This is a genomic window from Streptomyces sp. NPDC102360 (assembly GCF_044766085.1).
GTDB lineage: Bacteria > Actinomycetota > Actinomycetes > Streptomycetales > Streptomycetaceae > Streptomyces.
On record NZ_JBIWLG010000001.1, the window covers coordinates 520,952 to 576,337 of the forward strand.

The following is a 55,386-nucleotide window of genomic DNA, read 5'->3' on the forward strand; positions in this document are numbered from 1 at the left end:
CCCGCCGGACGCGTGGCCGCCCCCACCTACTCTTACTCTGGGCGACATGTCACTCCCGCACGCGATCCTCACGGCGCTCCTGGAGAAGCCGTCGTCGGGCCTCGAACTGACCCGCAGGTTCGACAAGTCCATCGGCTACTTCTGGTCGGCCACGCATCAGCAGATCTACCGGGAGCTCGGCAAACTCGAACGCGAGGGACTGATCCTCGTGCTCCCCGCCGAGGCACCCGCCCGCGGCCAGAAGAAGGAGTACGAGGTCCTGCCGCGGGGCCGCGCCGAACTCGCCCGCTGGACGGCCACCCCGCAGGACCCCAGGCCGCTGCGCGATCCGCTGCCGCTGCGTCTGCGCTCGGCAGCGGTGGTCGGCACGGAGGGTATCGCCGAGGACCTGACGCGCCATCTCGCCCTGCACCGCGAGCAGTTGGCGACGTACCAGGACATCGAGAAGCGGGACTTCCCGCCGGAGAAGAACAGCGAGGCCGACCGTTTGCAGCACGCGGTACTGCGCGCGGGCATCGATCTCGAACGGTTCTGGGTGGACTGGCTGGAGCGCACCCTGACGGAGCTCGACTGAGCCTCAGCGGTCCTCCGTGGTCACCTTCCGCTCCGCCGAGAAGGCACCCCACGTCCCGTCCGGCAACTGCGCGCGCAGCTTCACCCGGTGTGTCACGTGCGGCTTCTTGCCGATGTAGAAGCTGTACGTCGACGAGTCGGCCGGCGCGCTCTCGCCCCACATCACCGTCGTCGCTTCCCGGCCGTCCAGGAACACCTGGTACGCCGGGACCTCGCCGCCGGTCCGCGGTGGCGTCCACGCCAGGTCGATGTAGTACGCGCCCTTCGAGCGCCGCGCCGACGCCTCGAACCCCGAAGGGGCGGTCCCGGACCCCGTCTCGCCCTTGCCCCGCGCGGTCGTCAGGCGCAGCGTCCCGCTCGCGGCCGAGGTGTTGTCGGCGGCGTCCCTGGCCCGCACGCTGAACGCGTACGCGGTACCCGGCCGCAGCCCCGTGACCAGCGCCCGCGTCTCCTTGCCGCCGACGCTGTGGATCTTCGCGGCGCCCTGGTAGATGTCGTACGAGGCGACGCCCCGGTCGTCCGTCGCCTTGCGCCACACCAGCGATACGGCCCGGCTCCCGTCCGCCTCCCCGCGCAGCCCGGCCGGCCGGCTCGGCGCCGCGCGGTCCTCCTTGACGGCGGCCGGGGTGGTGACGGTGACCCGGGCACTGGCGGGCCCCAGGGAACCGTCCGTGCCGCGGGCGCGCACCGTGAACACGTAACGTGACGTGGGGGAGAGCCCGGTGACGTCGACCATGTGCCGCTGCGCGGGAAGCCGCTTCACGCGCTTGGCGCCGCGGTACACCTCGTACCCCTCGACCTGCGCCGTGCTCGCGGGCCGGTTCCACATGACGTGCACGGAGGTGGCGCTTCCGGCCTGTGCGGTGACCCCGGCCGGCGCGGAGAGGGCGGGACCCTCGGCCTTCGCACTGTCGGAGAGGAGACCGCAGGAGGCGAGCGCGGGCACGAGCGCGGCGGTGCAGGCCGCGCGGGCGATCGGGGCGCGTGGGGGGAGGCGTCGCACGGAGGGCCTTCCGTTCGAGCGGATTGGTACAGACCTGTATGGCACGAGAGGAGGGGTCTCCTCAAGGGGTGCGCGCCAACAGGTCTGAACCAAAGGCTCGTTGAGGGAGGCGGAGAGGCGGTGAGGCGGGAAGGAGGGGGAGGCGGCGAGGCGCTCCCCGCTCCCTCATTCCTTCCGGTACGTGTACGCCTCCGAGGCCGCCGCGGCGACCGCGTCCAGGTCCGCCCCGGTGGAGGCGGTGACGACCGCGGCGATCGCGCCCTCCACGAAGGGGGCGTCCACGAGGCGTGTGCCGTCCGGGAGTTCGTCGCCCTCGGCCAGCAGCGCCTTCACGGTCAGCACGGCGCTGCCGAGGTCGACGAGGATCGCGACACCCGCACCCCGGTCGACCTCGGCGGCGGCCGCCGAGATCAGCTCGGAGCTGGTGCCGAGGCCGCCGTCCTCCGTGCCGCCCGCCGCCGCGACGGGCGCGGTGTCACCGCCTCCGGAGAGCCCGGCCGCGAGCCGCGCCACGGACTCTGCGACGTCCTTGCTGTGCGAGACCAGCACGATGCCGACGGGCTTGTCGGGTGTACTCATGCGCCCGCCCCCGCCTCGGCGTTCGCCGTCTCGGCCAGCGCGGCGATCAGCAGCGCCGACGACGTGGCGCCCGGATCCTTGTGCCCGATGCTGCGCTCACCGAGGTAACTCGCCCGCCCCTTGTGGGCCTGGAGCGGGATGGTGGCCTCGGCCCCGTGCTCGGCCGCCGCCCGCGCCGCGGCGAAGTCCCCGTCGGCGAGCGCCTCCACCGCGGGTACGAGGGCGTCGAGCATCGTCTTGTCGCCGGGCGCCGCCCCGCCGAGCGCGGCGACGGCGTCGACGCCGGCCTTCAGCGCCTGCGCGAAGTCCGCCTCGCCGACCTCGGCCGCGTCGCCCAGCGCCTTGCCGGTTTTGCGCAGCAGCGTCCCGTACAGCGGCCCCGAAGCGCCGCCCACCGTCGAGATCAACTGTCGTCCGGCCGTGGTGAGCACGGCCCCCGGAGTGTCCGGTGCGTCCTTGTCGAGGGTGGCGCGCACGGCGTTGAACCCGCGCTGCAGATTGCTGCCGTGATCCGCGTCGCCGATCGGCGAGTCGAGTTCGGTGAGCCGGTCGGCCTCGCGGTCCACGGCCGCGGCGGTCGCCGTCAGCCAGCGCCGGAAGAAGTCGGCGTCGAGCACGTGATCTCCTTGCGTTTCAGGTTCGTTGACGTGGTGGTGGGACGGTGTGACGGATTCCCGAAAACTGTCACATTCCCCAGCGAAGCCCCGCCGTGCTGACGGGCGCGTCCCACAGGCGCAGCAGTTCCTCGTCGGCCTGGCAGATCGTGACGGAGGCGCCGGACATGTCGAGCGCCGTGACGTAGTTCCCGACGAGCGTGCGGGCGACCGGCACGCCGCGCTCCTCGAGCACCCGCTGCACCTCGGCGTTGAAGCCGTACAGCTCGAGCAGCGGCGTGGCGCCCATCCCGTTGACCAGGACAAGGACGGGGCTGCTGGGGTTCAGGTCCTCAAGTACGGCGTTCACGGAGAAGTCCGCGATCTCCCCGGACGTCATCATGGGGCGCCGCTCCCGGCCCGGCTCACCGTGGATGCCGATGCCCAACTCCAGCTCGCCGGACGGCAGATCGAAGGTGGGCGCGCCCTTGGCCGGCGTACTGCAGGCGCTCAGCGCGACGCCGAAACTCCGCGCGTTCTCATTGACCTGCCGGGCGATCGCCTCGACGCGCTCCAGCGGCTGCCCCTCCTCGGCGGCGGCACCGGCGATCTTCTCCACGAACAGGGTCGCCCCGGTGCCGCGCCGCCCGGCGGTGTAGAGGGAGTCGGTGACGGCGACGTCGTCGTTGACGAGCACCTTGGCGACCTGGACGCCCTCGTCCTCGGCGAGCTCGGCGGCCATGTCGAAGTTCAGCACGTCACCGGTGTAGTTCTTCACGATGAACAGCACACCTGCGCCGCTGTCCACCGCGGCGGCGGCCCGCACCATCTGATCCGGCACGGGCGAGGTGAACACCTCACCGGGGCAGGCCGCGGTGAGCATCCCGGGTCCGACGAACCCACCGTGCAGCGGCTCGTGCCCGGACCCGCCCCCCGACACCAATGCCACCTTCCCGGCCACCGGCGCGTCCCGGCGCACGATCACCCGGTTCTCGACGTCCACATTCAGCTCGGGGTGGGCGGCGGCCATCCCGCGCAGGGCGTCGGGGACGACCGACTCGGCTACGTTGATCAACATCTTCATTGGTACCTCCGGGTGACGTTAGCAGGTAGTGCCATGACCTGCGTCTTGCCTGGTCGGATCGGGTGTAGTCGGTTCTGGATCTTGGCGGTCCACGGCTGTCGACGGTGGGCTTCGGTGGTGCTGGTGCTGACCCGATGCCGGCTTTGCTGACGGCTCGTCATGTGGTGTTGGTCGACGTCTGCGGCTTCTCCGCCAGTATCGATGGAGGAGCCTTGTTGGGCACCCGTTGCGGCCTGAACGATGCGGCGTCGCGGCGCGGACCGCGGCCGGCTCCCTGGGCGGCTTCGGCGGTGCGCTGCTGGGCGAGAGCCTGCGGGGTGGGCGCGGCGGCGCCGGAGTCGGTGCCGTACCAGCCCCGCTTCGGCAACTGGCGGTGCTCGTCCTTGTGGTGTCGGCCAGAAACTCCGCCGCTGAACGGGCTGCAGTGGGAGGGCGGACCTTTCAGGACTCGGTCACGGCCGGCTCCTGTGCCGCTGTCGGCGGAGTGGCCTCCGTCCCGGCGATCACCTCTGGCGTAGGCCGGCTGAACCCTCGGGTGATCCAGGCCAGCCAACCGAGCCCGGCACACAGCCAGCAGACTCCGATGGTCAGGGCGGTGCCGCTGAGTTGAGTGAGGAGGTAGATCGTCACGCATGCGGCGAGTGCGGGGATGAGGAGGTAGCCAAGGGCTCCGACGCCGGGTTCCGTCCGGCGATGGCGGATGTAGTACGCGATGGTGCAGGCGTTCACCGCGGTGAAGGCCAGGAAGGCGCCGAAGTTGACGAAGGAGGTGGCTGTGGCGAGCGAGATGTTCAGGCCGACGGCGGCCATCGCTGCCGTGACGAGGAGGCCGCGTACAGGGGAGTGGGTGCGTGGATTGAGGATGCCGAAGACGCGGCGGGGCAGGACTCCGTCGCGGCCCATCGTGTAGAGCAGGCGGCTGGTCGAGAGTTGTACGGCCACGCCTGAGGCGAAGCCTCCGATGATGGTGGCGGTGTTCGTCCAGTCGGCGAACGCCTGGCCGCCCACCTGGACGGAGAGGGTGTACCCGGCGATGTCGGGGTTGGCGAACTGGCCGCCGGGGTGCACCAGTTGCATGACGTAGGCGACGCCGGCGAAGAGGAGTCCGCCGATCGCGACGACGAGTACGACGGCCCGGGGAATCGTGCGGGCCGGGTCTCGGGTCTCCTCGGCCAGAGTGGTGACGGCGTCGAAGCCGAGGTACGAGTACGCGGCCACCGCGGCTGCCGCGGAGACTCCCGCGAGTGTCGTCCCGTCGTTCCACAGCGGAGCGGAGTACGAGGCCGGGCGGTGGCCGGCGAGGTGGATCAGGCAGTAGATGACGAAGAGCAGGACCAGGAGCACCGCGAGCGCGGTGAAGGCCTTGTTCAGTCGGTCCGTGAAGTTGAGACCGATGATGTTGACGACGGTGGTGAGTACGGCGTTGACGATCAGCCACACCCACACGGGGACCGCGGGGAACTGGGCGTTGAGGTACACCGACTGCACCAGCCAGGCCATCATCGGCAGGAAGAGATAGTCGAGCAGCACCGCCCACCCCACCAAGAAGCCGACCGGAGCACCGAGTTGACGGCGCGCGTACACATAGGCCGAGCCGGACGCCGGGTAGCGGCGGGCCATCCGTGCGTAGCTCAGCGCGGTGAGACACATGGCGCCCGTGGCCAGCAGGAACGCGGTGGGTGCGGTGCCGGAACTGGCCGATGCCACGACCCCGAACAGGACAATCACCAGGCTCGGCGCCATATAGGAGACCCCGAACGTCACGACCGAGGCCAGGGAGAGGTGCCCCTTGAGTTCGGGGCTGCCCGAGCCTTGCGTGGCGGCGCTCACCGGCTCGCCTGTGCGTCCTCGTGGGACTGCTGCTGCGCGGGCCGGGTTCGGAGCGCCGACGGGGTTTCGGGCGGGGTTGCCGGGCGCCAACTCGTGGGCTCGATCCGGCCGTTGTACAGCGGGAGCTCCAGCGGGGTGTCGTCCGGAGCGAAATAGTTCCAGGGCCAGGAGTCTCCGCCCGTGCCGTGCATGCGGGCGGCCGGCACCCGGTCGAAGTCGACCACGCTGAGCAACACCGTTTCCTCCGTGCCGACCGCGGCCACCCGGGTCTCGCCCTCGGGGTCGACCAGCAGCGACCGGCCCAGCGCGGTCGGCGCCGCACCGTTGACGCTGGCCGTCCAGACCTGGTTGACGATGGAGTTGGCGACGTTGAGGGGTATTTCCTGGGCGCGGCCCGAGGTCGGTGTCTGGACGAGGTTGAGGACCAGCTCGGCGCCCATCCAGGCGAGATGGCGGGTGACCTCCGGGTACCACGCGTCGTAGCAGATGGACAGGCCCACGCGCCCGGTACCCGGCATGTCGAACACGACGAAGTCGCGACCCGGTGCCATCGGCTCGTACGGGCGCCAGGTGAAGATCTTCCGGTAATGGGCGACGAGTTCGCCCTCCGGGTTGTAGACCACGGCCGTGTTGTGGACCCGTCCGTCCCCGGCTCGTTCCAGGACGGTCCCGGGAACCAGCCAGACGCCCAACTCGCGTGCCAAGGCGGCCAGTTCCTTGCCCCGCGGGCCGTCAAGGGGTTCGGCGTACGCCGCGTAGTAGGCCTCCAGGTCCATCGACGCGTCGTCGGCCGGCGAGCACAGATGCAGCTCCGGGTACACGACGAGTTCGGCGGCGCTGGGGGACTTCTGGCGGCGGCGCAGGTTGGTGGCGAAGTCGGCGAGGGTCTCGGCGGCTGTCTGGACGAGGGCGACGCGGAGGTGTCGGCTCATGAGGGCGTACCTGCTTCATAGGAGGACGGGGGAGAGAGGCCCGGGACTCCGGGTTCGTTAAATGAAATTTAATTAACTGGATGGGTGGGGTCAATGGATACGTGCGAGCGGGTGTCCATGAAGGCTGCCGAGAGGGCGCGGCGCGTGTGCCAGCATGTGCTCCATGCCCCGCCGCAAAAACCAGGCCGAACGCCGTGCCCATCTCGTCGATGCCGCCACCGCGGCGATCCTGGAGCACGGCGCCACCGCGACGAAGCTGCGGGACGTGGCCGCGGCGGCCGGGGTGACGCCGGCCGCGGTGCTCTACTACTACCCGGACCTGCAGGCCGTGTTCGCCGCTGTCCTGGAGCACAGCCGGGAGACCTTCTGTGAGCTGCGCGAGGCGCAGATCGACGCGGCGTCGAATGCGGTCGACCAGTTGCGCGCCTGCATCCGCTCCGGGGTCCCCTGGCCCGGCCGGGCCGAGCTCAGCACGCGGCTGCTGATCGAACTGTTCCCGCTGACCTTGCGCGGAGAGGAGTCCGAGCGGCAGCAGCGGACCTTCGCCGCGCGTCAGGTCACGCTGTACCGGGAGGTGCTGCAGCGGGGCGCGGACGACGGAGTCTTCACACTGGCCGCGCCCGCCGAGGACCTCGCCCGTTCCTTCCTGGCCCTTGAGGACGGCTACGCGATGGACCTGATGGCAGGCATCGAGACACCACAGGGTGTGCAGGCCCGCCTGCTCCTGCACGCGCGAATCGTGACGGGCAGCGAGGCCCTGGACGCCCCCGCCCATGATGTGGTCCAGCGGGCAACCGCCAGTGACGCCGCGGTTCGCCGGAGGCAACCGCAGCGCTGACCACGTGTCGTCGGGTGTGCCGCTGCCGGGCCGGTGGCTTCGTTGACACGGTCGGGCTCTGATCCACCTCGCGTGGTGGGCCAGGGCTCACTGAGGCGCGGCCCTCCATCCGCCCTGCTTGTCATGGATCGGGTGACCTTGGGGGCTGCCCGGCGCGGGCACGGCCTGCCTGGCGCGGGGACGGCCTGGCGGGCGTACTCGGCTGCGGGGTGATCCGCCGGCTGGTCGCCGGCTGCCGGGCTGGTTCCGGCCCGGGAGGAGGGCGCCGTCGATCAGGGGCTCGTGGTGGGCGGGGCGGTGGAGAAGGCCTGAAAGTCCGTCACCAGCCTGTCTCCGCGCTTCTGTCCGGGAGCCGTCAGGTGAGGCGGGCGTGGATGGTCTTCCCATTGCGGGGGCCGGGGTGGGTGGTGAGATGGTCGGTGAGGTGGCGGACCATGTGCCATCCGAAGCCGCCGGTGCCGTCGTTGAGGTCGGGGGTCCGCTCTCGCGGGGGCGCCGGGTTGAGGTCGCTGACGGCGATGTTCACCGCGTCGGCGGAAGCGCTGAGGCGCAGGGTGTAGCGGCCGCCGCCGTGACGCAGGGCGTTGGTGGCAAGTTCGGAGACCACCAGGACGAGGTTCTCCGCCGTCTCGCCGGGCAGCGGCGGATCGAGGCTGGCGGCGAAGGCGCGTGCAACACCACGGGCGCGCGGGACGCCGGCCGGGCTGTCGTCTTCCAGGACGACGGCAGGCCTGGGGGCCCGTGTGGGGGTGGTCGTCGTGTCGCTCATGCGCTCGCACCTCGCTTGTATCGGTGGTCGTGCCGCCAGGCTCGGCTTGTGCCCGCGATGCCGGTCCTCAATCCCGGGTGACACTCTTCCGGGTGTAGGCGATGCAGAAGGTCCACCACCAGGCGTGGAGAAAATCTGCCGTAGCGGGAGTAGACATGGAGGCGTGCGGGCGTTAGTTTTTCCCCGTACCCACAAAGTCGAAGTGGGCACGGCAGAGACGAACTGCCGTGTCGGCAGGCCAAGCGGGATGACGGAACGGCAGTGGAGCGGCGGGGCCGGAAGTGGTGGGTCCCTTCACTGACTGTCGGGCCGAGCGACCCCAGGGATCGCATGACGCAGTGCCCGCGAAGTCGGCAGTACATCCGTGTAACCCCGATGAAGTAAGGAGCAGACGCCATCAGGATCGCCCGGGCGAGGAAGAACGCCGCTCGGGTACCGCAGACCCCGGATTGGAAGGTGGTCCCCGGTCACGCAACCGCGATCCCCGCTTCTCCGCTCTCTCAGGCGGACCGGCGGAACAAGAAGGCCGGTGCAGTCAGCCGGTAGATGGTGTTGAAGGCTCGGGGCCCGGGTGTCGTACGGCACCCGGGCCCCACGACGTATTTCCGGGGTCGCGTTGCCGTGACGTTCGGCTCAGCCGGCCAGGCGCGGGAAGAGGACTTCGGCACCCTTGCGGTCGATGGCCTCGGCCTGGCCGGGGGTGGAGTCCGGGTAGGTCGGCAGCGCTGCCGCGTTACTCTCCAGCCGCGCCTGGCCGGCCAACACCCCGCGGGCCCGGTCGGTCGCCTCATGAGAGCGCTGGCGCTCGCCGGCAGTCGACTCGTCCATGGCGCGGCTGGCGTCACGTGGAGTGGTGGCGACCACGTTTGTGACTCGACTGTGGCCGGAACTGTGGCCTCCACCACAGGTGGGCGGTCCAGGGCCTGGTGAAGTGGCCGGATGCGAAGACCCATCTGCCTTGTGTCAGTTGCCGCCGCGACCGTGCTGTTGCTCAGCGCCTGCGGGACGGAAGACGTGGGGGCCGGTGGAGTCCGCTCGTCCGCGGTGCCGTCGACCCGTACGCAGGTTGTCGATCCCGGCAAGGACGGCGTGCGGATCACCTCACTGACTCTGCCGTCGGCGTCGCCCTCTCCCTCGCCGTCGCCCTCGCGCAGCTGGATCGTGTCCGCCGACAGGCTTCCCGTCGACTCGGGGATCGTCGCGGGCTTCGAGGTCACCAACAAGAGCGCCGAGTCGCTGACCTATACGGTCGTCATCACCTTCATGAGCGGCGACGCCGGTGCCGTGGAGAACAGGACCGTGACCGTGCGCGACGTGCCGCCCGGGAAGACCGTACGCGGCACGGTGCGAGCCGGGAAGCTGCAGCCCTCCGCGCCGCGGGTCACACAGGCGAAGGTCCTCGAAGTCACCAAGGTTCCCGCGGACGAGGCGCCCGCCGGGACCGGCACGTGCCCCGCCTCGGGGATCCGGGTCAGCGTCGATCGAGGTGACGCGGCCATGGGGCTGCGCGTGGTGGGCCTGCACCTCGCCAACTGCGGGGAGCGTGACTACAACGTCGAGGGATATCCGCTGCTGGAGCTCCTGGACGACGACTTCAAGCGCGTGGACGGCATCAAGGTCCTCGACGGCACCGGTGGGATCGCCACGGGCATCGGCCGCGACGGGCCGCCCCGGCCGGTCGTGCTCAGGCCCGGCGAGTCGGCGAGCGCCTCCCTGGCGTGGCACAACACCACCCAAGCCGGCACCGCGGTGAACGTTCCCCACGTACGGGTCCGTGCGAAGGCCGGTGCCGCCCCGGTCACCGTGACCCCGCACCTCGACCTGGGGACCACCGGGAAGCTCGGGGTCTCACCCTGGGTGAAGGGGTAGGAGGGGCGGTGGAACGCGCCGTCAGGCGGTGGCGGTGTCCGCCGGCCAGTCCATGAGGCGGGCGCCGATCACCGCGGTCTGGAGCGTGTAGCGGTCGGCCGGGACCGCCGGGTCGATCCCCGTGAGCTGGTGGATACGGGCGAGGCGATACGTGAACGCCCGTACGCTGAGCGACAGTTGGCGGGCGGCCTCGGCCGACACGCAGCCGGCGTCGAAGTACGCCATGAGCGTGTCGAGCAGCGGCTGGGCGCCGCCGCGTGCCTGGCGCAGGGGTCCCAGCGTGTTGTGGACCAGGTCGGTCATGGCCTGCCGGTCGCGGGTGAGGACGGGGTAGACGAGGAGGTCGGCCGAGCGCAGCACCGGGGTGTCCAGGCCGAGCCGGGCGGCCAGGTCGAGTGCGCCCAGCGCCTCCTCGTAGGACTGCACGACACCGCCGGGGCCCGACTGCGGGCGGCCGATGGCGACCTGGCTTCCTTCGGCGGCGGCGTACGCCTGCTTGGCGAAGTAGGAGAGGACCTCGCTCTGGTCGCCGGGGGCGATGCAGACGAGCCGCCCTTCCTTGGTGGTCAGCAGGATATTCCGGTTGCCGAAGCGCCCGATCACCGCGCGTTCGATCTCGCGCGCGACGGTGTCGCCCTCCTCGTACGCGGCGTCGCCGCGGGCCACCGCTATGGCGTGCTCGCCGGACAGCCGCAGCCCGAAACGCTCGGCGCGCTCGGCCAGTTTGCCCAGGTCGCTGCGGCCGTAGAGCAGGTCGTCGATGAACTCGCGGCGCGCCGCTTCCTCCCGGCGCATGGTCTGCCGCTGCGCGCGCTCGTAGCCTTCGGCGAACGCGTCGATGGCCTGGGCGCCGGCCGCGACGACGGCGTCGACCGTCACCCTGGTGCCGATGTTGCCGGTGTGCGTGCGTGCGAGATGGGCGGCGACCAGCGCGCGCAGCCCGATTCCGGCCTCCGCGGCGCGCTCGCCCAGCGCGCGGCGTGCGTCGAGTTCGCCCCGGTTCAGCCGGCGGCCGGTGGCGGAGGCGTCGGCGACCGCCTGCACGTACCCGTCCAGATACTCGTCCGGGACGTCCTGCTGCGACGTCATGCCTACCCCCATCGCTCCCATCGCGGTGCCTGGTGCTCCCCGTGCTCCCCGGACTTTTTAACGTATGCGCAAGTAGGCATCAAAATCGCGTAAAGATTGCCGGGATGCGGAAGGTACTTCAGGTGGTTGCCCATGACAACGTTCGGGGCAGCACGCGGAACACGCGGAAGCAGGAGAGCCGGGGAGGCCAGTGACATGACGTGGTTTCTCGGCCTGGGCATCGTGGGAGTGGTGCTGCTCGTCCTGTCCCTGGTGCTCGACGGGGTGCTGGAGGGTCTCTTCGACGGGATCGGGGCCCTGGACGGGCTCTTCGACGGACTGCTGTCGCTGCCCGTGATCGCGGGCTTCGTGTCGATGCTCGGGTTCGGCGGCGCGATCGTGCTCGGCACCACCGACCTCGGTGCAGGGCCCGCCACCGCCATCGGTGCCGTCGCGGGGGGCGGCGCCGGCTGGCTGACATGGAAGCTGACCCGCGCGCTGATGCGGGACCAGACCGCGGTGGCACCCCGCGGCGACGACCTCGTCGGCAGCGCGGGCACCGTCGTCACCGCGATTCCGGTCGACGGATACGGCGAGGTGCTGCTGCATCTCGCGGGCCAGCCGGCGAAGTTCTCGGCGAAGAGCGCGATCGGGGTCGCCCGCGGCGCCGAGGTGTGGGTGGCGGACATCCTGTCGCCGACCTCGGTCGAGGTCCGCACCGTCGACCGCTGACCACTGCTGCGTACACACCACCTGTGTACACACCACCTGCGTACAACGTCACCTTCGTGCACGTCACCTTCGTGCACATCACCCTCGTACACGTCACCGCGTCGCGTACTGACCATCACCAACCGACTGCCGTTCGCCGGGAGGCGAGGGGGCAGAGGGGGAAGCCATCATGAGCCCTGTCACCATCGCCGTGGCCGGAGTCGTCGTACTCCTGGTCCTGCTGGCGCTCGTCGTCATCACCCGCTACAAGGTCGCGGGGCCCAGCCAGGCGTTCATCGTCACCGGGCGGCGCGGCAAGAAGTCCACCGACCCGGAGACCGGCCACGTCATCACCGACAACAGCGGCCAGAAGGTCGTGGTCGGCGGCGGCGTCTTCGTCGTCCCGTTCGTGCAGCAGAAGTTCACCCTCGACCTGTCCTCGCGGCACATCCCCGTCGCGGTGCGCGGCGCGGTCACCCTGCGCGGGGTGAAGGCGCACCTCGAAGGCGTCGCGATCGTCAAGGTCGGCGGTACCGAGGACTCGATCCGGGCCGCCGCCCAGCGCTTCCTGATGCAGCAGGACGGCATCGTCGGCTTCACGCAGGAAGTGCTGTCCGGCGCGCTGCGCTCGATCGTCGGACGCATGTCGGTGGAGGACGTCATCCGCGACCGGGCCGCGTTCGCCGGGCAGGTCGCCGAGGAGGCGGAGGCGTCGCTGTCCGGGCAGGGTCTGGTCCTGGACGCCTTCCAGATCCAGGACATCACCACCGAGGGCTCCTACCTGGAGGACCTGGGCCGGCCCGAGGCCGCCCGTGCCAAGCAGGAGGCCGACATCGCCGAGGCCGTCGCGCGCCGCGCCGCCGAGCAGGCGCGGCTGAAGGCCGAGGAGGAGATCGCGATCGCGCAGCGCACGTTCGCGCTGAAGCAGGCCGAGATCAAGGCGGAGACCGACCAGGCCTCCGCGCAGGCGAACGCGGCGGGCCCGCTCGCCGACGCCGCCCGGCAGCAGGAGGTCCTGACCGAGCAGGAGAAGGTGGCGCAGCGTCAGGCGGCCCTGACCGACCGCGAGTTGGACACCAAGGTCCGCAAGCCCGCCGACGCCGCCCGCTACCAGGCCGAACAGGAGGCCGAGGCCCGCCGGATCGGCCTGGTCAAGCAGGCCGAGGCGGACGCCCAGCGGTCCCGCCTGACCGGTGAGGGCGAGAAGGCGCACCGTGCCGCGCTCGCGGACGCGGTCCGCATCGAGGGCGAGTCCGAGGCCGCGGCGATCGGGGCGAAGGGCGCCGCCGAGGCCGAGGCCATGCAGAAGAAGGCCGACGCCTTCGCGCAGTACGGCGACGCGGCCGTGCTGCAGATGCTGGTCGAGGTGCTGCCGCAGGTCGTCGCCAAGGCGTCCGAACCGCTGAGCGCCGTCGACAAGATGACGGTGATCTCCACGGACGGGGCGAGCCAGCTGTCCCGTACGGTCGCCGACAACGTGGCGCAGGGTGTGGAACTCCTGAACTCCACGACCGGTGTCGACCTCGCCGCGTTGCTGAAGAACATCACCGGCGGGAAGGGCGCGGCGGTGCCCGCCCCGAAGCCCGCCGAAGCGGCAGCCGGCGCCGAATCGGCGAACGGCCACATCGAGATCACCGACTGACCGTCGGACCGGGCGTCAGCGGCTTAACGTTCGTTCGGCACGGGGCTTCCCCGCCTCTCGTGGGAGGAGTGGGGGAGCCCCTGCCGTACGAGTTCCGCTGCGGGCTCGGTGATGAGGACACACGGCGCTACGATGACGGCGCCGTCGCCGGCTGTACGGATGTTCAGTGGCGGGGCGGACTGAGCGGCCCAGCAGATCGGAGCATCGTGTCCACTCGCCCCGCAGGTCACAAGGCCATCATCGAGGCGGCCCGCGAAGAGTTCTCCGAGCAGGGCTACGGGGCCACCTCGATCCGTGACATCGCGGGGCGCGCCGGGGTCAGCCTCTCCGCGCTGTACTACTACTACAAAGGCAAGCAGGACCTGCTCGTCGCCATCCTCGAAGAGGGCCTCGACGCCTACTTCGGCGCGTGCGGGACCGCCCTCGAAGAGGCCGGCGACGATCCCGCGGAGCAGCTGGAGGCCCTCGTCACCGCGACGGTCCAGTTCCGTATCGAGCACCCGGTCAAGAGCAGCATCGTGCTGACCGAGGGCCGCAGCCTGGAGCCCGAGCATCTGGCCCGCTACCGCAAGAACGAGGAGCGCGGCACGCAACAGTTCCGCGAGGTCATCGAACGCGGCGTCGCCGACGGCGTGTTCCTGACTCCCCACCCCGACGACGCCCGCCGCGCGGTGATCGCCATGTGCAACGCCATCGCCCAGTGGTACCGGACCGACGGCGAGGTGACTCCCGGCGAACTCGTGGAGCGGTATGTGTCGTTGGCGCTGACGGTGGTGGAGTACCGGCCGCGTTCCGTACGCCGCCCGGCCCGGAAGTGACGAGGGCCGACGCACCGCCCGAGCCCCGCTAAAGTGGTGCGGCTACACCTGGTTGTGGGGACAACCGGGGTACTTGGGGGAGGGGCGCTCACAGATGAGTCGTCGGACGAGGGGAACCGTCGGCGTCTGGGCCGAGATGCAGCGGCAGCAGCAACGCCAGCGGGAGATCGAAGCCAGGCGCAGCAGGCACGAGGCGCAGGAGGCGCGCGCCTACCAGAGGCGGGCCGCGCAGAGTGCGCGCGAGTACCAGCAGGCAGAGGTGCGGCGCCGCACGGAGGCGCTGGAGGCACAGGTCACCAGGTTGCAGGGGCTGCTCGCGGAGGGCTGCCGGGCGCCCGCGTTCCGCGCGTCCTCCTTGCTGCGCGCCGAGGAGGTCCAGCCGTTCGCTCCGGGGCCGCTGGCGTACCCGGCGCCGCTGCCGAGCCAGCAGCAGTACCAGGCACAGGGCGGGTGGACCGTGGGGCGGCGGGCCCAGGCCCAGGCCGAGGCGCGGGCACGGTTCGAACGGGACTGGCATGCCGCTCAGGCCGCGGAGGCGCACCGGCAGCGGCAGTTGGCCGCGTACCAGCGCGAGCACCAGCAGCGCAGTGACGCGCTCCTGTCGGAGATCCGGCGGCACAACGCGTCGGTCCAGGCGGTGACCGACGGCGTACGGCGCCGCGACCCCGAGTCCGTGGTCGAGTACTTCTCGGCTGCCCTCTACGCCTCGTCGGCCTGGCCCGAGGGGTTTCCGCGTCAGGTCACGGCGGCGTATGACTCGACGGCGCGCGAGCTCGTCCTGGACTGGGAGCTGCCCGCGCACGACGTCGTGCCGGAGGCCAAGGCCGTGCGGTACATGGCCGGTGCCGACCAGTACAAGGAGACCCCGCGCCCGGTTGGGCAGCGCCGCGCGCTGTACCGGGAGGTGCTCGCCCAGTGCGTGCTGCTGGTGGTGCACGAACTCTTCGCCGCCGACGAGTCGGGCGCCCTGGAGTCGGTGGCCCTGAACGGGTTCGTCGACGGCCACGATCCGACGACGGGCCGGCCCGAACACCTCGTCCTGGCAACGGTGTTGGCCACCCGCGCCGCGTTCCGCGACCTGCACCTGGCGCAGGTCGACCCCTGCGGCTGCCTGGTCGACGCGTTGCGCGGGCAGCTCTCCGCGCGCCCCGACCAGGCCGCGGTGGTCCGGCCGAGCCGGCGGCCCCAGGACGTCGGCAGCCGTGTCGTGGCCCATGGTGACGACACGGAACCTGACCTGTACGAGATGGATCCCATCGCGTTCGAGTCGCTGGTCGCCCGGCTCTTCGAGGCCATGGGCATGCAGGCGGTGACCACACAGCGCTCGAACGACGGGGGAGTGGACGTCAGGGCCCTGGACCCGACGCCGATCCGGGGCGGCGACATCGTCGTCCAGGTGAAGCGGTACCGCAACACGGTGCCACCCACCGCCGTACGGGACCTGTACGGGACGGTGCAGGACGCCGGCGCCAACAAGGGTGTCCTGGTGACCACTTCGCGCTTCGGCCCGGGCTCCCACGCGTTCGCCAACGGAAAGCCGCTGGAGCTGATTCCGGGCACGGAACTCGTCGACCTGCTTCATCGGCACGGCCTGAGCGGGCAGTTGGGCGACGGCGGCGGCCGCCGTGGCACGGCGCCACGGCCGGAGCCGGAGCGGGGCCCCGGCCTCCCCGACGACTACAACGTCCTGGGCATGACCTGGGAAGGTGAGGTCGCCCTGGACGTGTGCGCACTCGTCTGCCAGGGATCGCGCGTCCTCGGCGACGCCCACTTCGTCTTCTACAACAACCCGCGGACACCGGATGGTTCGGTCCGGGCCCTGCCGGCCGAAGCCCCGGACAAGGCGGCGATCTGCGTCGCCTTCGACCAGTTGCCGGAGCGGGCCGACCGGCTGGTGCTCGTCGCCGCCATCGACCCGGAAATCAACCCGGACGCCGACCTCGCGGGGTTCACACGGGCCCGCATCCGCCTGCTCGACCCGGCCCTCGCCGAACTGGCACACCTGGAAGTCTCCGACGGCCGCCCCGGCGAGACCGCCCTCGTCCTCGGCTCCTTCCGCCACCGGCCGGGCGGGGACTGGGACTTCGTCCTGGGCGGGAAGGGGTACGCGGGAGGCCTGGAGGAACTGGTCCAGGACTTCGGCATCGACGTCGAATAGGACCGGTTTCCGCGAGGAGCCCGCGGCACGCAGGCGGTCGTCGCGGGCCTCGGGCCGCTCGTCGGTCAGGGCCAGGACGGCCTCGCGCAACAGCGGGCCGACGGCGAACACGCTTGGGTGGGCGACGACTTGCTCGCACAGGTCGACCGGGATGGTCAGGAGGCGGGCGTCCGTGCGGCCGTGGAAGCGGTGGGAGTGGGCGAAGCCGGGCGGCGTCCACGTCACACGGTGGGCCGGTGCGACCCATGTGCCGCGCTCGGTCGTCGTGGCCAGTGTTCCCGCGGCCGCGTGGACCAGCTGACCCTGGTCGTGCGTGTGCGGGGCTAGGTGGAAGCCGTGCGGCAGCCACCCGGTGCCGCTGGGCATGTCCCGCGGTGGCGTGGGCCCATCGGAGGGGTGGCGACTTTTCGGCATGAGGGCGCAGACTGCGGATCGACGGACGATGCCCACCCGGCAAGCTTGGTCGGGACGCCCGTCAGGGCGTGGGCACCGGTGCGCCCAGCCGGTAACCGTCGTCGGCGGAGAACGCCGCGGCCACGGTGAAGCGGTCCGCGCGGACCAGGGTCTGGCGCCACTCGACCTGGCGGTGGGCCGCGTCGTGCCCGAGCCGGTCGATCGCGAACAGCGCCGTGGAATCGGGGCAGTCGAGCAGCTTGCGCTCCGCGCGCGTGGGCACGACGGCCCGGATGCGCTCCCACCCGCCGCTGATGTGCGTACGGCAGTGGCGTTCCAGCTCGTCGTAGAGCGAGGTGTGCGTGAAGTCGACGGACAGGAGCGGGCGGGCGACGTCCGCGGGCAGCCAGACGCGGTCGACGGCGAGCGGCTCCCCGTCGGCGAGGCGCAGGCGTTCGAGGTGGACGAGGGGAGTGGACTCCTCCAGTCCGAGGCGGGCGGCGATGACGCCGTCGGCACGCTGGTCGAGGCGGCGAACGACGCTGCGTTGGACGGCGCCCACTTCCTCGACGGAGCGGAAGAGGCTGTACGCCTCGCCGACCTTCTGCTCCAGCGGCCGGCTCGCCGCGAACCGGGACACCCTGCCCCGCTGCGCCGTCACCAGCCCCTCCGCGCGCAGCGTGCGCAGCGCCTCGCGGACGGTGTGCCGGCTGACCTGGTACTCGGCGACGAGGTCGTGCTCGCCGGGGAAGACGTCCCGGAACTCGCCGTCCTCGAGGCGCCGCAACAGGTCGGCGCGGAGCTGGGACCACAGCGGCTTGCCCTTGGACCGGGTGAGCGGACGAGGGCCGGACTGCGAGCTGCTGGTGGGCACGGGATGCATGCTCGTCGATTTACGGAGACGGTGCAAACCACCGGTCGCACCACCGGTCGCACCCCTGGCCCCGCTCACACGAACGCGTCCACCAGCATGAACGCCGCCGTCGCGAGCAGCAGGACCGCGAACGCGCGCTGCAAGGCCGGTCCCGACAGCCTGGCCGCAAGCCGCCGGGCGTCCCACGCCCCGAGGATCGCGGCGCCGACGAAGGGACCGAGCACGGCGGGGTCGATGGAGACACCCTCGGTCGTCAGCCGCGTGGTGAGGGACACCAGCGAGTTGAGGAGGGTGACGACGAGGCTGGTGCCGACGGCCGCCCGCATCGGCAGGCGCAGCACGGACACCAGGGTCGGCACGGCGAGGAACCCGCCGCCCACTCCCAGCAGCCCGGTCACGGCGCCGAGCCCGGCCCCTGCCCCGGCGGTCCGCAGGGACCCGGCCCGAGTGGTGGCCGTCTGCCGTGCCTCTCGTATTTGTACGAGGCCGGGGGCGGGCGCCGCCGCCACCTGCACCGGCGGTCCGGAGTCCGGGGGCACCGCGTCACCACAGGCGCGGGTGCCGCGCAGCATCGCCGTGGCGGCCACCGCGGCCAAGACGGCGAACGCGCCGGTCAGCAGGGACTGCGGCAGGCGGTGCGCGAGCATCGACGCCCCGACGGTGGGCACCGCGCCGACCGCGGCGAACAGGACGCCGGTCCGCCAGCGCACGGTGCCGGTGCCCGCGTGGCGGGCGAGGGCGGTGGCGGAGGTGACGGTGACGATGAGCAGGCTGGTCGTGCCCGCGTCGGCGGGGTCGACGCCCAGGAGATAGACGAGGGCCGGGACCGCGAGCACACCACCGCCGCCGCCGAGCCCGCCGAGCGCCAGGCCGACGACGGCGCCGCAGACCACGGCGAGGACCAGGAGGTTCACGCGGGGACGCCGCCCCCGCCGGCCGGGTGCTCGACCGGGCCGCGCCATCCGGCGAAGCCACCGCGCAGGTCGTCGGCGTCGAAGCCGCGGGCCCGGAGCACGGAGGCGGCCACGGACGAGCGGTTGCCGCCGGCGCACACCACGACGAGCGGCTGCTGCCGATGTGGCGTCAATTCGCCTACTCGCGCGACCAGTTCGGGCAACGGGATGGTGCGGGCGCCGGGGACCGTGCCGGTGTCGTGGATCTCGCCGGGGGCGCGTACGTCCAGCACGGTGAAGGCCCTGGGGTTGTCGGCGAGGCGGGCGGCCAGGGCCTGCGCCTCCACGCGCGGCATCGACGTCACGTTCTCGGCACTCAGGTCGTCGGCGGGCAGGGCGCCGACGACCCGGTCGTAGCCGATGCGGGCGAGCCGGTTGCGGGCCTCGCGCGCGGTGGCGGGGTCCCCGCACAGGGCGAGGTCGGCCCCGGCCGGGAGCACCTCGCCACAGAGTTCGGCGAACCGGCCGCCGAGCGGGACGTTGACCGAGCCGGGCAGGTGCGCGGCGGCGAAGGCGTCAGGGTCCCGTGTGTCGAGTACGCTCGCGCCGCCGGCGACGGCCTGCCGTACGGCGTCCGGGGTGAGGGCGGCGACGGGTGCGTCCTCGTCGAGTACCGGGCGGGCCTCGCGGTTGCGCTCGGACGTGAACGAGAAGTAGGCGGGCGCCGCCGACCGGCCGGATGTCACGACCTCGACGAACGCGTCCTCGGACATGTCGGCCAGCGCGTAGTTGGTGTCGCGCTGGGTGCCGAGCGTGCAACTCAGCGCGGCCGACAGGTTCTTGCCGCAGGCCGATCCTGCCCCGTGCGCCGGGAAGACGCGCGTCTCGTCGGGGAGGGTGAGCAGGCGCTCGCGGGTGGAGCGGTAGAGGGCGCGGGCCATCTCCTCGGCGGAGCGGCCGCGCGCGCTGAGGAGATCGGGCCGTCCGACATCGCCGATGAACAGCGTGTCTCCGGTGAGGACCCCGTAGGGGACGGGGTCGGCCGCGTGCTCGCGTACGACGACGCAGACCGACTCCATGGTGTGTCCCGGTGTGTGCAGGATCTGTAGGTCGACCTCCCCGAGTGGGAGGTGTTGGCCGTCGGCGAGGGGGTCGGTGTCGAAGTCGACGTCGGCTTCGGCGCCGTAGGAGATGGGGGCGCCGGTGCGCTCGGCCAGCTCCAGGTGGCCGGAGAGGAAGTCGGCGTGGACGTGGGTCTCGATGACGCGCTCGATGGTGAGGCCGTGGTGTGCGGCGGTGGCGAGGTACTCGTTGACATCACGCTGGGGGTCGACCACGACGGCGCGGCTGGTGCCGCGGTCGCCGATGAGGTACGAGGCGTGCGAGAGGCAGTCGAGGTAGAACTGCACGAATATCAGCGGTCCGGTGCCGTCGTGGGTGACGGGCTCCTGGGGCATGACGGACTCCAGAGTCATGAAGGTGCTTGGGAGAGGGGAGGCGTGCGGGTCACGCGAGGCCGCGGAGCATGAGGTTCCAGTACAGGAACGGCAGACCGCGCCGCTTGAGGTACCACATGTCGGTGCGCTCGCGGACCGTGTCGATCAGCGGGATCGACGGAGCGGGCCGCCCGCTGTAGTCGAACTCGGCGAGCAGCATCTTGTTGCGGGCGGTGGTCAGCGGGCACGAGGAGTAGCCGTTGTAGACGGAGAGCGGCTCCTGGCCGTGCGCCGTCGCGAGCAGGTTCTCGACGACCACGGGCGCCTGCTTGCGCACGGCCGCGCCGGTCTTGGAGTTCGGCGAGGAGCCGGCGTCGCCGAGGGCCCAGATGTTGGGGTACCGGACGTGCCGCATCGTGTGCTTGTCGATCTCGACGTAGCCGGCCGGGTTCGCGGCGTCCGCGAGCGGGCCCCGCTTGATCCAGTCCGGGGCGCTCTGCGGCGGCACGAGATGAGCCATGTCGTACGGGAGGGTGGTCTTGTCGCCCGTACCGAGGTCGCTGACGACGACCTCGCGGGCGTCGGGACGGACCTCGGTGACCTCGCTGCCGTAGTGGACGTGGATGCCGTACCGGCGGGCCACGTCCTCCAGGACCCGCGCGAACTCCGGGACACCGAAGATGGTGTCCGTCGGGAGCACCAGGTGGATGTCCATCCGGCCGAGGACGCCCTCCCGGCGCCAGTGGTCGGCGGCGAGGTAGGCGATCTTCTGCGGGGCGCCGCCGCACTTCATGGCTCCGGGCGGCATGCTGAACACGGCACTGCCCGAGCGGGTCTCGCGAATGAAACGCCAGGTCACGGGTGCGGTGTGCGGCAGGTAATTGCTGGAGAGCCCGTTCTGGCCCAGTCCGGCGCCGAGGCCGGGCACGCCGTCCCAGTCCAGCTGGATACCGGCGCAGACCACGAGGTGGTCGTAGTGCACGACCCCGCCGTCGTCCAGGCTCACCTCCTGGGCCTCGGGATCGACGGCGACCGCGGCACGCCGGATCCACCGGACGCCCTTCGGTATCACGGACCGCTGCGGCCGGACACTCTCCTTCAGCGGCGCCCGTCCGCCACCGACCAGCGTCCACAGCGGCTGGTAGTAGTGCCGCTCGCTCGGGTCGAGGACCGCGACGTCGCGCTCGCCGGCCCGCCGGAGCCGCGCCGCGACCGAGACGCCGGCGGAGCCGCCGCCCACGATCACCGTCCGGTGGTGCTGCTTGATCGCCAAGGAAAACCCTCCCGGTCACGCGATCCGTAATGTACGTACATCTAGGCTAGGCCGTGCGCGCGCTGGCGTACAAGTGGGCGCAGGGGTTCTGGCGCAAGCTGTACGTACATTTAGGGCGGCCTCGTGAGGGGTATCAGGGGAAAACGGGGTGCGGTGGGTGGCGTGAGACACGAAGGTGTGGGGATGCGTCCGTCCATCGACACCGATCTGGTCCGCAGGCTCGTCGACGCGCAGTTCCCGCGGTGGGCCGGCCTGCCGCTGGAGCGCGTCGAACCGGGCGGCTCGGACCACGTCATCCACCGGCTCGGTCCCGAACTCGCGGTGCGGCTGCCCCGGCACCCCGGACCGCTCGGCGGGCTCGGCAAGGAGTTCGCCTGGCTGCCCCGGCTCGCCGCGCGGTTGCCGCTCGCGGTGCCCGCCCCGGTGGCGCAGGGCAGCCCCGGCTTCGGCTACCCGTGGCCCTGGTCGGTCTCCCGCTGGCTGGACGGAGAGACGGCGACCACGCAGAAGCTGGGCGACGACACCGCCACCGCGGGCCAGCTGGCCGACTTCCTCCTCGCGTTGTGGGACTTCGGCCGCGTCCACCGGCCCGCGCCGGGGACGACCGCGGTCCCGCCCCCGCAGCCGCTGTCCGACCGCGACGGTGCCACGCGCGCGGCGATCGCGCGGGCCGCGGACGCCTTCGACGCGGAGGCGATGACCGCGGTGTGGGACGCGGCCCTGGCCGCCGAGCCCTGGAACCGGCCGCCGGTATGGGTCCACGGCGACTTCCACACCGGCAACCTGCTCACCGTCGACGGCCGCCTCAGCGCGGTCATCGACTTCAGCGGCCTGGCGTTCGGCGATCCGGCCACCGACCTGATGATGGCCTACTCGCTGATGTCACCGCCCGGCCGAGCCCTCTTCCGCACCGCCCTCGGAGCGGACACCGACACCTGGGCCCGCGGCCGCGGCTGGGCCCTGACCGGCGGCCTCCTCGCGTACACCGCGTACGCTCACGAATCACCGGGCATCGCCGCGGCGACGACTCGACAGATCCGGGCGGTCCTGGAGGACCGGTGACGCCGAACAGCCCTTGCCGCCCGGCCGTTGCTGGGCTAGGCAGGGCATGACAGTGCAACCGACCACAGACGGGGACCGTCATCATGCGAGTCAAAGCTCTCGATCACCTGGTGCTGAACGTCGCCGACGTCGACAAGTCGCTGGAGTTCTACGTCGGCCGCCTGGGGCTCGCGCCCGAGCGGGTGGAGGAGTGGCGGGCCGGGAAGGTGCCGTTCCCGTCCGTACGGATCGACGGCAGCACGGTGATCGATCTGTTCGCCGCCGCGCGGGTCGAATCCAACGTCGATCATTTCTGTCTCGTCGTCGACCCTCTGGACTGGCAGGAGGTCGTCGACTCCGGGGAGTTCGACGTCCTGGAGGGTCCGGTGCCGCGCTGGGGAGCGCGCGGTCAGGCGCAGTCCGTGTACGTCAAGGACCCGGACGGGAACACCGTCGAACTGCGGTGGTATCCGCAGGACGCCGAGGGATGAGTGTGGGACACACGGGCATGGCCACAAGTCCGTTGACTGGCTAGAACGGCCGTGCGACGGTGAGAGCGCGTTGCCCCTTTTACCTGCCAAGGCCCCCGCGCGAGCACGGGCCGATTCGAGAATGGGAAGCGGATACCGTGACGCTCGGACACGCTCACACCTCTCAGCCCACCGACGCTCCGGCCGACAGCGACCGCAGTCTCACTCCGGCACAACTAGAGGCTTATGAGAAGGAGTTCGCCGCCCGCCCCGCGAACCGGCTGATGCAGAACGCCGTGACGCAGACGACGGTGGACGATATCGCCCTGGACCGGCGGATCGTCACCGCCATCGACCACTCCGTATCGCACCACCTGGACGACTGGAAGGTCACCAACCAGAAGCGCAGTGGCCGCTGTTGGATGTTCGCCGGGCTCAACCTGCTGCGCGTCGGCGCCGCGGAGAAGCTCGGTGTGAAGGACTTCGAGTTCTCCCAGAACTACGTGCTGTGGTGGGACAAGTTCGAGCGCGCGAACCACTTCCTCGAGAGTGTCATCGACACCTCCGACCGCGACGTCGACGACCGTACGGTGGCGCACCTGCTCGGCGACCCGATCAGCGACGGCGGGCAGTGGAACATGTTCGTGGCGCTGGTCGCCAAGCACGGCCTGCTGCCCAAGTCGGCGATGCCGGAGACCGAGAGCTCCTCGGCGACCGGGCCGATGAACCGGGCCCTGATGAGCCTGCTGAGGCAAGGTGCGCGCGATCTGCGTGCGGCGGCGGCCGAGGGGGTCGAGGCGCAGCGCGCCCGCAAGGCGGAGGTGCTCGGCGCCGTGCACCGCGTGCTCAGCATCCATCTCGGCACGCCGCCGCAGACGTTCCTGTGGCAGTGGCGCGACAAGGAGCAGGAGTTCCACCGCGACGGCTGGATGACACCGACCGAGTTCGCCGAGGCGTATGTGCAGATACCCCTCGACGAATATGTCTGCCTCGTCCACGATCCGCGTGCGTCGAGTCCGGCCGGCCGCACCTTCACCGTCGAGCACCTGGGCAACATCGTCGAGGCCCCGCCCGTGGTCTACCTCAACGCGGACATCGACCTGCTCAAGCGCCTCACCATGGAGGCCGTCGTGGCCGGCGAGCCGGTCTGGTTCGGCTGCGACGTCGCCCAGCAGATGCGCGCCGACCTCGGCATCTGGGACGCCGAACTCTTCGACTACGAGGCCGTCTACGGCGCGGCGTTCGAGCTCGACAAGGCGGACCGGCTGCTCCACCACGAGACCCAGATGACCCACGCGATGCTCTTCACCGGCGTCGACGTCGTGGACGGTGTGCCGCGCCGCTGGCGGGTCGAGAACAGCTGGGGCGAGGAGAAGGCCGACAAGGGCTTCTGGACCATGAACGACTCGTGGTTCGGCGAGCACGTCTTCGAGGTCGCCGTCCGCCGCTCCGCACTCCCGGCGGAGCTCTCCGCCGCCCTCGACGAGCCGCCGATCGTGCTGCCGGCCTGGGACCCGATGGGCGCGCTCGCCGACTGACGGCCAACCGGCCGTCAGGGAAGCACCGGTGAGTCCGGGGACATCACCACCGCTTCCAGGGCCGGGTGTGCCAGGACCTGCTCCGCCGCGGTGGCGGAGCAGGCGATCCACGTCGCCGTGAGATCGGTGTCGCCGTGCACGAACCAGGAGCGGTCGGCGGGCCACCACAGGTCGGGTACGAGGGCGTTGGCCACGTCGGCGCTCTCCCCGGCCTCACCCGCGACCGCCATCGCCAGGGCGGTCACCGAGTCGACCGGGCCCCGGAACACGGCGTACCCGCGGTGGGGGAGTTCGAGGCGCGGCGCGTCCGCGATGTCGACGGCGGGCCGCACCTGCCACGATGACGTGCCCGTCCCACTGGTGAGCACGGCCGTCACGGTGCCGTCGTCGAAGTATCCGCACCCTTCCCAGATCCCGAAGAAGCAGTCGTCCGGAGTGGCCGTGCGGCCTTCCAGGATCGACGCCAACGGCGCGGCCAGCGGGCCAGGCAACGTACCCTCGCCCGGCCCGTCGCCGGCATCCGCATCGTCCTCCGCGGGATGCAGCACGCGTACGTACCGCTCGTATCCGGCGGGCAGCAGGGAGCCGACCATGCCGGCCGCGAAGTCCGGCAGCGCGTCGCGCACCCACGCGGTGGCGGTCAGGTCGTGGCAGAGCGTCAGCCCTGCGGGGAGCGGAGACATCATTCGCGCAGTATGTCCGACGGGCGGTGGGCTGTCGGCGGAGGCGGACAATGTGGAACGGGCGCGCCCGGCATAGGGGAAATCCTTAAGCGCCGCGGAGGAAGTCTGGATACCGCGAGCCACCAGCCCCGCCCTACCGTGGCAGCCATGACACCCGTGACACGCAGGGCAGCGGTGGGCCAACTCACCTCGAACCAACGATCGTTCCGTGACGCGATGGCGAACCTCTCCGCAGGCGTCAACATCGTCACCACGGACGGACCGCGCGGTCGCGCCGGCATCACGGTGAGCGCGGCCTGCTCCGTCACCGACGACCCGCCCACCATGCTCGTCTGCATCAACCGGTCCAGCCGCAGCCACGACCTGTTCACGCAGAACGGGCGGGTCTGCGTCAACGTCCTCGGCCCCGACCACGCCGATGTCGCCAAGGCCTTCGCGGGCGGTGTGCCCGCCGAGGAACGCTTCGCGGCCTGCGGCGACGTATGGGACCACACACTCGCCGATGTACCGGTGCTCAAGGGCTCCGCCGCCTCGGTCGTCGGGCGCGTCACCGGCACCGCCGAGCAGGGTTCGCACACCGTGATGTTCATCGAGGCCGAGCGGGTGCTCGTCGGGGAGGACGGGGCGGGCGCGCTGGTCTACTTCCGCCGCCGGTTCCACTCGATCCCCACGTCACTGACCGCGTGACGGGCGCGAACCGGGCGTGAAGCCGGCCGTCGGCCTCCGGACCGACGCGACCCGGCGAGGCGGAGACATGTGCTCATGGCCACGGTGTGCGCGGTCGTGACATCGTGCGCTCGCGCCGCGGGTACGACCCCGGTGTCACCGCCCGAATCCGGCGGCACCCGTCGTGCCGCCTCCCGGAAGCGAGGAATCATGACAGGTGAACCGGCGGCCGGCCTCGTCTACGTGCTCGACGACGACGAGCAACTGTGCCTCTCCCTGGCCTGGCTGCTGGAATCCGTGCACATCAAAACGGAGTGGTTCACCGACGCCGACGCCTTCCTCGACGCCTTCGACCCGGACCGCCCGGCCTGCCTCGTCCTCGACGTACGCATGCCGGGCATCGGCGGATTCCACGTACAGGAACTCCTCAACGCGCAGGGTGCGGCGCTGCCCATCGTCTTCGTGTCCGCGCACGGCGACATCCCCATGTCGGTGCGCGCCCTGCAGGCCGGAGCCGTCGACTTCCTGGAGAAGCCCTACGACCCCCAACGGCTGCTCGACATCCTGCAGAAGGCCCTGCGGGTGGCGGGCGAGCGCTACGCGCGCCGCGCCGAGCAGCGCTCCCTGCGCGAGCGGATCACCCACCTCAGCCCGCGCGAGCGCGAGATCCTGCGCCAGGTCGTCGAGGGCGTCCCCAGCAAGGTGATCGCGCGACAGCTCGGCATCAGCCTGAAGACGGTCGACGCACACCGTGCGCGCATCCGCGAGAAGACGGACGCCGACACCCTCGGCGCGCTCATCGGCGACATGATGCGCTGCGGCCTGCGCCCCGAGGAGGTGTGACACACCGATGCCCGCCACCGCCGACCTCGCCTGCCCCGACCTGGCCCGCCTCTTCGAGGTCATCGACCACTGCGTCCTGGTGCACGACGCGCACACCAAGGACATCCTGTGGGCCAACCCGGCCGCGCTCGCCGCGTTCGGCTTCACCCTCGACGAGCTCAAGCCGCTCAAGGCCCCCGACATGAGCTCCAACGCGGCGCAGTACGCGCGGCACATCGGCGTCGCCTGGCTGCAACGGGCCGCCGACGAGGGCCGCAGCCGCATCGAGTGGTGCTACCGGTCGAAGGCCGGCACCGACATCCTCAGCGAGGCACTCGCCAAGCGTGTGGAACTCTCCACCGGGCCCGTCGTCATGGTGCAGTTCCGCGACATCGCCGAGGAGAAGGCCACCCGCCGCGACCTGACCCGCACAGAGGCCAGGCTCCAGGCGTTCCTGCGCAACCTCGACGAGGGCATCGTGGTGCTCGACGACGACGGCCGGATCCTCTTCGCGGGCGAATCGGCGGGCATCCTGCTCGACCGGGACCCCGACGACCTGCACGGCACCGACTTCACCGAGTTCCTCGCCACCGATTCCGGCGCCGTCCTGCGCGGCGTGCTGAAGGACACCTCACGCGGTGGCCGGCCCACCGACGCCCGCTACCGCCTCGCGGTCGCCGACGAGACCGGCGGCGGCCCCGAGCGCTGGTTCGCGGCGCGCAGCCAGTACATCGACATCGAGAACGACCTGCGGGGCCTGCTCCTCCTCTTCCACGACATCACCGACACGGTGCACACCGAGGAGGAACACCGGCGCGACGCCATGTACCTCAACCACCTGGCCCGCTACAACGCCATGGGCGACATGGCGATGGCCATCGCCCACGAGGTCAGCCAGCCCATCGCGGCCGCCCACAACTTCGTCGCGGGCGCCCTCGGACGCATCGACGACACCCCCGAACCCGGCTCGCTGCGCTGGGGCCTCGACCACGCCACCCGCCAACTGGAGCGCGCCACCACGATCCTGTCGAGCCTGCGCGCCTACGTGGTGCGCCTGGAGGACGCGAAACGGTTCGTCGACGTCAACGACATCGTCGCCGACTGCGCGTACTTCGTCGACGTACGGGCGAGGGCGCACCAGGTCGCCGTGCGCTGGGAACGGGGACCGGAGGACCTGCCCGTCAGCTGCGAGAAAGTACTCATCGGACAGGTCGTCATGAACCTCGCCTTCAACGCCCTTGAGGAAATGGTGCGTTGGCCCGACGAACCGGGGGAGGTCACCATCTCCACCCGCAGGGACGGCGACTGCGCGGAGGTCGAGGTGCGTGATACCGGCGGCGGCCTTCCGGCCTCCTCGGACGGGCGGATCTTCGACGGGGTGTTCACATCGAAGGGCAATGGCCACGGCATCGGCCTCGCCCTGAGCCATCGCATCATCACCCGCCACGGCGGCGAGATCGAGGCGTTCCCGAACTCCCCGCGCGGCACCGTCTTCCGGTTCAGGCTGCCGCTGCGGGGCACGGCGGCGTAAACGATCAGGGAAATCCCCTACACGTCCCTGCACATTCCCAATTGTTGGCGCACGACGGCCGCGCCTAGGTTTGTCGGTGAAACGAGTGAGGGCGATCAACTCGCCGGTCAGGCAGGGGAATTACGCATGACGCATTCATTGGACAACGTGCTGGACGTGGTGGCAGCGCGCAGGGCCGAATTCGAGAGCGTGCGCCACGTGCCCCGCGATGTGATCGCCGAATTCAAGAAGGCGGGCCTCTACCGCGCCAGCGCGCCCCGGCGTTTCGGCGGCGAACCGCTGCCGCCGGCCGAATTCCTCCGCCTGATCGAAAGGATCTCCCAGGTCGACGGCTCGGCCGGCTGGGTCGCGAGTTTCGGCTCCTCCCTGATCTATCTCGCGGCGCTGCCCCTGGAGACCCAGGAGCGGCTGTACGCGGACGGGCCCGATGTCGCCTTCGCCGGCGGCCTCTTCCCCGTACAGCCCGCCGAACCCGTCGACGGGGGCTACCGGGTCTCGGGCCGCTGGAAGTTCGCGAGCGGTTGCAAGGGCGCCGACGTCCTCGGCGTCGGCATCAAGGTGGGCGAGGACCGGGCGGGCCGGCCGCGCACCGCGGTGCTGCGTCCCGAGGACGTCGAGATCGTCGAGAGCTGGGACGTCATCGGGATGCGCGGCACCGGCAGCCACGACCTCGCCGTCGACGGCGTCGTCGTACCCGAGGAGTGGACCTTCGTCCGCGGCGGCGAGCCGACCGTCGACGAACCGCTCTACCGCTACCCGGCCGTGCCGTACGCGGCGCAGGTCCTCGCCGTCGTCGGCCTCGGCGTGGCACGGGCCGCGCTCGACCAGGTCATCACGGAGGGCGGGCGCGCCAGTTACACCGGAGGCCCTGTCGCGGCCGACCGTGCCGCGTACCGGATCGCGGTGGGCCGCGCGGAGGCCCGCCTTCGCTCGGCCCGCGCGTTCTTCTACGAGATCACCGAAGAGGTGTGGGAGACCGTGCTGAGCGGCGATCCGGCCACCGCCCACCAGGCGAGCCTGCTGCGGCTCGCCTCCACGGCCCTCGCGCAGGACTCCTTCGACGTCGCCCGCACCGCCTACCAACTCGCCGGCATTCGGGCCATCGCGGACGGCAGCCCGATGCAGCGCTATCTGCGGGACGCCTCCGTGGTGCCGCAGCACGCGTTCCTCCAAGAGGGCCTGTACGACGGGGCGGGGGCGGTGCTCATGGGCGTCGACCCGTTCCCCGGCTACATCTGACCTTTGTTCACGAGAACCCGTACGACACGAGAACCCTTACGAAAGGTGTGACCCACATGTCCACGTCCCCCCAGGCACCCCTGCGGGTCCTGTTCTGCATCGGCGTCAACCAGAACTTCTTCGACCTGCCGACCGGGCAGGGCAAGGCGGTCTGGGACGGCTTCACCAGCATGCTGCGCCGGCTGCACGAACTGCCGGGCGTCAACGTCATCGGCACCATCGACGACGACCAGCACATGGTCGGCCCCTCCGGCTCCTGGCCCTGGACCAGCTATGTCCTCGCCGACGTCGTGGACCAGCCGACCGTCGCCGCGGCCTGCAACCTCTTCCGTACCGTGCAGGTCGGCGAGTACGGCCTGTGGCGCTACATGAAGATCGAGGCCCGTGTCGGCCGGCCGCTCCCGGACGTGACGAAGTGAGCCCGCAGGGCGTGGGGGAGCGCTGGGAGGACGACGCGCACCGCGTGGTCCTGGTCACCGGGGCGGCCGGCGGCCTCGGCGGCGCCATCGCCGCGCGCTTCTACGACCACGGGTACCGGGTCGCCCTGACCGACCTGGACGAGGAGGCCGCGGCCAAGGCGGCGGCCGGACTCGACCCCACCGGCGAGAACGCCGTCGGCCTCGCCCTCGACGTCCGCGACAAGGACGCCTTCACCCGTGCCCGCGACCGGCTCGTCGAACGCTGGGGCGCGGTGCACGTCCTCGTGAACAACGCCGGGCACTCCAAGGTCGAGTCACTCATGGACATCACCCCGGAGAGCTTCGCCGCCGTGGTGGAGACCAACCTGCACGGCACCTTCTTCGGCTGCCAGGTCTTCGGCTCGTACTTCGCCGAGCGCGGCTACGGACGCATCGTCAACCTCGGCTCGCTCGCGGGCCAGAACGGTGGCACGGCGACCGGCGCGCACTACGCGGCGGCGAAGGGCGGCGTCGCCACGCTCACCAAGGTGTTCGCCCGGGACCTCGGCCCGCGCGGCGTCACCGTCAACGCCGTCTCGCCGGGCCCGCAGGACCTGCCGGTGGTGCGGCGCACCGTGGACCCGGAGCAACTGGCCCGGGTCGAGGCGCAGATCCCGGTGGGCCGTCTCGGCCGCCCGCAGTTCATCGCCGACATGGTCGTCCTGCTCTCCGCCGAGCACGCGGACACGGTGACGGGGGCGTGCTGGGACGCCAACGGGGGGCTGTTCATGCGGTGATCACGTCCGGGAGCGGTCGACCGGTGCCCACAGCTGGTCGGCCTCGCCCGCGGCCAGGCTGTCCCGGTAGACGTCGATCTTGTGGTCGATCATCTTCAGGTTCTCGCGGGTCCGCGCCAACCGGTCCAGGACCTCGTCGCGATGGGCCTCGAGCAGCGCAAGACGCTCCGCCTCGTTGCCCGGACCGGCGGCGACCAGTTCCGCGTAGACGCGGATGCCACGGATGGGCATGCCGGTGGCGCGCAGCTTGGTGCAGACGACGATCCACTTGAGATCGAGCTCCCGGTACCGGCGGCGGCCGGTGCTGGTGCGGTCGACGGGGCTGACGACCAGGCCCGCGCGCTCGTAGTAGCGCAACGTGTGCACGCTGACCCCGGTGCGGCGGGCCGCCTCGGCGATCGTCGCGCCTTCTGCGGGAATGGCTCGGGACGCGGATTCGGGCTTGATTTCGAGCACGCTCTCAATTCTAGCGTCGCGGTCATGAGTTCCTCCTTGCGCTCTCCCACGGCGGTCGGCGACCCGAGCGCCCGCCACAAGTCCCTTGTCCTGGCCATCTGCTGCCTCAGCATCGTGGTCGTCGTGATGGACATCTCCATCGTCAACATCGCGCTCCCCGCCATGCGTCGCGATCTGCACGCCTCGGAGTCCGGGCTGCAATGGACGGTCGACGCATACACCCTGGTGCTGGCCTCTTTCCTCGTCCTGGCCGGATCCACCGCCGACCGGATCGGCCGCCGGAAGGTCTTCCAGTGCGGGCTGAGCGCGTTCGGCCTCGGCTCGCTGCTGTGCGGACTCGCGCCGGGCATCGGCTGGCTGATCGCCGCGCGCATGCTGCAGGCCGTCGGCGCCACCATGCTCAACCCGGTGGCCATGGCGATCGTCGCGAACACCTTCACCGGAGCCGCCGAACGGGCCCGCGCCATCGGGGTCTTCGCCTCGATGTCGGGGCTCGCGCTCGCGCTCGGCCCGATCCTCGGCGGTGGTCTGGTCGATGCCTTCGGCTGGCGGTCGGTCTTCTGGATCAACATCCCGGTCGTGGCCGTGGCGATCGTCTGCTCCGCGCTGTTCGTGCCCGAGTCCCGCGCGGTCCGGGCCCGCCGCTTCGACCCCGTCGGCCAGGTGCTGATGGTGCTGGTCCTGGGCGCCGTCGTCTACGCGATCATTGAATCCGGGTCGCTGGGGTGGAGTTCGACGCCGGTGGTCGGGCTGTACGCGCTCGCGGTGCTCGGCACCGCGGCCTTCATCGGCTACGAACTGCGGTGCAGCGAACCGCTGTTGGAGCCGCGCTTGTTCCGCAGCGTGCCGTTCACCTCGGCCATCGCGACAGCGGTCCTGGCCCTGTGCGGGTTCGGCGCGTTCCTGTTCGTCACCACCCAGTACCTCCAGGACGTCCGCGGTCTCGCGCCGGTCGCGGCCGGGCTGTGTCTGCTTCCGGTCGGGGTGCCGGTGCTGCTGGTGGCGCCGCGCATCGGGCGGATGGTCGGTACGCGCGGCCCCCGGCTCCCGCTGCTGATCGCCGGGAGCGCGCTGGCCCTCGGCGGTGGCCTGTCGCTGGGGCTGGGCCCGGACACTCCGCTCCCGGCGGTCCTCGCGGTCCACTTGCTGTTCGGTGTCTTCATGGGAGCGGTCAATCCGCCGATCAGCAACTCGGCGATCTCCGGCATGCCGCGCTCGATGGCCGGCCTCGCAGGAGCGCTGTCCTCCACCGGACGGCAGGCCGGGACGACTCTGGGCGTCGCGGTCGCCGGCGCTGTCATCGGCCCGCACCTCGACCGTGGCGGCGCCGACTTCACCGCTGCCGCGCATGGTGTGTGGTGGCTCGTCCTGGCACTCGGCGCGGGCGTCGTGGGCCTCGCCGTACTCGCCTCCAGCCGGTGGGCCCACGGCACGGTCGCGCGCGCGGGGACGGTGGCCTAGGTGTGCTGTTCGGGTCAGGCTCAGTACTCGTCGGCCCCGTACACGCTCCTCGTCCTCGTAGGGAAAGACGAGACCAAGGCGACCGGTGTCGTCTTCACCGCTGCGCGCGGCCTTGGCCATTTTGACCTCAACTCGACACCGGACGCTCCACGTTCGGGAAGTGTCTGCAAACGATCTTCACAAATTGATACCCCAAGCCTCACATGGCGTCGACATAATCACAGCCATGGATCTCTGCAACCGCACATGCCTTCGGCATGCGCACCGTCACATACCGGCCGGTCGACGGGGGTTAGGGGTCCCCTGGACGAGCGCCGTCCACGCGGGGGCGAGGCGCTGATGGCCCGGCGGACGTTGCTGCGAGTGCTGTTGGAGGAGCGCGGCTGCCACGGCTACGCGGTCTTCGATGCGGAGTTCGGGCGCGCGGCCGAGGCCGCCGCGCGGGACCTGGGGCGCCCCGGACTCGCCGCGGTGTCGGCGTCGCAGGCGACGTGGAAGCGGTGGCTCAGCGGCGAGCAGGTGCCGCGCGCGGACACCGCGACGGTGCTTGAGCACTGGCTCGGCGCCGACGTCGCGGCGCTGTTGAGGCCGGCGGCCGACGAGCGGGACGGCCCCCGGCCGCGTACCGGCGCCGAGGTGGTCAGGGACACCGCGCGGGCGCTCGACGACGCGTTCGGCGGCTCCTCGCTCAGACTCCCCGACGCGGCCTCAGGACTCGAAGGGCTGTGGCACCTGACCGGCAGGCACCGGTTCGACGGCGCCCAACTGCCCGTGCAGATCTACGAGGCGGACGAGCATGCCGGACTCGTCATCATCGGCGCCGCGGACCAGCCGCACGTCCGGCACTTCATCCGGCCCACCAGACGCGCCCTCATCCTCGCCGAGTCCCAGGGCAGCGCGTACGCCCTGGACGCCGCGTACGCGAAGCGCAGCCTGGTCACCGGCGGCGACATGCTCACCATCCCGTCCGCCTACCGGGTCGACCAGCTCACGTACGCGCTGCTGTGGGCGATGACCAATCTGGACGACAGCCTCCAGGCCGACGACGCCGTGCTCCACGCCGAGCAGCAGCGGCTCGGCCCCTTCCTGGAGCAGCGGCGCTCGGCCATGGCCCGCGCCGCGATGCCGGAACTCACCAACGTGAGCGCGGCCTGGCTCGGCATGCACGTCTGCGCCCGGCACATCACCCGCCAACTCGCGGGCACCAGCGCCCCGCCGCTGTTCTGGACGCCGCTGCCCTCCGCCGAGGATGCCGCGGCCTGGCTGTTCTTCGCGTGCTGGCCCGAGTACCTGAGCGCCATCCGGGACGGCGCCGGGGCCGCACCCTCCGAGCGGGCGCTCTACATCCCGGAGGCAGTCCTGCGGGACGCCGGGCCCCATGAGCGCGTCCTGCTGTGGCTCGCCGTGGCCCTGATGGAGCTGCACGGCCTGGAGGTGCGGGTCTACGCCGACCCGGGCTTCGCGCGCACCGACGCCTTCGTCCTGGTCCCCGACGACAAGGTGATCGTCACCAACTGGATGGCGGAGCACGGCATCTGGCACGTCGACACCAGCGACTCCCTTGCCGACGTCCGCGCGTGCACGGAACTGCTCGCCCGGGCCCGCGCCCGCGCGGTGACCCACGGCGCGAGCCCCGAGGACCGGCTGCGCTCGCTCGCCGGCCACCTCGACGTGGACTGGGAGTGGCTGACGCGGCGCTGCGGCGAGCTGGCGACATTCGGTACCGGAGGGCTGCTGCGGCCCCGCAGCAGACTCGTCGACACCGCGTCCCTCGACGCGGTGCTGGCCTTCGCGGGGAAGCTCGGCGGGAGTGCCCCACCAGGCGGCGCACCGGCCGAAACCGGAACGACCCTGAAACGACCCTGGGCTGAAGTAGCCCCGAACGCCCCTGAAGCCGCAGGGTAGTTCAAGATCTTGACGCGGCTGTTTTCCGAGGTGCGGGCGAACGACAGGCCCTAGTGGTCCGCCACATGCACCGTGCGCCGCTCGCTTCTCTACCGAGGAACCCCCATGCCTGACTACTCCGCGGACGGTGCCGCCGTGGGCGGCCGCGGCCTGCACCGCGGCAATCCCGCGTCGACGCTGCTCTCCGAGAAAGGGCTGCGGCAGCGCCTGACCCTGCTCGCCGTCGCCCCGACCGCGTCCGTCACCGTCGCGGCGGCGGGCGCGTACGCGGCGTGTGTCGGATCGGACTCCGCCGCGGTGGCCTGGGGCGCGGGCGCCGGAGCCACCGTGCTCTGCGGGTCGGCCATCGGCTTCGCCTGGCGCGCGGCGCGCGCCACCGCCCGCACCCTGCACACCGTGCAGGCCGCCCAGGAAGCGAGCGTCGCCGAGCGGACCGCCCGCCTGCGGGCCGCCCTGAGCGAGCGCATCGACGGGATCCAGCGGGCGGCCGAGCGGATCCAGCGGGGCGAGCCCGCGGGGCTGCCCGTCGCCGCGCCCGAGCGGATGATCGACTCGCATCCGCTCGCCGTGCTCGAACACGAGCTGCACCACGGGCTGCACGCCACGCACTCCGCGGTCCTGCAGGCCGCGACGCGCCGCCAGCTCGACGCGTTCACCACCATCGCCCGCCGGCTGCAGACACTGGTGGTCCGCGCGCTCAAGAGCCTCGACGACGCCGAGCGCATCGTGGAGGACCCCGAACTGCTCAACACCCTGTTCGGCATCGACCACTTGATCACCCGGATCCAGCGGTCCGTCGAGTCCATCGCCGTCCTCGGCGGCGCCGTCCCGCGCGAGATCCGCCACCCGGTGCCGCTGGCGACAGTGCTGCGCCAGTCCATCGCCGAGATCGAGCAGTACCCGCGGGTCCGAGTGATGCCCGTGGCGGGCGGTGTGCAGGTGCGTGGACACGCCGCCGTCGAGACGATCCACCTCATCGCCGAACTCGCGGAGAACGCCACGCGGTTCTCGCCGCCCACCAGTCAGGTCCTGATCCGTTCCGCGATGGCCGGCTCCGGCATGGTGATCGAGGTCGAGGACCGGGGTCTCGGCATGTCGGACGAGGACCGGCGCCGGATGAACGAACTCCTCGCCCACCCCGAGCAGTACGACGTCGAGCAGCAGCTCAAGGACGGCCGCACGGGGCTGTTCGTCGCCGCGAAGATCGCGTCGAGGCGCGGCCTCACGGTTCGCCTCGAGGCCAACATGTACGCGGGTACGCAGGCGATCGTGATCCTGCCGCACGCGGTGCTGCACACGCCCGCGGACGACGCCGCGCCCTCCGGGCCCACCCGGCCCGAACCCGCGGCACCGGCTGCCCGGACTGCCGCGCCGGGCCCCGCCGAGCAGGCGGCCTATGCGTCCGGGCCCGCCCCGGCGTACGCGTCCCACCAGGACGCCCACGTTCCCGCGGCAGCGGCGCCGCTGCCGGACGCCGTGCCGGTCGGGCCGGTGGGGCCGGTCGTCCAGGCGGGTGCGCGGTCCGGGGAGCGGCACGGTGAGCAGCCGCGGGAGGCCGGGGTGTGGCATGAGGCGGAGGCCGGGGCGGTGCCTCACGCGGCGGCCTTGCCGCGGCGGGTGCCCGCGGGCCCGGCCACGGGCCGGATCCCGACGGCCGCCACCGCGGGGCCGGCGCCCACGGCCCAGCCGGGCCCGATGCCGCCGCCGGGCCCCGGCCCCACGCCTCGGGGCTCCGCCCCGGACCCCGCTCCTCAATCGCCGGAGGGGCTTGATAGGGCTCAATCGTCGGCGGGGCTTGACAGGGCTCAACCGGCCCCCCAGAGCGGCGGCGGTGACCCCGCCCAGCGCCCGCCCCTGACCCAGCGGACGCGACGTGGGTCCAGTCACCTCGCGCCCGAGCTGCGGCACGGCGGCGCCGCCGAGGGCGAACTCCCGCAGCAGCACACCGAACTCGACGGCGGGCTCCTCGCCCGCTACAGCGGCGGGGTCCAGGCGGCGCGCCGGGAGGCATCCCGGCCCGACGCCTCGCAGCCGCCACGGTCCGACGAACACCAGGAGAACTGACACATGACCACGCAGGCACCTTCCGAGGACCTCGACTGGCTGCTCGCCGACTTCTCGGCCCGAGTGCCCCACGTCCTGGGTGCAGTGCTGGCCTCGAGCGACGGAGTCACCCGCTACCGGCACGGCTTCGACGACGCCGCGGCGGACCGGCTCAGCGCGATCGCCACGGGAATGTGCTCACTCGGCACCGGCCTCAGCACCATCCACCAGCCGATGGCCGGAGTGGAACAGGTCATCGTGGAGTGCGCCGGAGGCTATCTGTTCGTCTCGAAGGCCGGGCTCAACGGGGTGCTCGGCGTCCTCGCCGCGCGCGAGGCGGAGGTCGGCGTCGTCGGCTACGAGATCACCATGCTCGTCAGGAGCGTACGCGGACACCTCGGCACCCCCACCCGTCTCAGTCCGGCGCCCTCGCCCGACTGGGCGCAGTGACCGGTGGACCGCGACCCGACCCCGGAGGGGAGCGCGTGGCTCGCCGAGGACACGGCCACCACCCGCCCCTACGCCCTGACCGGCGGGCGCACCCGCCCGGGCCACCCGCTCGGCCTCGGCTCGCACCTGCGTGTCGACATGGAGCGCCCCGGTCTGCTCCTGCAGCCGGAGGGTGCCCAGGTGCTGGCCCTGTGCCGGCTCGAACCACGCTCCGTCGCCGAGCTCGCGGCCCGGCTGCGGCTGCCCGTTCAGGTCACCAAGGTCATCCTGTCCGACCTCATCGACTCCCATGTCCTCGCCCCGACCGTCCCGCCCCGCGACGCCGACGGCGGCGACCCCAACCTTCTGGAGGCAGTCCTTGTCGGCCTACGCAGCCTCTGACATCCCGCTGACCGCGCTGAAGATACTCGTGGCGGGTGGGTTCGGCGTCGGCAAGACCACGCTGGTCTGCGGCGTCAGCGAGATCGAACCGCTCACCACGGAGGCGGTCCTCACCTCCGCGAGCGCCGGTCTCGACCGGCTCGACGGCGTGGAGAACAAGACCACCACCACGGTCAGCATGGATTTCGGCCGCATCACCCTGTGGCAACAGCAGCTGCAGATCCTGCTGTTCGGCACGCCGGGCCAGGACCGCTTCTGGTTCATGTGGGACGACCTGGCGCTCGGCGCGATCGGGGCCGTCGTCATGGTCGACACCCGCCGCATCGCCGACAGCTTCGCCGCGATCGAGTACTTCGAGGACCGCGGGCTGCCGTTCATCGTGGCCGTCAACGAGTTCGACACCGCGCATCACAGCTATACGTCCACCGAGGTCCGCACCGCCCTGGAGCTCGACCCGGAGGTGCCCGTCGTCCTCTTCGACGCCCGGCGCGCCGACACCGGCCGCCATGTCCTCATCGCCCTCGTCGAATACGCACTGACCCTCAGCCGGCGCCACCGTACGCCCGCGATCCGTTGATCCAGCTGGAGCGACCATGCCCTACGACGCCCTCACCGGCTTCCACAACCCGGCCGCCGACCCCGAACTCGCGGCCCGCGCCGAGCGGTTGAAGCAGCTCGGCCTCGGCGAACCCGACGCCCACTTCGACCGGCTCGCCACGGAACTGGCCGGCGCCGCCGACACCCCGTACGCGATGGTCAACCTCATCACCGACCAGCAGTTCTTCGTCGGCCTGCACACCCCCGAGGGGACCCGGCACACCATGGTGCCGCAGGACCACACCGCCAGCGAGGTCGGCCGTGTGATGTCCCGCGACCACGGCTACTGCCCCGAGGTCCTCTCCCGCCGCAAGCCGCTGGTGCTGCCCGACGTTTACGCGGCGCCGCGCTTCGCCGGCAACCCCGTCGTGGACGAACTGGGCATCCGCGTCTACCTCGGTGCCCCGCTGATCGACCCGCACACCGACCTCGTCCTGGGCACGGTCTGCGCGGTCGGCACGGAGCCCCGCCCCCTCGACAGCGGCCACAACAGCCTTCAGCTCATCAAGCAGGTACGGGACGAGGCGATGCGGCTCATCTACGAGCGGGCGGGTGAGCGGCTTCCGTAGCGCTACGCCGTGACGGTGACGGGCTGGGAGAGCTGCTCGGACCAACGGCTGCGGGAGGTGCCGAGGGCGACCTCGGCGAGGCGCAGCACCTGGATGTCGGAGGTGCCGGCGGGGGAGTAGATGTGCAGGGCGTCCCGCATGAACCGTTCGATCGGGCGGTCGGGGAACAGTCCCGCAGCCGCGTGGATCTCCATCGCGGTGCGGCCCGCGGTGATCGCCGACTCCACGCCCACGTACTTGGCGTTCATCAGCTCCGCGTCGCACGGCGCGCCACTGTCCAGCAGGTGCGCGGCGTTGTAGGCGAGGAGCCGCGCGGTCATCAGGCCCGACTGCATCGCGCCGAGCTTCTGGCGCACGTTCGGCTGGGCGCTGAGCGGTTTGCCGTACCGCTCGCGCTCGTTGAGGAAGCGGACCGTCTCCTCGACGATCGCCTGGTGGATGCCGAGCGACACGGCGGTGAGGTTCGGGCGCCCGTAGAGAATGCTGGAGGAGTACGCGACGTCCAGGCCGCGGCCCTCGCCGCTGAGGAGGTTGGCCGCGGGGACACGGCAGTTGTCGAAGCGCAGCTCACCGAAGCTGAAGCCGTGCAGGCCCATCGCCGGGGTGTGCGGGGCGACGCTGAAGCCGGGCCGGTCGGACTCCACGAGGAACGCGGAGAGCCCGCGCGAACCCTCGGCGGTCCGCGCCACGACGCCATGCAGATCACCGACATGACTGTTGCCGACGTACACCTTGCGCCCGTTGAGGACGTAATCGTCCCCGTCCCGGTACGCGGTGGACTCCATGCCGAGGACGTGGCCGCCGGACTCGGGCTCGGTCACCGCGATCGTCGGGAGGCAGTCGCCGGCGGCTATGCGAGGCAGCCAGGTGCGCCGCTGTGCGTCGTCCCCGAAGTGGATGATCTTCGCGACCCCCAGCTGGGAGGCCTGCGCCATCGCGCCCATGGCCCCGCTGACGCGCGACAGTTCCTCGATGACGATGGTCTTCGCGAGGTGCCCGAGTCCCATGCCGCCGAACTCCGTGTCGACGGTGACGCCGATCCAGCCCTGCCGCGCGATGAGCCGCGCCAGCTCGAACTCGACGGCGCGTGAGGCCTCCATGTCCGCGATTCGGGGAGCGATCTTCTCCTCGGCGAACGACCGCACCTCCGCCCTCAGGTCCTCATGACGTGCCGTCATGACATAGGCGTCCATGGTGCAGCCTCTCCTCCGAGCAACAGATGATCATTCCGTTTCCTACACTGACCATCTGTGGCCGGGAAAACACCAGAGCACCAGGGTCGTTCGAGGGTCGTTTCGCCGAGAACGGCGTGGCGAACTGTCGCCCCACCACCGCCTCCGTCACACGGGGAACCGCCCGGGCTCGTAGTAGCCCGGCACGTCCGGCACGGCTCCTACGGAGGGGAATCCGTCGGCGGGGATGGGCCGGTTGACGACACGTGTCCGTGCGATGCGGGCGGGTCCCAGCCCGGGGACGACCTGCCGCGCCTGCCGGGCCGGGTCCTGGCCTGTGTCGATGAGCGCGTCGGTGTCGTCCGCCCAGCGCAGGTGCCCGCTGGGATGCCACCGGCCGTCCGGCCCGACGATCCCCGCCGGCGCACGGTGGGCCGCCGTGCCCGCGACGTTCAGGTCGAAGTAGGGCCTGGTCACGGTCTTGTTGCTGGCATTGACCCACGAGAAGGACCAGTTGATGACGCCCTCGCCGGGCACCCCGGCGTCGACGAGCACCGCGCGCACCCAGCCGGCACGGATTCCGGCCCACGCAGGCCTCAAGGCCCCCCCGCACCGATGACGGCGACACACCCTGGCACGGTGATCAGCCCTCCTCCCCGTCCACCAGCGCCAGCAACAGCCCCCGTTCCTCCTCCGGCACATACCCCGCGTAGTAGTCGTACAGCGTTCGGCGTGAGATGCGGGCCGCTGCCAGGCCGTCGCGGATGCGGATGGCCTCCAGGACCGCCTGGTGGTGGCGGAGCGACGTGCGCATCAGGGCCTCCCGGTTGTCCGCGTGGGCGACCTTGTCGGCGATCAGGGTGCGGACCGCTCCGCGGACGACCTGGTTGGAGACCTCCAGCAGCGCGTTGCGGCTGGCCCGCGCCACCACCTCGTGGAACGCCACGTCCGCCGTGCTGAACTCCTCGTGGCCCGCGTCGATGGCGTGCGTCATCGCCGTCACCGTCTCCTCCATCGCGGACAGTTCGGCGTCCGTGCGCAGGTGCGCCGCGAGCCGGCCGGCCGAGCCGTCGAGGATCATGCGGAAGGAGATCAGCTCGGCCATCGAGATGTGCTCGACGCGGGCCAGGCGGGTCATCTCCTTGGCCAGTCCGGCTGTCGTGAACGGCAGGATCTCCGGGCCGTGCGGGTCGCCGTGCCGGGAGCGGATGAGGCCGCCGCTCTCCAGGACGCGCAGCGCCTCCCGTACCGTGGGGCGGCTCGCGCCGAACTGGCTGACCAACTCGCGTTCGCTCGGCAGGCGTTGCCCCGGCTTCAGGTCGCCGGATGCGATCGCCTGCTCGATCTGCTCGACGATCCGCTGGTAGAGCCGGACCGGAGCCACCTGCTGAAACCGCGGCCCGTCGTCCGACGTCACGGCGTCTTCCCCTGCTTGCCCCGAGAGGCCTGGTCGGGCCAGCGCGGCACCGCCTCGGCCGGGCGGTTCCGCTCGTACCAGGCCGCCGTCTGGAGGACGCCGAGGTCGTCGAAGCGGCGCCCCGAGATCTGTACGCCGATGGGCCGACCGTCGTCCGTGAAAGCGCAGTTGACCGTCGCGGCGGGCTGACCGGACATGTTGTACGGGGCCGTGAAGCCGATGTGCGACATCGTCCTGCCCGGTTCCATGAACGGCATCGGCTGTTCGGCCGGGAAAGCCGACACGGGCGCCACCGGCGACAGCACGATGTCGTACGGGAGCGTCGCCGCCACCGTCCGGGCCTGGATCCGCATGATCTGCTGGTAGCAGCGGAGCACCCGCGTGCCGGGTACGTCGGCGCCCTCGCGGCACCAGCCCATGATGTACGGGTGGACTCGCAGCGCCGCCTCGGGGGAGAGCGCACGGAGGTCGTTCCAGGAGCGCACCCGCCAGAACAGGTCCAGGTCGTCCAGGAGTTCCTGGGACATGAACGGCTGCACCTCCTCGACCGTCGCGCCCGCCGACTCGAAGACACCCGCCGCCCTGCGCACCGCCTCCACCACCTCCGGATCGCGCGGCCCTCCGCACCCCGCGTCCAGGTGCAGGCCGACCCGCAGCCCCCGCACCTCACTCCGCTGCTGCGACCAGTCGATGTCCTGCGGCGGCAGGCTCGTCCAGTCGCGCGGGTCGGGCCTGCTCAGCACCCGCATGAACAGGGCCAGGTCCGCGACCGTGCGCGCCATGGGGCCGGCCGCGCGCCCCAAGTACGGTGTGTCCAGGGGGATTCGGCCGTCACTCGGCTTGAGGGTGGCCAGGCCCAGCCACGTACCCGGAAGCCGGATCGAGCCGCCGATGTCCGAGCCGACGTGCAGCGGCCCGTATCCGCCCGCGGCCGCCGCGCCCGCCCCGGAGCTCGAACCGCCTGTCGTCCAGGCCGGGTTCCAGGGGCTGCGCGTGATGCCGTGCCGGCTGGAGACACCGGAGGAGAGCATGCCCCAGTCGGGCATGACGGTCGAGCCGAGGACCGATCCGCCCGATTCCAGGACCCGTTCGGTGATCGGCGCGTCCCGCTCGGGCACCACCGGCTCCACTCCCGCGTTGCCCGAAGGCATCGGGACGCCGCTGCGGGCGATGTTCTCCTTGAGGGTCACCGGCACACCGTCGATCGGCCCCAGCGGCTCCCCGGCCGCCCAACGGGTCTCGCTCGCCGCTGCCGCCTTGCGAGACTCGGCGGGATCCCGCACCCAGAACGCGTTCAGCTCGCCCTCGCGCGCCTCGATCACCGACTGCACGGCGTCGTGCACCTCGACCGGAGACACCGAGCGATCCGCGAAGCGGGCGGTCATCTCGACGGCGGACATGGTGGCCAGATTCTGTTCGGTGGACATCCGCACCCTCTCCTTCGTGCCGGTGGACAGGTACCACCCTCTTGACAGGTACCGCCTCAGTCGTCACGGTACCTGTCAAGTGAGCTTACTGGTCAGGCCAGTTACGGCGGAAGGTGTCGTGCATGAGCAAGGACCGACGGCGCGGGCGCCACGTCCGGACGGCCGCGCCCCTCCTGGCCTGCTGTCTTCTGCTCCTGGCCACGGCCTGCTCCGCCGGTTCCACCGCCGCGGGATCCCGCCCCGATGGCCCCGGCGACTCCCTCGCGATCGGCGTCACCGCCGAACCCGCCAACCTCGACTTCACGAAGACCGACGGCGCCGCCATCCCCCAGGCGCTGCTCTACAACGTCTACGAGAACCTGGTGAAGCTCGACCAGCACGGCAGGATCAGGCCCTCGCTCGCGAGGAAATGGGAGCTGTCGAAGGACCGCAGGACATACACCTTCCACCTCACCAAGAACGCGAAGTTCAGCAACGGCGCACCGTTCACCGCCGAGGACGCCAAGTTCTCCATCGAGCGCGTCGTCCCCAAGTGGACCGTGGCGCTGAAGGCCCAGATGAGCGTCGTGGACCGCGTACGGGCCGTGTCCCGCGACGAGTTGAAGGTGACACTGAAGCGGCCCAGCAACGACTGGCTGTACCGGATGACCACCCGTACCGGCGCCATGTTCAGCCGCACCGGCGTCGGCAGGCTGGCCACCGACCCCGTCGGCACCGGACCGTACGAGCTGAAGAGCTGGAACCGCGGCGACTCGATCACCCTCGCCCGCCGCCCGGACTACTGGGGCCGCGCACCGCACTTCGACACGGTCACGCTCAAGTACTTCAAGGACCCGACGGCGATGAACAACGCGCTGCTCACGGGCACCATCGATGTCATCGCCGCGATGCAGTCACCGGACTCCTTGTACCGCTTCGAGAACAACCCCAAGTACCGCGTCATCGAGGGCTCGACCAACGGCGAGGTGATGCTCTCGCTGAACAACGGTTCAGGGCCCATGAAGAGCAAGAAGGCCCGGCAGGCGGTCCGTTACGCCATCGACCACCGGGCCCTCGTCGACACCTGCTGGGGTGGGCGCGGCAAACTCATCGGCAGCATGGTCCCGCCCACCGACCCCTGGTACCAGGACCTCACCGGCCTGTACCCGTACGACCGGGACAAGGCGCGCAGGCTCCTCAAGGAGTCGGGCGAGGCCGGGCGCACCCTGCGGCTGCGGATCCCGACGCTGCCGTACGCCGCCGCCTGCGGCACCGTCGTCAAGAGCCAGCTCGAACAGGCCGGATTCAAGGTCGAGTTGAGCCAGCTGGAGTTTCCCGCGGCCTGGCTGACCACCGTCTTCAAGAACGCCGACTACGACATGACGATCATGTCCCACGTCGAACCCCGCGACATGCCCGCCGTGTTCGGCGACAAGAACTACTACACCCGCTACGACAACCCCGCGTTCCGCGACCTCCTCGCGAAGGCGGACACCGGCAGCCAGAAGGAGCAGACCGCCTCGATGAGCGCGGCCGCCCGGACGCTGTCGAAGGACGCCGCCGCCGACTGGCTGTTCCTGCTGCCGAACCTGATGGTGGCGGACGCGGACATCACAGGACTGCCGGTCAACAGCGTCACCGAATCCCTTGACCTCACCGGCCTGAGCCGGTCCGGCCGCTCCGACCAGCCCTGAAAGGCGGCCTGAACCGATGATCGTCCGTCTTGCGCAGCGGATCGCGATCCTGCTGGCGAGCCTGTTCGTGAGCTCCGTCGTGGTGTTCGCGTTCATGGCGGTGCTGCCCGGTGACCCCGCGCGCGTCGCTCTCGGGACCGGCGCGTCCGACTCCGCGGTGTCCCAACTGCGCGCACAGTTCGGCCTCGACCGCTCCCTCGTCGACCAGTACGTGAGCTGGCTGCACGACCTGGTCACCTTCGACCTCGGCAACTCCTACATCTCGCACACGCCGATCGGACCGCAGCTCGCCGACCGCCTCCTGGTCACCCTGTGGCTCGTGGGGACCGGCATGGTGATCGCGTGCCTCGTGGCGGTGCCGCTGGGCACGCTGATGGCAGTACGGCACCGCAAACCGTCCGGGCTCGTCCTGTCGGCGCTGTCCCAAGTGGGCGTCGCCGTACCGGCGTTCCTCGCGGGCATCCTCATGATCACCGTGTTCGCGGTGGGACTCGGCTGGCTGCCGGCCAACGGCTGGACACCACCGGCCGACGATCCGGTGCTCTTCCTCAAACAGCTGCTGATGCCCGCGCTGTCACTGGGATTGGTACAGGCCGCCGTCCTCACCCGCTACGTCCGCAGCTCCGTGCTCGACGTGCTGCGCGAGGATTACCTGCGCACCGCCCGCGCCAAGGGCCTGCGCCCGATGAAGGCACTGGTGCGGCACGGGCTGCGCAACGCGTCCGTGCCGGTCGTCACCGTCCTGGCGCTGCAACTGGCGACGCTTCTCGTCGGAGCCGTCGTCATCGAGCGGGTCTTCGTGATCCCAGGACTCGGCAGCCTGCTGCTCGACAGCGTCGCCGGCCGGGACCTCATCGTCGTGCAGGACGTCGTCATGATCATCGCGGCGGCGGTGCTGCTCGTGAACTTCCTCGTCGACCTGGCCTATGTGCTGATCGACCCTCGACTCAGGGTGCGTGGGTGATGGCTGCTTCGAACACCGTGGACGTCGGCGCGTCGGCACGGCGCCGCCGCAGGCCCCTGCCCGGCTCCCTGCTCGTCGGCGGCACCGTCGTCGCGCTCGTGGTCGCCGTGGCCCTGCTGTCCTTCATCTGGACGCCGCACGACCCGACGCTGGTCGACCCCGCCGTACGCATGCAGGACCCGTCCGCCGAGTACTGGTTCGGCACCGACAAGTTCGGCCGCGACGTCTTCAGCCAGATCATGATCGGCTCGCGGACGACGCTCTACGTCGGCCTGGTCGCGGTCGGCGTCGCCGCGGTCGTCGGGGTACCGCTGGGCATCCTCGCCGGAATGGGCTCGCGCCGGCTCGGCGAACTCCTCATGCGCGGCAACGACCTGATCCTCGCGTTCCCCGCTCTGCTGCTCGCCATCATGTTCGCCGCCGTCTACGGCGCGGGGACGGGCGTCGCCATGGTCGCCATCGGCATCGCCTCCATCCCCGGCTTCGCCCGCCTGATCCGCGGCGGCACCCTCCAGGTCATGAGCACGGAGTACGTGCTGGCCGCACGCGCCGCCGGACGCAGACCGCTCGCCATCGCGCTGCGGCACGTACTGCCCAACGTCAGCAGCCTGATCATCGTGCAGGCCTCCGTCGGCTTCGCCATCGCCGTGCTCGCCGAGGCCGCGCTGTCCTTCCTCGGCTTCGGCACCCCGCCGCCCACCCCGTCCTGGGGCCGGATGCTCCAGGAGAGCCAGGAACTGCTGGGCACCGCGCCCCGGCTCGCCGTCTTCCCCGGCCTCGCGATCGCGGTGGCCGTCCTCGGCTTCAACCTGCTCGGCGACGGGCTGCGCGACCGCTTCGACCCCAAGGTGGAGGACAACCGATGACCCCCGCACCGGAGACCCCACCGGACGATGTGCTGAGCGTGAGCGGGTTGAACGTGAGCACTGCCGGCAGTCAACCACTCGTACAGGACGTCGAGTTCACCATCCGCTCCGGCGAACGCGTCGGCCTCATCGGCGAATCCGGCTCCGGCAAGTCACTGACCTCGCTGAGCCTCATGGGCCTGCTCCCCGAAGGGCTGCGCGCCACGGGATCGGTCCGGCTCGCCGGAGTCGACCACGACCTGATCGGGGCGGACGAGGCGCGGATGTCCCGCGTACGGGGCAAGGACATGGCCATGGTGTTCCAGGAGCCCATGACCGCCCTGAATCCCACGATGCGGATCGGCCGGCAGATCGCCGAGGTGCTCCTCATCCACCGCACCCGGCCCGACCGCGCCTCCGCGCACGCCGCCGCCGTGGAACTCCTCGACCAGGTGGGCCTGCCGGATCCGGCGGCCGCGGCGCGCGGCTACCCGCACCAGTTCTCCGGCGGCCAGCGCCAGCGCGTCGTCCTCGCCATCGCGCTGGCCAACGACCCCGCGCTGCTGGTGTGCGACGAACCCACCACCGCGCTCGACGTCACCGTGCAGGCCCGCGTCCTCGACCTCATCGTGCGCGGGGTGCGGGACCGCGGCTCGGCGCTCCTGTTCATCACGCACGACCTGGCCGTGGTCGCCACCGCCTGCGAACGCGTCATGGTGATGTACGGCGGCCGGATCGTCGAATCCGGGCCCGTACGCGAGGTGTTCACACGCCCCAGACACCGGTACACGCAGGGCCTGATCGGCGCGTCCGACCTGACGGCCGTCGACGAGCGCGGCCGACTCGCCACCATCGGCGGTTCGGTGCCCCCGGCCGGCGCCTTTCCCGAAGGATGCGTGTTCCGCAACCGGTGCACCAAGGCCACCGACCTGTGTGCGACACGCCCCGCGTGGACCGCTACGGGCCCCGACGCGGGCTACGCGTGCTTCCACCCCGTGCCGAGAGGCCACGGCGGCGTACGGGACGCGGACACCCCCGACCACCAGGAGGCAGGACGTGGCTGAGCAGCAGACGGGCGGCGACGCCCTCCGTGTCACCGACATCACTCGCGACTACCACCGGCCGCGCGCCTCGCTGCGCACACCCGCGCCGCCCGTGCACGCCCTGCGCGGCGTCAGCTTCTCCGTGCCGCGCGGCGGGCGCTTCGGCATCGTGGGGGAGTCGGGGTGCGGCAAGTCGACGCTGTTGCGCATCCTGGCGGGGCTCGACAAGCCGACGAGCGGCACCGTCGAGGTCGAGGGGCGCGACATCACGCGACTCAAGGAACGGCGACTCCGCTTCGTCCGCGAGCGCCTCCAACTCGTCTTCCAGGACCCGATGAGCTCGCTCGACCCACGCATGAAGGTGGGCGACATCGTCGCGGAGCCGCTCGTCGCGCAGGGCATCGCGAACCGCAAGGAGCGGGTGGCGGAACTCCTCGAATCCGTGGGCCTCGGCGCCGACGCCGCGCGACGCCACCCGCACCAGTTCTCCGGCGGCCAGCGCCAGCGCATCTCCATCGCCCGCGCCCTGGCCCCGCGCCCGAACATCATCGTGGCCGACGAGCCGGTCAGCGCCCTGGACGTGTCCGTACGCGCGCAGGTACTCAACCTCATCGCCGACCTCGTCGACGAGCTGAACCTCACGCTCGTCTTCGTCTCCCACGACCTGTCCGTCGTACGGCACGTGTGCGACCGCGTCGCCGTCATGCGGGCGGGCGAGATCGTCGAGAGCGGGCCGACCGAGGAGCTCTACGAGAACCCGCAACACCCGTACACCCGCAGGCTGATCGCCGCCGTGCCCACGCTGGAGAAGGCGCTGGCCGGAGTGACGGCGGCCGACCTCAACCAGGAGCACCACTCGTGAACGCACACCCTGAACCGGCCGCGGCAGAAAGCGCGTTGACGTCGCAGTTCCCCGAAGGTCTGCCCGTCGGCGACACCTGGCTGCCGGCGCCGGCGAGCGACGAAGTGCGCTTCCCGTACGACGGGTCGGTCATCGCCCGCGCGCCCGTCGGCGACACGGCGCTGGCCCGCCGGGCGCTTGACGAGGCGGTCGCGGCCCGCACCCGCGTCGGAGCCCTGCCCTCGCATATCCGCAGCTCGGCCCTTCAGGCGACGCACGACGCGATCGCCGCCCGCCGCACCGACTTCGAGCGCCTCCTCGTCCTGGAAACGGGAAAGCCCCTGGTCGACTGCCGGGTGGAAGTGGCCCGCACGCTCCTGACGCTGCGTACGTCCGCCGAGGAGGTGGCGCGGCTGCACGGCGAGACGGTGCCGCTCGACCTGCTGCCTTCGGGCGAAGGGCTGCTCGGCTTCTGGACCCGCAAGCCGATCGGCGTCGTGGTCGGCATCGCCGGGTTCAACTACCCGCTGCTCCTCGCCGCGCACAAGCTCGCGCCGTCGGTCGCGGCCGGCTGCCCGGTCATCGCCAAGCCCGCCCCGCAGACACCGCTGGCCACGCTGTGGCTGGTCCGCCTGCTGCGCGAGGCGCTGGGCGCGGCCGGGGCGCCGCGGGCGGCGGTGCAACTGGTCACCGGAGGCCCCGAGGTGGGGGAGACACTCACCACGGACCGCCGTATCGGCGCGGTCTCCTTCACCGGCTCCGCAGCCGTCGGCCACCGCATCGCGCGCGACGCCGCACCGACCAGGACGCTCCTCGAACTCGGCTCCAACGCCGCCCTGTTGGTGGCCGCCGACGCCGACCTCGACGCCGCCGCTGACGCGGTCGTGCGCGGCGGTTACTACGCGTCCGGGCAGGCCTGCATCAGCGTCCAGCGGGTCATCGTGGAGGAGGCCGTGCGCGAGGAGTTCGTGGCACTCCTGAAGCAGCGCATCCCGGGGATCGCGACGGGCGACCCGAGGGATGCGGAGACACGTGTGTCGGCACTGATCGACGAGGGCTCGACGAACCGTGTCCGTACGTGGGTCGAGGAAGCGGTGAAGTCGGGCGCGACCCTCGCGGTCGGCGGCGGGGCGACGGGCGGAGTGCTGGATCCCACGCTCCTGCTGGACCCGAACCCCGACCTCGCCGTGTGGAGCGAGGAGGTCTTCGGCCCGGTGGTGTGCCTGCGCTCGGTCCCGGACATGGAGGCGGCCTTCGCCCTGGCCAACGACTCGCGCTACGGGCTGCACGCGAGCGTCTACACCGCCTCGCTGGACACGGCCTTCGCCGCCGTGGAGCGCCTGGAGGCGGGCGGCGTGGTCGTCAACGAGGTCCCCGGCTTCCGCTCCGACACCATGCCGTACGGCGGCGTGAAGGACTCCGGGACGGGCCGCGAGGGGCCGAGGTTCGCGATCGACGAACTGACGGTGACCCGCATGGCAGTGATCCGCCCGACGACGAAGAAGGACCGGTGACACGGTGACGCCCCAGGACTCCCCGCAGCCCGCACAGCCCACGGAACGGACGCAACCCATCGACTACACGGGCCTGTTCCGTCTCGACGGGCGCAGGGCGGTCGTGGTGGGCGGAGGCGGCGGCATCGGCCGCGAGAGCGCGCTGGCGCTGGCCGCGCACGGCGCGCAGGTGGTGTGCGCCGACCGCGACCTGAAGGCGGCCGAGGAGTCGGCGTCGCTGGCCCCCGGCATGTCGGCGTACGCGCTGGACGTCCTGGACACCGACGCGGTGACGCGCGCGGCCGACGAGCTCGGCCCCGTCGACATCCTCGTCTTCACCGCCGCGACGAACGTCCGTAAACGCCTCCTCGACTACACCTCGGAGGAGTTCGACCGGGTCGTCTCCCTCAACCTGCGCGCCTCCTTCGACCTGGTGCGGGCGTTCGGCCGCGGCATGGCGGAGCGCGGCCGGGGCAGCATCGTCGGCTTCAGCTCGATCCGCGCCGTGACGGTGGAGCCCGGTCAGGGCGTGTACGCGGCGACCAAGGCGGGCCTCGTCCAGCTCGCGCGGACGGCGGCGGCCGAACTGGGGCCGTCCGGCGTGCGCGTGAACACCATCGCGCCGGGCGTCGTGTCGACTCCACTGACCGCACAGATCCGCGCGGTCCCGGAGTGGTCCGCCGCGTACGCCGACAAGAGCGCCCTGGGCCGCTGGTCCCGCCCCGACGAACTGGCGGGCGCGGTCGTCTACTTGGCCTCCGACGCGTCGTCCTTCGTGACGGGCAGCCAGCTTTTCGTGGACGGCGGCTGGACGGCGATCGACGGCCGGTACACACCACCGAGCTGATCCGGGAGGAGCTACTGGAGCGGGCGTCGCGCCACGAAGACGAACTCCCGCCCTGGACGGTCGGGCGCCCCACGGACGTCCGTCACCTCGTAGCCGTGCGCGAGCAGATCGCGCTCGACCTCATCCCGCTCGCGGAAGCGCAGCGTCGAGTCCGAGGTCAGGGTCCGGCCGCCGTCCGCGGCGAACGCGAAGGTCTGCCGGAAGGACACCAACGGGCCGTCCACCTCCGTCAGTTGGATCCACTTCTCGACCGGCCCGACGCCGGGGATGTCCGTCACCTGGTGGGTGTGCTCGCGGGTCCACTCCTCCCAGGCGCGGCGGGCCGGATCACGGGTCTCGAAGACGAGGTGTCCGCCGGGGCGCAGGGCATCGTAGGCGCCGCGCAATGTGTCCTGCCACGCCCGTGGGTCGACGATCGCCTGGGCGACGTTGGCCGTCATGGTGGCGAGGTCGACCCGGAGCGGCGGGAGGGTCGTGGCGTCGCCGTCGATCCACCGCACCCGCTCGCTGCCGGGCTTGCCACGGGCCACGTCGAGGGAGGCCGCGGCGGGGTCGACCCCGCCGACCTCGATCCCGCGGTCGGCCAGGAGCAGAGCGAAGACCCCGGTGCCGCACCCGATGTCGAGCACCCGGCGCACCTCGAACTCCTCCGCGATCCGGAGGTAGGCGTCGAGGTCGCCACGGTCGGGGTCGACGAGGTCGTAGATCGCGGCGAGCCGCGGGTGTCCGAAGCATGCGTCAGCCATGGGGACGACGGTAGGCGCGGCCGGAGTCGTTGTCCTGTCCATTATTCGGCAGGGCACGCGCGCGCCCCACGGCAGCGCGGATCAGGGCGAGTTGAGTGCGCGCGCCGCCGCGTCCGCCACCACCGCGTCCTGCCAGGCCATTCCCGAGCCCTTGAACAGCACGGGCCGGTCCGTGGCGTACAGCGACTCGTCGCGGACGACCTGTGCCATGGGGAGCAGCCGCGCGGCCGGCAGCACGCCCTCCGCCACGGGGATCACGATGTCACCGCACTCCCGCAGCGCCGTGTCCACGTCCTCCACGATCACCTGGGCACGGGCCGGCAGGGCCGAGTCCACCTCGCGGGCGTCGGCGTCGTGCGAACCGACGGCCAGGACGACCGCGTCGTCGCCGAGGAGGGCCGAGTCGAAGAGCGGGGTGGGGGAGGGCGTCGCGCACACCACGAGGTCGGCGCGCCGCACCCACGCCGGGGCATCCGCCGTCGCCACCACCCGGTCGTCCCCGACCAGCGCCGGATCCACCCGCGACGGGTCCCGAACGACATAGGTCACCTCGGCGGGTTCGGCGCCGACATCCCGCAACGTCCGCACGTGACTGGCCCCTTGAGGGCCCGCACCGAACACCACCACCCGCCACCGACGCCCCGGCCGGGTCAGCAGCGGCAGTACCGCCGCCACCGACACGGCAGGCGTACGCAGTGTGGTCAGCGCCGCTCCGTCGACGACCGCGGCGGGTGCGTACGACGGCGGGCGGAAGACGAGGTGGACGCCCTGGATGCGGGGCAGGCCGCGATCGGCGTTGGCGGGGACGGCCGAGATCGCCTTCACCCCGACACCGAACTCGGACGCGGCCGGCATGGCGAGCAACTGGCCCTGGCTGTCCGGGAGTTCGAGGATCGAGCGGGGCGGTCCCGCGGCCGTCGGGTCGAGGCCGCCGACGAGTGCCTCACGGATCGCCGCGACCGCCTGACGGGGCGGCAGCAGTTTCGTCAGCTCGGCGGCGCCGATGTACTCGATCCTCGACGGCTGGTCGCTCTGCGTCTTGTCGGCCTTCTGCACCTGTGCTCCTCTTCGCGTGGGCGAGGACGGTTGATCACCGTATCCCCGGACGGACGGACGCGCGGTTAGCCGGCCGGCCCCTCGGTGTCCGCGTCCTCGCCCGGCTCCGGCTTCGTGTGCAGGATCTCGCGCACCTGGTCGGCGGCGCGGAGGATGCTCTCGCTCATGAACTCGCTGAAGCGGGCGATGTTCTCGAGCCGTGCGGCGGCAGCGGAGTCGCGGCCGAGGACCCCGATTCCCTGCCGCGCGACCTCGGCGATCTGCGCGGTGCCGCGGGCGCTCGCGACCGACGACTGGTACCAGACGTCGTCGTCGACGAGATAGCGCTCGCGGCGCCCGGTGTCGCGCTCGCGCCTGATCAGGCCCTGTTCCTCGAGGAACGCCACCGACTTGGAGACGGAGGCCGGGCTGACGTCCAGGCGCCGCACCAGCTCGGACGCGGTGACGCTGCCCGCCTCGCTGGTGAACAGGCATGTCAGGACGCGCGCCGTCATCTTGGGCAGGCCCTGCCGCATGAGGAGGGTCGTGAACGTCTCCTCGTACGCGCGTACCGCCTCGTCGTCCCGCCCCGAAGCCCCGGCGGGCTCGCGCGGGGCGGCCTGCTTGCGGCGGTGGGCGCGGTGTTCGGTGGCGCGGTGTGCGAGGTCGGCACGGTAGGAGGTGGGCCCGCCGTTGCGCATCACCTCGCGGGTGATGGTCGAGGTGGGGCGCTCCAGGCGGCGGGCGATCTCGGCGTAGGCGAGCCCGTCGGCGAGCCCGAGCGAGATCTGCTGCCGTTCCTGCTGGGTGAGTCGGCCTCCCGGCATCGCGAGCACCTCTCCGTCTTCTGGGTGGACCTGACCGGCGTCAGCGTAGCGTTCACCACCATCCCAATGCAACGGAATCATGCGTTCTGTTGCATTAGATCGCCACCAGTTGCAACGAAATAAGGTCATTGACCTGCGTAGTAGCGCTTGCAGTGCAACAAGAACGTTGATTGATCCTGAAACGCAACGTAGCTTTTCACCCATCGGAAACAACACGGAACAACGACAGCTCAAGGAGAGCACGATGCAGAAGTTCGACACCCCCGCCGCCATCTCCGCCGTCCTGCGCCTCCCGGCCGGGCGCGTCCAGGTCATCGCCGCCGACCGCGATGACACCACCGTCGAGGTCCGCCCCGCCGACTCGTCGAAGAGCCGCGATGTGCAGGCCGCCGAGCAGACCACCGTCGAGTTCGCCGACGGTGTCCTGCGGGTCGCCGCCCCGGCCGCCAAGAACCAGCTCCTCGGCGCGTCTGGCGCCATCGAGGTGACGGTCCAACTGCCCGCCGGTTCCGGCGTCGAGACCATCGCGGCCGCCGTCGAGTTCCGCGGCGTCGGACGGCTCGGCGAGCTCGCCTGCGAGGGCGCGCACGGCACCGTGAAGATCGACGAGGCCGCGAGCGTGCGGCTGTCCTCCTACGCCGGCGATGTCACGGTCGGCCGGCTGACCGGCCCCGCCGACATCAAGGTGCAGAAGGGCGACATCCGGATCGCCGAGGCCGCGTCGGGCGCGCTCGAACTGAACACCCAGATGGGCGACGTGACGGTCGACGCGGCCCCTGGTGTCTCCGCCACCCTCGACGCGGGCACCGGTTACGGCCGGATCCACAACTCGCTGATGAACTCCGAGGGCGCGAAGGCCGGGCTCACCATCCACGCGACGACCGGCCACGGGGACATCACCGCCCGCAGCCTGTGACGCTGCCCGCCCCACCGACCCACCGACCGTCGAACCAGGAGAAGCCATGACGAACCGCACCGTACCCTCGGCCGCCGCTCCGTGGACCGGCATGGTCCCGGTCGACGACACCGCTCTCGCCGTCACCGACTCCGGCGGCCCCGGCATCCCGGTCCTCTACCTCAACGGCCAGTTCGCGACGCAGGGTTACTGGCGCCGGGTCCTCGCCGACCTCGGCCCGCGGTGGCGGCACATCACCTACGACGAGCGGGCCCGCGGCCGGAAGTCCGGGCGCTCGGCGGACTACTCCTTCGAGGCCGCCGTCCGTGACGTCGACGCGGTCCTCGCCGCCAGAGGCGTCGACCGGGCGCTCATCGTGGGCTGGTCCTACGGCGCGTACGTCGGCGCGCACTGGACCAGCCGGAACCCGGGGCGTGCGATCGGGACGGTCCTGGTCGACGGCGCGCAGCCCTACGACTGGATGGACGAGGCGATGGAGGCGCGAGTCCGGAAGCTGTTCCGACGCGTCGGTTGGTTCTCGCCACTGGTCCGTCCGACGGGCCTCATCCCGCGAATGTCCGCCGCGCAGATGGCCGAGAGCAACATCGAACTCGGCAGGATCGGCGGCAAGAGCGAACTGGGCGCCGTGCTCGACGCCATCACCGTCCCGACGCGTTACGTGGTGGCTTCCGGCTCGTCCTTCGGCAGTCGCGGCGACGAGCAGGAGCGCATCCGTGCCGGTCTCGCCGAGGTGACCGCTCGCAACGCCCACATCGAGATCCACGCCAAGGTCGCCAGCAACCACGGGGCGATCCTGAAGAAGGACCACCTGGCCATCGCCGAGGCCGTCCGTGAGGTCGCGGCGCAGGACGGCAAGCGTTGATCAAGGGGAGAGCCCGTTCGTGCCCCGGTAGGGGATCGGCCTCCCGGAGTGTGCGTCGAGCAGGACTCGGTCGCCCAGGGGCTTGCTCAGTCTCACCTCGACCGGCTTCAGCTTCCCCTGCTTCGTGCAGACACGGTCGTCGTCCTGGCCGGTGACCGTGGCGGACAACACGACGCTGCCGCGGGTCTCCAGCGCCTCCACCGCCGGGCCGTCGTCGCAGACACCGTGCATGGCGACGACGGTCACCGCGCGCCCGTCGGCGGAGACCCGGAGCAGACGGTCGAGCGGGAAGCCGAGTTGTGGCACCCCGTCGGCGTGCGGGCCCGCCAGGCTCACGTACGCCTCTTTCGCCTCCGCCAGCGGACGGGTGAGTGACCCGCCAGCCGCCCAGGTCACCTTGCCGTCCTTCGGCGCGGCGCCGGGCAGCGTGCCTCGCATCCTGAAGTTCCGGTGCTCGTACGCCTGTTGGTCGGCGCCGTCGCGAAGGCCGTCGCGCGGGAGCTGGATCGCCTCCCCGGTGGGGTGGTATCCGGCCCGCCACGCGGCGGCCGCCGACGAACCGTCCCAGGCGTCGGCCACCTGCCGGGCCCGCTCGGCGAGCGCGTCGCCGTCGTCCCCCGCCACCTTCTCGCTGCCGCAACCCGCCGCGGCGACAAGCCCGATGACGGACAGGGCGACACCTGCCGACTCCCTGCCGGAGCGAACTGCCCCGATGCGCATGTGACCTCCTGGACGACACCCGGGCCCACGGCCGGTTGCTCTGCCCCTGTGACGCGGCAGCCCCGGAAAGGGTTCACCCGGTGGGCAGACCGTGCCGCCCGGAGTGGTCGGCGTAGGACTTATGACCAGGGCAGCACCAGCGCGCCCCAGGCGACGACGGGGCCGAGGGCCACGA

General features: G+C 71.4%; 57 protein-coding genes (1 of these 57 running past the window's edge). 32 read left to right on the forward strand and 25 right to left on the reverse strand.

Annotated elements, in window-relative coordinates:
• Positions 1–46 precede the first annotated feature (46 nt).
• Positions 47–574, forward strand: a complete 528-nt coding sequence (locus tag ACIRHA_RS02360) for a PadR family transcriptional regulator (RefSeq protein ID WP_403838945.1) — start codon at positions 47–49, stop codon at positions 572–574.
• Between the two features lie 3 nt (positions 575–577).
• Here the strand turns inward: ACIRHA_RS02360 and ACIRHA_RS02365 are convergent, their stop codons facing one another.
• The 7 genes from ACIRHA_RS02365 to ACIRHA_RS02395 form a co-directional block, all read right to left on the reverse strand.
• Positions 578–1,576 carry a fibronectin type III domain-containing protein gene (locus ACIRHA_RS02365; RefSeq protein WP_403838947.1) on the reverse strand — a complete coding sequence of 333 codons (999 nt, stop codon included), beginning with the start codon at positions 1,574–1,576 and terminating at the stop codon, positions 578–580.
• A 165-nt stretch (positions 1,577–1,741) separates the two neighbouring features.
• Entirely contained in the window at positions 1,742–2,155 is a 414-nt protein-coding gene (gene dhaM, locus ACIRHA_RS02370) for a dihydroxyacetone kinase phosphoryl donor subunit DhaM (protein ID WP_403838949.1), read from the reverse strand.
• On the reverse strand, positions 2,152–2,772 hold the full coding sequence (gene dhaL / locus ACIRHA_RS02375) for a dihydroxyacetone kinase subunit DhaL (RefSeq protein WP_403838951.1): 621 nt from the start codon (positions 2,770–2,772) through the stop codon (positions 2,152–2,154). Before dhaL ends, dhaM begins: the two co-directional genes overlap by 4 nt.
• A 67-nt stretch (positions 2,773–2,839) precedes the next feature.
• Complete coding sequence (gene dhaK / locus ACIRHA_RS02380; protein WP_403838953.1) at positions 2,840–3,832, reverse strand: dihydroxyacetone kinase subunit DhaK; 993 nt, start codon at positions 3,830–3,832, stop codon at positions 2,840–2,842.
• A 157-nt stretch (positions 3,833–3,989) separates the two neighbouring features.
• A complete protein-coding gene (locus ACIRHA_RS02385; RefSeq protein WP_403838955.1) occupies positions 3,990–4,199 on the reverse strand; it encodes a hypothetical protein in 210 nt (69 codons plus the stop codon).
• A gap of 74 nt (positions 4,200–4,273) precedes the next feature.
• The gene (locus ACIRHA_RS02390; protein WP_403838957.1) at positions 4,274–5,662 is read right to left on the reverse strand and encodes an APC family permease; all 1,389 of its coding nucleotides are present in this window, start codon (positions 5,660–5,662) and stop codon (positions 4,274–4,276) included.
• Positions 5,659–6,594 (reverse strand): carbon-nitrogen hydrolase family protein, encoded by a 936-nt coding sequence (locus ACIRHA_RS02395; protein ID WP_403838959.1) that lies wholly within the window; start codon positions 6,592–6,594, stop codon positions 5,659–5,661. Before ACIRHA_RS02395 ends, ACIRHA_RS02390 begins: the two co-directional genes overlap by 4 nt.
• Before the next feature lie 163 nt (positions 6,595–6,757).
• Here ACIRHA_RS02395 and ACIRHA_RS02400 point away from each other — a divergent pair, with 163 nt between their 5' ends.
• Positions 6,758–7,432 carry a TetR family transcriptional regulator gene (locus ACIRHA_RS02400; protein ID WP_403838961.1) on the forward strand — a complete coding sequence of 225 codons (675 nt, stop codon included), beginning with the start codon at positions 6,758–6,760 and terminating at the stop codon, positions 7,430–7,432.
• Positions 7,433–7,787: 355 nt separating this feature from the next.
• Here ACIRHA_RS02400 and ACIRHA_RS02405 read toward each other — a convergent pair whose 3' ends face one another.
• Positions 7,788–8,201 carry an ATP-binding protein gene (locus ACIRHA_RS02405; RefSeq protein WP_403838963.1) on the reverse strand — a complete coding sequence of 138 codons (414 nt, stop codon included), beginning with the start codon at positions 8,199–8,201 and terminating at the stop codon, positions 7,788–7,790.
• Between the two features lie 633 nt (positions 8,202–8,834).
• A complete protein-coding gene (locus ACIRHA_RS02410; protein WP_403838965.1) occupies positions 8,835–9,029 on the reverse strand; it encodes a hypothetical protein in 195 nt (64 codons plus the stop codon).
• A gap of 111 nt (positions 9,030–9,140) precedes the next feature.
• Here ACIRHA_RS02410 and ACIRHA_RS02415 point away from each other — a divergent pair, with 111 nt between their 5' ends.
• Positions 9,141–10,070, forward strand: a complete 930-nt coding sequence (locus ACIRHA_RS02415; RefSeq protein WP_403838967.1) for a DUF4232 domain-containing protein — start codon at positions 9,141–9,143, stop codon at positions 10,068–10,070.
• A 21-nt stretch (positions 10,071–10,091) separates the two neighbouring features.
• On the opposite strand, the gene ACIRHA_RS02420 is transcribed toward ACIRHA_RS02415, so the two are convergent.
• On the reverse strand, positions 10,092–11,159 hold the full coding sequence (locus ACIRHA_RS02420; protein WP_403838969.1) for a PucR family transcriptional regulator: 1,068 nt from the start codon (positions 11,157–11,159) through the stop codon (positions 10,092–10,094).
• 195 nt (positions 11,160–11,354) lie between these two features.
• On the opposite strand from ACIRHA_RS02420, the gene ACIRHA_RS02425 reads away from it, so the two are divergent.
• The 4 genes from ACIRHA_RS02425 to ACIRHA_RS02440 all read left to right on the forward strand — a co-directional run bounded on the left by ACIRHA_RS02425 (position 11,355) and on the right by ACIRHA_RS02440 (position 16,467).
• Positions 11,355–11,870, forward strand: a complete 516-nt coding sequence (locus tag ACIRHA_RS02425) for a hypothetical protein (RefSeq protein WP_403838971.1) — start codon at positions 11,355–11,357, stop codon at positions 11,868–11,870.
• Between the two features lie 169 nt (positions 11,871–12,039).
• Entirely contained in the window at positions 12,040–13,491 is a 1,452-nt protein-coding gene (locus ACIRHA_RS02430) for a flotillin family protein (protein WP_403838973.1), read from the forward strand.
• A 206-nt stretch (positions 13,492–13,697) separates the two neighbouring features.
• On the forward strand, positions 13,698–14,309 hold the full coding sequence (locus ACIRHA_RS02435; RefSeq protein ID WP_403838975.1) for a TetR/AcrR family transcriptional regulator: 612 nt from the start codon (positions 13,698–13,700) through the stop codon (positions 14,307–14,309).
• 94 nt (positions 14,310–14,403) lie between these two features.
• Complete coding sequence (locus ACIRHA_RS02440) at positions 14,404–16,467, forward strand: restriction endonuclease (protein ID WP_403838977.1); 2,064 nt, start codon at positions 14,404–14,406, stop codon at positions 16,465–16,467.
• Between the two features lie 475 nt (positions 16,468–16,942).
• Here the strand turns inward: ACIRHA_RS02440 and ACIRHA_RS02445 are convergent, their stop codons facing one another.
• The 4 genes from ACIRHA_RS02445 to ACIRHA_RS02460 form a co-directional block, all read right to left on the reverse strand.
• Positions 16,943–17,743 carry a GntR family transcriptional regulator gene (locus tag ACIRHA_RS02445; RefSeq protein WP_403838979.1) on the reverse strand — a complete coding sequence of 267 codons (801 nt, stop codon included), beginning with the start codon at positions 17,741–17,743 and terminating at the stop codon, positions 16,943–16,945.
• A gap of 65 nt (positions 17,744–17,808) precedes the next feature.
• A complete protein-coding gene (locus ACIRHA_RS02450; protein WP_403838981.1) occupies positions 17,809–18,648 on the reverse strand; it encodes a sulfite exporter TauE/SafE family protein in 840 nt (279 codons plus the stop codon).
• Positions 18,645–20,084, reverse strand: a complete 1,440-nt coding sequence (locus ACIRHA_RS02455; RefSeq protein ID WP_403838983.1) for a rhodanese-like domain-containing protein — start codon at positions 20,082–20,084, stop codon at positions 18,645–18,647. Before ACIRHA_RS02455 ends, ACIRHA_RS02450 begins: the two co-directional genes overlap by 4 nt.
• Before the next feature lie 49 nt (positions 20,085–20,133).
• Positions 20,134–21,336 carry an FAD-dependent oxidoreductase gene (locus ACIRHA_RS02460; RefSeq protein WP_403838985.1) on the reverse strand — a complete coding sequence of 401 codons (1,203 nt, stop codon included), beginning with the start codon at positions 21,334–21,336 and terminating at the stop codon, positions 20,134–20,136.
• A gap of 183 nt (positions 21,337–21,519) precedes the next feature.
• Here ACIRHA_RS02460 and ACIRHA_RS02465 point away from each other — a divergent pair, with 183 nt between their 5' ends.
• The 3 genes from ACIRHA_RS02465 to ACIRHA_RS02475 all read left to right on the forward strand — a co-directional run bounded on the left by ACIRHA_RS02465 (position 21,520) and on the right by ACIRHA_RS02475 (position 24,385).
• Positions 21,520–22,398, forward strand: a complete 879-nt coding sequence (locus tag ACIRHA_RS02465) for an aminoglycoside phosphotransferase family protein (RefSeq protein ID WP_403838987.1) — start codon at positions 21,520–21,522, stop codon at positions 22,396–22,398.
• An 83-nt stretch (positions 22,399–22,481) separates the two neighbouring features.
• The gene (locus tag ACIRHA_RS02470; protein ID WP_403838989.1) at positions 22,482–22,868 is read left to right on the forward strand and encodes a VOC family protein; all 387 of its coding nucleotides are present in this window, start codon (positions 22,482–22,484) and stop codon (positions 22,866–22,868) included.
• Between the two features lie 137 nt (positions 22,869–23,005).
• Positions 23,006–24,385, forward strand: a complete 1,380-nt coding sequence (locus tag ACIRHA_RS02475; protein ID WP_403838991.1) for an aminopeptidase C — start codon at positions 23,006–23,008, stop codon at positions 24,383–24,385.
• A 14-nt stretch (positions 24,386–24,399) separates the two neighbouring features.
• Here the strand turns inward: ACIRHA_RS02475 and ACIRHA_RS02480 are convergent, their stop codons facing one another.
• Positions 24,400–25,071, reverse strand: a complete 672-nt coding sequence (locus ACIRHA_RS02480; RefSeq protein WP_403838993.1) for a hypothetical protein — start codon at positions 25,069–25,071, stop codon at positions 24,400–24,402.
• 144 nt (positions 25,072–25,215) lie between these two features.
• Here ACIRHA_RS02480 and ACIRHA_RS02485 point away from each other — a divergent pair, with 144 nt between their 5' ends.
• From ACIRHA_RS02485 to ACIRHA_RS02510, 6 genes are all read left to right on the forward strand, one after another.
• Complete coding sequence (locus ACIRHA_RS02485) at positions 25,216–25,755, forward strand: flavin reductase (RefSeq protein WP_403838995.1); 540 nt, start codon at positions 25,216–25,218, stop codon at positions 25,753–25,755.
• A gap of 189 nt (positions 25,756–25,944) precedes the next feature.
• A complete protein-coding gene (locus tag ACIRHA_RS02490; RefSeq protein ID WP_403838997.1) occupies positions 25,945–26,577 on the forward strand; it encodes a response regulator transcription factor in 633 nt (210 codons plus the stop codon).
• Between the two features lie 7 nt (positions 26,578–26,584).
• The gene (locus tag ACIRHA_RS02495) at positions 26,585–28,087 is read left to right on the forward strand and encodes an ATP-binding protein (RefSeq protein WP_403838999.1); all 1,503 of its coding nucleotides are present in this window, start codon (positions 26,585–26,587) and stop codon (positions 28,085–28,087) included.
• Between the two features lie 126 nt (positions 28,088–28,213).
• Positions 28,214–29,326, forward strand: coding sequence for an acyl-CoA dehydrogenase family protein (locus ACIRHA_RS02500; RefSeq protein WP_403839001.1), 1,113 nt, complete (start codon positions 28,214–28,216; stop codon positions 29,324–29,326).
• A gap of 56 nt (positions 29,327–29,382) precedes the next feature.
• Entirely contained in the window at positions 29,383–29,745 is a 363-nt protein-coding gene (locus tag ACIRHA_RS02505; RefSeq protein WP_403839003.1) for a hypothetical protein, read from the forward strand.
• Positions 29,742–30,521, forward strand: coding sequence for an SDR family NAD(P)-dependent oxidoreductase (locus tag ACIRHA_RS02510; protein WP_403839005.1), 780 nt, complete (start codon positions 29,742–29,744; stop codon positions 30,519–30,521). The genes ACIRHA_RS02505 and ACIRHA_RS02510 overlap by 4 nt, the downstream gene beginning before the upstream one ends.
• On the opposite strand, the gene ACIRHA_RS02515 is transcribed toward ACIRHA_RS02510, so the two are convergent.
• Positions 30,522–30,977 carry a MerR family transcriptional regulator gene (locus ACIRHA_RS02515; RefSeq protein WP_403839007.1) on the reverse strand — a complete coding sequence of 152 codons (456 nt, stop codon included), beginning with the start codon at positions 30,975–30,977 and terminating at the stop codon, positions 30,522–30,524.
• A gap of 24 nt (positions 30,978–31,001) precedes the next feature.
• Here ACIRHA_RS02515 and ACIRHA_RS02520 point away from each other — a divergent pair, with 24 nt between their 5' ends.
• From ACIRHA_RS02520 to ACIRHA_RS02550, 7 genes are all read left to right on the forward strand, one after another.
• Entirely contained in the window at positions 31,002–32,438 is a 1,437-nt protein-coding gene (locus tag ACIRHA_RS02520) for a DHA2 family efflux MFS transporter permease subunit (RefSeq protein WP_403839009.1), read from the forward strand.
• A 339-nt stretch (positions 32,439–32,777) separates the two neighbouring features.
• Positions 32,778–34,343 carry a hypothetical protein gene (locus ACIRHA_RS02525; protein ID WP_403839011.1) on the forward strand — a complete coding sequence of 522 codons (1,566 nt, stop codon included), beginning with the start codon at positions 32,778–32,780 and terminating at the stop codon, positions 34,341–34,343.
• A gap of 105 nt (positions 34,344–34,448) precedes the next feature.
• The gene (locus ACIRHA_RS02530) at positions 34,449–36,407 is read left to right on the forward strand and encodes a sensor histidine kinase (RefSeq protein ID WP_403839013.1); all 1,959 of its coding nucleotides are present in this window, start codon (positions 34,449–34,451) and stop codon (positions 36,405–36,407) included.
• Positions 36,408–36,410: 3 nt separating this feature from the next.
• Positions 36,411–36,836, forward strand: coding sequence for a roadblock/LC7 domain-containing protein (locus ACIRHA_RS02535; RefSeq protein ID WP_403839015.1), 426 nt, complete (start codon positions 36,411–36,413; stop codon positions 36,834–36,836).
• A 3-nt stretch (positions 36,837–36,839) separates the two neighbouring features.
• Positions 36,840–37,217, forward strand: coding sequence for a DUF742 domain-containing protein (locus tag ACIRHA_RS02540; protein ID WP_403839017.1), 378 nt, complete (start codon positions 36,840–36,842; stop codon positions 37,215–37,217).
• Entirely contained in the window at positions 37,195–37,794 is a 600-nt protein-coding gene (locus tag ACIRHA_RS02545) for a GTP-binding protein (protein ID WP_403839019.1), read from the forward strand. Before ACIRHA_RS02540 ends, ACIRHA_RS02545 begins: the two co-directional genes overlap by 23 nt.
• 16 nt (positions 37,795–37,810) lie before the next feature.
• On the forward strand, positions 37,811–38,383 hold the full coding sequence (locus ACIRHA_RS02550; RefSeq protein WP_403839021.1) for a GAF domain-containing protein: 573 nt from the start codon (positions 37,811–37,813) through the stop codon (positions 38,381–38,383).
• A gap of 2 nt (positions 38,384–38,385) precedes the next feature.
• On the opposite strand, the gene ACIRHA_RS02555 is transcribed toward ACIRHA_RS02550, so the two are convergent.
• The 4 genes from ACIRHA_RS02555 to ACIRHA_RS02570 form a co-directional block, all read right to left on the reverse strand.
• Complete coding sequence (locus ACIRHA_RS02555) at positions 38,386–39,576, reverse strand: acyl-CoA dehydrogenase family protein (protein ID WP_403839023.1); 1,191 nt, start codon at positions 39,574–39,576, stop codon at positions 38,386–38,388.
• A gap of 147 nt (positions 39,577–39,723) precedes the next feature.
• Positions 39,724–40,155, reverse strand: coding sequence for a hypothetical protein (locus ACIRHA_RS02560; RefSeq protein ID WP_403839025.1), 432 nt, complete (start codon positions 40,153–40,155; stop codon positions 39,724–39,726).
• A 43-nt stretch (positions 40,156–40,198) separates the two neighbouring features.
• Entirely contained in the window at positions 40,199–40,972 is a 774-nt protein-coding gene (locus ACIRHA_RS02565; RefSeq protein WP_403839027.1) for a FadR/GntR family transcriptional regulator, read from the reverse strand.
• Positions 40,969–42,399: an amidase gene (locus ACIRHA_RS02570; RefSeq protein WP_403839029.1), complete on the reverse strand. Its 1,431-nt coding sequence runs from the start codon at positions 42,397–42,399 to the stop codon at positions 40,969–40,971. Before ACIRHA_RS02570 ends, ACIRHA_RS02565 begins: the two co-directional genes overlap by 4 nt.
• 122 nt (positions 42,400–42,521) lie before the next feature.
• Between ACIRHA_RS02570 and ACIRHA_RS02575 the strand changes: the two genes are divergently transcribed.
• From ACIRHA_RS02575 to ACIRHA_RS02605, 7 genes are read left to right on the forward strand one after another with little or no spacing between them, the layout of a single operon-like run.
• Positions 42,522–44,072 carry an ABC transporter substrate-binding protein gene (locus tag ACIRHA_RS02575; protein ID WP_403839031.1) on the forward strand — a complete coding sequence of 517 codons (1,551 nt, stop codon included), beginning with the start codon at positions 42,522–42,524 and terminating at the stop codon, positions 44,070–44,072.
• Between the two features lie 16 nt (positions 44,073–44,088).
• Positions 44,089–45,036 carry an ABC transporter permease gene (locus ACIRHA_RS02580; RefSeq protein WP_403839033.1) on the forward strand — a complete coding sequence of 316 codons (948 nt, stop codon included), beginning with the start codon at positions 44,089–44,091 and terminating at the stop codon, positions 45,034–45,036.
• Positions 45,036–45,902 carry an ABC transporter permease gene (locus ACIRHA_RS02585; protein WP_403839035.1) on the forward strand — a complete coding sequence of 289 codons (867 nt, stop codon included), beginning with the start codon at positions 45,036–45,038 and terminating at the stop codon, positions 45,900–45,902. The genes ACIRHA_RS02580 and ACIRHA_RS02585 overlap by 1 nt, the downstream gene beginning before the upstream one ends.
• Positions 45,899–46,945 carry an ABC transporter ATP-binding protein gene (locus ACIRHA_RS02590; RefSeq protein WP_403839037.1) on the forward strand — a complete coding sequence of 349 codons (1,047 nt, stop codon included), beginning with the start codon at positions 45,899–45,901 and terminating at the stop codon, positions 46,943–46,945. Before ACIRHA_RS02585 ends, ACIRHA_RS02590 begins: the two co-directional genes overlap by 4 nt.
• On the forward strand, positions 46,938–47,786 hold the full coding sequence (locus ACIRHA_RS02595; RefSeq protein WP_403839039.1) for an ATP-binding cassette domain-containing protein: 849 nt from the start codon (positions 46,938–46,940) through the stop codon (positions 47,784–47,786). Before ACIRHA_RS02590 ends, ACIRHA_RS02595 begins: the two co-directional genes overlap by 8 nt.
• Positions 47,783–49,279 (forward strand): aldehyde dehydrogenase family protein, encoded by a 1,497-nt coding sequence (locus ACIRHA_RS02600; RefSeq protein ID WP_403839041.1) that lies wholly within the window; start codon positions 47,783–47,785, stop codon positions 49,277–49,279. The genes ACIRHA_RS02595 and ACIRHA_RS02600 overlap by 4 nt, the downstream gene beginning before the upstream one ends.
• Before the next feature lie 4 nt (positions 49,280–49,283).
• Complete coding sequence (locus tag ACIRHA_RS02605; protein ID WP_403839043.1) at positions 49,284–50,105, forward strand: SDR family NAD(P)-dependent oxidoreductase; 822 nt, start codon at positions 49,284–49,286, stop codon at positions 50,103–50,105.
• Between the two features lie 11 nt (positions 50,106–50,116).
• On the opposite strand, the gene ACIRHA_RS02610 is transcribed toward ACIRHA_RS02605, so the two are convergent.
• The 3 genes from ACIRHA_RS02610 to ACIRHA_RS02620 form a co-directional block, all read right to left on the reverse strand.
• The gene (locus ACIRHA_RS02610) at positions 50,117–50,851 is read right to left on the reverse strand and encodes a class I SAM-dependent methyltransferase (protein ID WP_403839045.1); all 735 of its coding nucleotides are present in this window, start codon (positions 50,849–50,851) and stop codon (positions 50,117–50,119) included.
• 81 nt (positions 50,852–50,932) lie between these two features.
• Positions 50,933–51,907 carry an ornithine cyclodeaminase family protein gene (locus ACIRHA_RS02615; protein WP_403839047.1) on the reverse strand — a complete coding sequence of 325 codons (975 nt, stop codon included), beginning with the start codon at positions 51,905–51,907 and terminating at the stop codon, positions 50,933–50,935.
• Between the two features lie 65 nt (positions 51,908–51,972).
• Positions 51,973–52,713: a helix-turn-helix domain-containing protein gene (locus ACIRHA_RS02620; RefSeq protein ID WP_403839049.1), complete on the reverse strand. Its 741-nt coding sequence runs from the start codon at positions 52,711–52,713 to the stop codon at positions 51,973–51,975.
• Positions 52,714–52,957: 244 nt separating this feature from the next.
• On the opposite strand from ACIRHA_RS02620, the gene ACIRHA_RS02625 reads away from it, so the two are divergent.
• Positions 52,958–53,629: a DUF4097 family beta strand repeat-containing protein gene (locus ACIRHA_RS02625; protein ID WP_403839051.1), complete on the forward strand. Its 672-nt coding sequence runs from the start codon at positions 52,958–52,960 to the stop codon at positions 53,627–53,629.
• 46 nt (positions 53,630–53,675) lie between these two features.
• Entirely contained in the window at positions 53,676–54,491 is an 816-nt protein-coding gene (locus ACIRHA_RS02630; protein WP_403839053.1) for an alpha/beta fold hydrolase, read from the forward strand.
• Here the strand turns inward: ACIRHA_RS02630 and ACIRHA_RS02635 are convergent, their stop codons facing one another.
• Positions 54,492–55,211, reverse strand: a complete 720-nt coding sequence (locus ACIRHA_RS02635; RefSeq protein ID WP_403839055.1) for a hypothetical protein — start codon at positions 55,209–55,211, stop codon at positions 54,492–54,494.
• A gap of 119 nt (positions 55,212–55,330) precedes the next feature.
• Positions 55,331–55,386, reverse strand: the 3' portion of a protein-coding gene (locus ACIRHA_RS02640; protein ID WP_403839057.1) for an SLC13 family permease. It continues 1,198 nt past the right edge of the window; the window shows 56 of its 1,254 coding nt (coding positions 1,199–1,254); the start codon falls outside the window, past its right edge — the gene reads right to left on this strand; its stop codon occupies positions 55,331–55,333.

What these genes read in the sequence shown, in the direction of transcription:
- ACIRHA_RS02360 (WP_403838945.1), top strand. Translation starts at nt 47, where the DNA reads ATGTCACTCCCGCACGCGATCCTCACGGCGCTCCTGGAGAAGCCGTCG.
- dhaM (WP_403838949.1), bottom strand. Translation starts at nt 2,155, where the DNA reads ATGAGTACACCCGACAAGCCCGTCGGCATCGTGCTGGTCTCGCACAGC.
- dhaK (WP_403838953.1), bottom strand. Translation starts at nt 3,832, where the DNA reads ATGAAGATGTTGATCAACGTAGCCGAGTCGGTCGTCCCCGACGCCCTG.
- ACIRHA_RS02395 (WP_403838959.1), bottom strand. Translation starts at nt 6,594, where the DNA reads ATGAGCCGACACCTCCGCGTCGCCCTCGTCCAGACAGCCGCCGAGACC.
- ACIRHA_RS02400 (WP_403838961.1), top strand. Translation starts at nt 6,758, where the DNA reads ATGCCCCGCCGCAAAAACCAGGCCGAACGCCGTGCCCATCTCGTCGAT.
- ACIRHA_RS02405 (WP_403838963.1), bottom strand. Translation starts at nt 8,201, where the DNA reads ATGAGCGACACGACGACCACCCCCACACGGGCCCCCAGGCCTGCCGTC.
- ACIRHA_RS02410 (WP_403838965.1), bottom strand. Translation starts at nt 9,029, where the DNA reads ATGGACGAGTCGACTGCCGGCGAGCGCCAGCGCTCTCATGAGGCGACC.
- ACIRHA_RS02415 (WP_403838967.1), top strand. Translation starts at nt 9,141, where the DNA reads ATGCGAAGACCCATCTGCCTTGTGTCAGTTGCCGCCGCGACCGTGCTG.
- ACIRHA_RS02420 (WP_403838969.1), bottom strand. Translation starts at nt 11,159, where the DNA reads ATGACGTCGCAGCAGGACGTCCCGGACGAGTATCTGGACGGGTACGTG.
- ACIRHA_RS02425 (WP_403838971.1), top strand. Translation starts at nt 11,355, where the DNA reads ATGACGTGGTTTCTCGGCCTGGGCATCGTGGGAGTGGTGCTGCTCGTC.
- ACIRHA_RS02430 (WP_403838973.1), top strand. Translation starts at nt 12,040, where the DNA reads ATGAGCCCTGTCACCATCGCCGTGGCCGGAGTCGTCGTACTCCTGGTC.
- ACIRHA_RS02440 (WP_403838977.1), top strand. Translation starts at nt 14,404, where the DNA reads ATGAGTCGTCGGACGAGGGGAACCGTCGGCGTCTGGGCCGAGATGCAG.
- ACIRHA_RS02445 (WP_403838979.1), bottom strand. Translation starts at nt 17,743, where the DNA reads ATGCATCCCGTGCCCACCAGCAGCTCGCAGTCCGGCCCTCGTCCGCTC.
- ACIRHA_RS02455 (WP_403838983.1), bottom strand. Translation starts at nt 20,084, where the DNA reads ATGCCCCAGGAGCCCGTCACCCACGACGGCACCGGACCGCTGATATTC.
- ACIRHA_RS02465 (WP_403838987.1), top strand. Translation starts at nt 21,520, where the DNA reads ATGCGTCCGTCCATCGACACCGATCTGGTCCGCAGGCTCGTCGACGCG.
- ACIRHA_RS02470 (WP_403838989.1), top strand. Translation starts at nt 22,482, where the DNA reads ATGCGAGTCAAAGCTCTCGATCACCTGGTGCTGAACGTCGCCGACGTC.
- ACIRHA_RS02480 (WP_403838993.1), bottom strand. Translation starts at nt 25,071, where the DNA reads ATGATGTCTCCGCTCCCCGCAGGGCTGACGCTCTGCCACGACCTGACC.
- ACIRHA_RS02485 (WP_403838995.1), top strand. Translation starts at nt 25,216, where the DNA reads ATGACACCCGTGACACGCAGGGCAGCGGTGGGCCAACTCACCTCGAAC.
- ACIRHA_RS02490 (WP_403838997.1), top strand. Translation starts at nt 25,945, where the DNA reads ATGACAGGTGAACCGGCGGCCGGCCTCGTCTACGTGCTCGACGACGAC.
- ACIRHA_RS02495 (WP_403838999.1), top strand. Translation starts at nt 26,585, where the DNA reads ATGCCCGCCACCGCCGACCTCGCCTGCCCCGACCTGGCCCGCCTCTTC.
- ACIRHA_RS02500 (WP_403839001.1), top strand. Translation starts at nt 28,214, where the DNA reads ATGACGCATTCATTGGACAACGTGCTGGACGTGGTGGCAGCGCGCAGG.
- ACIRHA_RS02505 (WP_403839003.1), top strand. Translation starts at nt 29,383, where the DNA reads ATGTCCACGTCCCCCCAGGCACCCCTGCGGGTCCTGTTCTGCATCGGC.
- ACIRHA_RS02520 (WP_403839009.1), top strand. Translation starts at nt 31,002, where the DNA reads ATGAGTTCCTCCTTGCGCTCTCCCACGGCGGTCGGCGACCCGAGCGCC.
- ACIRHA_RS02525 (WP_403839011.1), top strand. Translation starts at nt 32,778, where the DNA reads ATGGCCCGGCGGACGTTGCTGCGAGTGCTGTTGGAGGAGCGCGGCTGC.
- ACIRHA_RS02530 (WP_403839013.1), top strand. Translation starts at nt 34,449, where the DNA reads ATGCCTGACTACTCCGCGGACGGTGCCGCCGTGGGCGGCCGCGGCCTG.
- ACIRHA_RS02535 (WP_403839015.1), top strand. Translation starts at nt 36,411, where the DNA reads ATGACCACGCAGGCACCTTCCGAGGACCTCGACTGGCTGCTCGCCGAC.
- ACIRHA_RS02550 (WP_403839021.1), top strand. Translation starts at nt 37,811, where the DNA reads ATGCCCTACGACGCCCTCACCGGCTTCCACAACCCGGCCGCCGACCCC.
- ACIRHA_RS02555 (WP_403839023.1), bottom strand. Translation starts at nt 39,576, where the DNA reads ATGGACGCCTATGTCATGACGGCACGTCATGAGGACCTGAGGGCGGAG.
- ACIRHA_RS02570 (WP_403839029.1), bottom strand. Translation starts at nt 42,399, where the DNA reads ATGTCCACCGAACAGAATCTGGCCACCATGTCCGCCGTCGAGATGACC.
- ACIRHA_RS02575 (WP_403839031.1), top strand. Translation starts at nt 42,522, where the DNA reads ATGAGCAAGGACCGACGGCGCGGGCGCCACGTCCGGACGGCCGCGCCC.
- ACIRHA_RS02580 (WP_403839033.1), top strand. Translation starts at nt 44,089, where the DNA reads ATGATCGTCCGTCTTGCGCAGCGGATCGCGATCCTGCTGGCGAGCCTG.
- ACIRHA_RS02585 (WP_403839035.1), top strand. Translation starts at nt 45,036, where the DNA reads ATGGCTGCTTCGAACACCGTGGACGTCGGCGCGTCGGCACGGCGCCGC.
- ACIRHA_RS02590 (WP_403839037.1), top strand. Translation starts at nt 45,899, where the DNA reads ATGACCCCCGCACCGGAGACCCCACCGGACGATGTGCTGAGCGTGAGC.
- ACIRHA_RS02610 (WP_403839045.1), bottom strand. Translation starts at nt 50,851, where the DNA reads ATGGCTGACGCATGCTTCGGACACCCGCGGCTCGCCGCGATCTACGAC.
- ACIRHA_RS02620 (WP_403839049.1), bottom strand. Translation starts at nt 52,713, where the DNA reads ATGCCGGGAGGCCGACTCACCCAGCAGGAACGGCAGCAGATCTCGCTC.
- ACIRHA_RS02625 (WP_403839051.1), top strand. Translation starts at nt 52,958, where the DNA reads ATGCAGAAGTTCGACACCCCCGCCGCCATCTCCGCCGTCCTGCGCCTC.
- ACIRHA_RS02630 (WP_403839053.1), top strand. Translation starts at nt 53,676, where the DNA reads ATGACGAACCGCACCGTACCCTCGGCCGCCGCTCCGTGGACCGGCATG.
- ACIRHA_RS02635 (WP_403839055.1), bottom strand. Translation starts at nt 55,211, where the DNA reads ATGCGCATCGGGGCAGTTCGCTCCGGCAGGGAGTCGGCAGGTGTCGCC.